This is a genomic window from Parapedobacter deserti, from assembly GCF_042646065.1.
GTDB classification, from domain to species: Bacteria; Bacteroidota; Bacteroidia; order Sphingobacteriales; family Sphingobacteriaceae; genus Parapedobacter; species Parapedobacter deserti.
The window spans coordinates 1-57,671 of record NZ_JBHRTA010000062.1 but is presented as its reverse complement, the minus strand read 5'-3'; the positions used below and the strand labels follow the sequence as shown (position 1 = coordinate 57,671).

Annotated in this window: 56 protein-coding genes (1 of these 56 running past the window's edge); 34 read left to right on the top strand and 22 right to left on the bottom strand. The window is 49.8% G+C overall.

The genetic code is table 11. From position 1 onward, the window contains the following. The 5 genes from ACFOET_RS20370 to ACFOET_RS20350 form a co-directional block, all read right to left on the bottom strand. Positions 1 to 661, bottom strand: partial view of an SDR family NAD(P)-dependent oxidoreductase gene (locus ACFOET_RS20370; RefSeq protein ID WP_379026175.1) — the 5' portion only. The gene continues 134 nt to the left of window position 1, outside the view; the window shows 661 of its 795 coding nt (coding positions 1-661); the start codon lies at positions 659 to 661; its stop codon lies beyond the left edge, outside the window. A gap of 19 nt (positions 662 to 680) precedes the next feature. Further along, entirely contained in the window at positions 681 to 1,439 is a 759-nt protein-coding gene (locus ACFOET_RS20365) for a YciE/YciF ferroxidase family protein (protein ID WP_379026173.1), read from the bottom strand. Positions 1,440 to 1,869: 430 nt separating this feature from the next. Further along, positions 1,870 to 2,382 (bottom strand): RNA polymerase sigma factor, encoded by a 513-nt coding sequence (locus ACFOET_RS20360; RefSeq protein ID WP_379026171.1) that lies wholly within the window; start codon positions 2,380 to 2,382, stop codon positions 1,870 to 1,872. A gap of 176 nt (positions 2,383 to 2,558) precedes the next feature. Then, complete coding sequence (locus tag ACFOET_RS20355) at positions 2,559 to 3,518, bottom strand: TIGR03885 family FMN-dependent LLM class oxidoreductase (RefSeq protein WP_379026169.1); 960 nt, start codon at positions 3,516 to 3,518, stop codon at positions 2,559 to 2,561. Position 3,519: 1 nt separating this feature from the next. Continuing rightward, complete coding sequence (locus tag ACFOET_RS20350) at positions 3,520 to 5,145, bottom strand: alpha-amylase family protein (RefSeq protein ID WP_379026167.1); 1,626 nt, start codon at positions 5,143 to 5,145, stop codon at positions 3,520 to 3,522. A gap of 231 nt (positions 5,146 to 5,376) precedes the next feature. Here ACFOET_RS20350 and ACFOET_RS20345 point away from each other — a divergent pair, with 231 nt between their 5' ends. The 6 genes from ACFOET_RS20345 to ACFOET_RS20320 all read left to right on the top strand — a co-directional run bounded on the left by ACFOET_RS20345 (position 5,377) and on the right by ACFOET_RS20320 (position 10,388). Beyond that, positions 5,377 to 5,832 carry a hypothetical protein gene (locus ACFOET_RS20345; protein WP_379026165.1) on the top strand — a complete coding sequence of 152 codons (456 nt, stop codon included), beginning with the start codon at positions 5,377 to 5,379 and terminating at the stop codon, positions 5,830 to 5,832. A gap of 1 nt (position 5,833) precedes the next feature. Beyond that, a complete protein-coding gene (locus ACFOET_RS20340; RefSeq protein ID WP_379026163.1) occupies positions 5,834 to 6,283 on the top strand; it encodes a DUF421 domain-containing protein in 450 nt (149 codons plus the stop codon). A gap of 43 nt (positions 6,284 to 6,326) precedes the next feature. Further along, positions 6,327 to 7,070, top strand: coding sequence for a rhomboid family intramembrane serine protease (locus tag ACFOET_RS20335; protein WP_379026161.1), 744 nt, complete (start codon positions 6,327 to 6,329; stop codon positions 7,068 to 7,070). Between the two features lie 188 nt (positions 7,071 to 7,258). Continuing rightward, the gene (locus tag ACFOET_RS20330) at positions 7,259 to 8,959 is read left to right on the top strand and encodes an alpha-amylase family protein (protein ID WP_379026159.1); all 1,701 of its coding nucleotides are present in this window, start codon (positions 7,259 to 7,261) and stop codon (positions 8,957 to 8,959) included. Between the two features lie 41 nt (positions 8,960 to 9,000). Beyond that, complete coding sequence (locus ACFOET_RS20325; protein ID WP_379026157.1) at positions 9,001 to 9,696, top strand: DUF421 domain-containing protein; 696 nt, start codon at positions 9,001 to 9,003, stop codon at positions 9,694 to 9,696. Positions 9,697 to 9,698: 2 nt separating this feature from the next. After that, on the top strand, positions 9,699 to 10,388 hold the full coding sequence (locus ACFOET_RS20320; RefSeq protein ID WP_379026156.1) for a DUF421 domain-containing protein: 690 nt from the start codon (positions 9,699 to 9,701) through the stop codon (positions 10,386 to 10,388). A gap of 11 nt (positions 10,389 to 10,399) precedes the next feature. On the opposite strand, the gene ACFOET_RS20315 is transcribed toward ACFOET_RS20320, so the two are convergent. After that, positions 10,400 to 11,323: an NAD(P)/FAD-dependent oxidoreductase gene (locus tag ACFOET_RS20315; protein ID WP_379026154.1), complete on the bottom strand. Its 924-nt coding sequence runs from the start codon at positions 11,321 to 11,323 to the stop codon at positions 10,400 to 10,402. Between the two features lie 224 nt (positions 11,324 to 11,547). Between ACFOET_RS20315 and ACFOET_RS20310 the strand changes: the two genes are divergently transcribed. The 6 genes from ACFOET_RS20310 to ACFOET_RS20285 all read left to right on the top strand — a co-directional run bounded on the left by ACFOET_RS20310 (position 11,548) and on the right by ACFOET_RS20285 (position 15,173). Next, positions 11,548 to 11,844, top strand: coding sequence for a hypothetical protein (locus ACFOET_RS20310; protein ID WP_379026152.1), 297 nt, complete (start codon positions 11,548 to 11,550; stop codon positions 11,842 to 11,844). Positions 11,845 to 11,853: 9 nt separating this feature from the next. Beyond that, on the top strand, positions 11,854 to 12,168 hold the full coding sequence (locus ACFOET_RS20305; protein WP_379026150.1) for a SemiSWEET family sugar transporter: 315 nt from the start codon (positions 11,854 to 11,856) through the stop codon (positions 12,166 to 12,168). Further along, entirely contained in the window at positions 12,146 to 12,589 is a 444-nt protein-coding gene (locus ACFOET_RS20300; protein ID WP_379026148.1) for a DUF2243 domain-containing protein, read from the top strand. Before ACFOET_RS20305 ends, ACFOET_RS20300 begins: the two co-directional genes overlap by 23 nt. After that, positions 12,586 to 13,386, top strand: coding sequence for a cytochrome c oxidase assembly protein (locus tag ACFOET_RS20295; RefSeq protein ID WP_379026146.1), 801 nt, complete (start codon positions 12,586 to 12,588; stop codon positions 13,384 to 13,386). Before ACFOET_RS20300 ends, ACFOET_RS20295 begins: the two co-directional genes overlap by 4 nt. A 122-nt stretch (positions 13,387 to 13,508) precedes the next feature. After that, on the top strand, positions 13,509 to 14,663 hold the full coding sequence (locus ACFOET_RS20290) for a zinc-dependent alcohol dehydrogenase (protein WP_379026144.1): 1,155 nt from the start codon (positions 13,509 to 13,511) through the stop codon (positions 14,661 to 14,663). A 15-nt stretch (positions 14,664 to 14,678) separates the two neighbouring features. Beyond that, complete coding sequence (locus ACFOET_RS20285; RefSeq protein ID WP_379026142.1) at positions 14,679 to 15,173, top strand: hypothetical protein; 495 nt, start codon at positions 14,679 to 14,681, stop codon at positions 15,171 to 15,173. 55 nt (positions 15,174 to 15,228) lie between these two features. Here ACFOET_RS20285 and ACFOET_RS20280 read toward each other — a convergent pair whose 3' ends face one another. From ACFOET_RS20280 to ACFOET_RS20240, 9 genes are all read right to left on the bottom strand, one after another. Then, positions 15,229 to 15,591, bottom strand: a complete 363-nt coding sequence (locus tag ACFOET_RS20280; protein ID WP_379026141.1) for a hypothetical protein — start codon at positions 15,589 to 15,591, stop codon at positions 15,229 to 15,231. 68 nt (positions 15,592 to 15,659) lie between these two features. Next, positions 15,660 to 16,646, bottom strand: coding sequence for an MBL fold metallo-hydrolase (locus ACFOET_RS20275; RefSeq protein ID WP_379026139.1), 987 nt, complete (start codon positions 16,644 to 16,646; stop codon positions 15,660 to 15,662). A gap of 67 nt (positions 16,647 to 16,713) precedes the next feature. Then, positions 16,714 to 19,425: a DNA ligase D gene (gene ligD / locus ACFOET_RS20270; protein ID WP_379026137.1), complete on the bottom strand. Its 2,712-nt coding sequence runs from the start codon at positions 19,423 to 19,425 to the stop codon at positions 16,714 to 16,716. Between the two features lie 191 nt (positions 19,426 to 19,616). Further along, a complete protein-coding gene (locus ACFOET_RS20265; protein ID WP_379026135.1) occupies positions 19,617 to 20,699 on the bottom strand; it encodes a hypothetical protein in 1,083 nt (360 codons plus the stop codon). Positions 20,700 to 20,720: 21 nt separating this feature from the next. Beyond that, complete coding sequence (locus tag ACFOET_RS20260; RefSeq protein WP_379026133.1) at positions 20,721 to 21,566, bottom strand: lysophospholipid acyltransferase family protein; 846 nt, start codon at positions 21,564 to 21,566, stop codon at positions 20,721 to 20,723. A 51-nt stretch (positions 21,567 to 21,617) separates the two neighbouring features. Next, a complete protein-coding gene (locus tag ACFOET_RS20255) occupies positions 21,618 to 22,181 on the bottom strand; it encodes a porin family protein (protein ID WP_379026131.1) in 564 nt (187 codons plus the stop codon). 85 nt (positions 22,182 to 22,266) lie between these two features. After that, complete coding sequence (locus ACFOET_RS20250; RefSeq protein WP_379026129.1) at positions 22,267 to 23,829, bottom strand: peptidase associated/transthyretin-like domain-containing protein; 1,563 nt, start codon at positions 23,827 to 23,829, stop codon at positions 22,267 to 22,269. A 68-nt stretch (positions 23,830 to 23,897) separates the two neighbouring features. Continuing rightward, entirely contained in the window at positions 23,898 to 24,845 is a 948-nt protein-coding gene (locus tag ACFOET_RS20245) for a FecR family protein (protein WP_379026127.1), read from the bottom strand. 4 nt (positions 24,846 to 24,849) lie between these two features. Beyond that, a complete protein-coding gene (locus tag ACFOET_RS20240) occupies positions 24,850 to 25,416 on the bottom strand; it encodes an RNA polymerase sigma-70 factor (protein ID WP_379026125.1) in 567 nt (188 codons plus the stop codon). A 204-nt stretch (positions 25,417 to 25,620) separates the two neighbouring features. Between ACFOET_RS20240 and hflK the strand changes: the two genes are divergently transcribed. From hflK to ACFOET_RS20225, 3 genes are all read left to right on the top strand, one after another. Beyond that, positions 25,621 to 26,610: an FtsH protease activity modulator HflK gene (gene hflK, locus ACFOET_RS20235; protein ID WP_379026123.1), complete on the top strand. Its 990-nt coding sequence runs from the start codon at positions 25,621 to 25,623 to the stop codon at positions 26,608 to 26,610. A 1-nt stretch (position 26,611) separates the two neighbouring features. Beyond that, the gene (gene hflC / locus ACFOET_RS20230) at positions 26,612 to 27,553 is read left to right on the top strand and encodes a protease modulator HflC (RefSeq protein WP_379026121.1); all 942 of its coding nucleotides are present in this window, start codon (positions 26,612 to 26,614) and stop codon (positions 27,551 to 27,553) included. 140 nt (positions 27,554 to 27,693) lie between these two features. Next, positions 27,694 to 28,329, top strand: coding sequence for an outer membrane protein (locus ACFOET_RS20225; protein WP_379026119.1), 636 nt, complete (start codon positions 27,694 to 27,696; stop codon positions 28,327 to 28,329). A 162-nt stretch (positions 28,330 to 28,491) separates the two neighbouring features. Here the strand turns inward: ACFOET_RS20225 and ACFOET_RS20220 are convergent, their stop codons facing one another. The 3 genes from ACFOET_RS20220 to ACFOET_RS20210 all read right to left on the bottom strand — a co-directional run bounded on the left by ACFOET_RS20220 (position 28,492) and on the right by ACFOET_RS20210 (position 30,124). Continuing rightward, positions 28,492 to 29,013 carry a DUF421 domain-containing protein gene (locus ACFOET_RS20220; protein ID WP_379026117.1) on the bottom strand — a complete coding sequence of 174 codons (522 nt, stop codon included), beginning with the start codon at positions 29,011 to 29,013 and terminating at the stop codon, positions 28,492 to 28,494. Positions 29,014 to 29,157: 144 nt separating this feature from the next. Next, positions 29,158 to 29,427: a GNAT family N-acetyltransferase gene (locus tag ACFOET_RS20215; RefSeq protein ID WP_379026567.1), complete on the bottom strand. Its 270-nt coding sequence runs from the start codon at positions 29,425 to 29,427 to the stop codon at positions 29,158 to 29,160. Positions 29,428 to 29,647: 220 nt separating this feature from the next. After that, positions 29,648 to 30,124 carry a VOC family protein gene (locus tag ACFOET_RS20210; protein ID WP_379026115.1) on the bottom strand — a complete coding sequence of 159 codons (477 nt, stop codon included), beginning with the start codon at positions 30,122 to 30,124 and terminating at the stop codon, positions 29,648 to 29,650. A 194-nt stretch (positions 30,125 to 30,318) separates the two neighbouring features. On the opposite strand from ACFOET_RS20210, the gene ACFOET_RS20205 reads away from it, so the two are divergent. The 16 genes from ACFOET_RS20205 (at position 30,319) to ACFOET_RS20130 (ending at position 49,625) form a co-directional block, all read left to right on the top strand. Next, positions 30,319 to 34,443, top strand: coding sequence for a two-component regulator propeller domain-containing protein (locus tag ACFOET_RS20205; RefSeq protein WP_379026113.1), 4,125 nt, complete (start codon positions 30,319 to 30,321; stop codon positions 34,441 to 34,443). Between the two features lie 183 nt (positions 34,444 to 34,626). Beyond that, a complete protein-coding gene (locus tag ACFOET_RS20200; protein WP_379026111.1) occupies positions 34,627 to 37,599 on the top strand; it encodes a SusC/RagA family TonB-linked outer membrane protein in 2,973 nt (990 codons plus the stop codon). Between the two features lie 18 nt (positions 37,600 to 37,617). Next, a complete protein-coding gene (locus tag ACFOET_RS20195) occupies positions 37,618 to 39,177 on the top strand; it encodes a RagB/SusD family nutrient uptake outer membrane protein (protein ID WP_379026109.1) in 1,560 nt (519 codons plus the stop codon). Then, positions 39,170 to 40,300: an endo-1,4-beta-xylanase gene (locus ACFOET_RS20190; RefSeq protein ID WP_379026107.1), complete on the top strand. Its 1,131-nt coding sequence runs from the start codon at positions 39,170 to 39,172 to the stop codon at positions 40,298 to 40,300. Before ACFOET_RS20195 ends, ACFOET_RS20190 begins: the two co-directional genes overlap by 8 nt. Before the next feature lie 17 nt (positions 40,301 to 40,317). Beyond that, positions 40,318 to 41,247, top strand: coding sequence for a hypothetical protein (locus ACFOET_RS20185; RefSeq protein ID WP_379026105.1), 930 nt, complete (start codon positions 40,318 to 40,320; stop codon positions 41,245 to 41,247). Beyond that, the gene (locus ACFOET_RS20180) at positions 41,244 to 42,686 is read left to right on the top strand and encodes a hypothetical protein (RefSeq protein ID WP_379026103.1); all 1,443 of its coding nucleotides are present in this window, start codon (positions 41,244 to 41,246) and stop codon (positions 42,684 to 42,686) included. The genes ACFOET_RS20185 and ACFOET_RS20180 overlap by 4 nt, the downstream gene beginning before the upstream one ends. A 42-nt stretch (positions 42,687 to 42,728) precedes the next feature. Further along, positions 42,729 to 43,346, top strand: coding sequence for an alpha-ketoglutarate-dependent dioxygenase AlkB (locus tag ACFOET_RS20175; RefSeq protein ID WP_379026101.1), 618 nt, complete (start codon positions 42,729 to 42,731; stop codon positions 43,344 to 43,346). 87 nt (positions 43,347 to 43,433) lie between these two features. Next, complete coding sequence (locus ACFOET_RS20170) at positions 43,434 to 43,763, top strand: ArsR/SmtB family transcription factor (RefSeq protein WP_379026099.1); 330 nt, start codon at positions 43,434 to 43,436, stop codon at positions 43,761 to 43,763. 62 nt (positions 43,764 to 43,825) lie between these two features. Next, positions 43,826 to 44,302: a DUF6428 family protein gene (locus ACFOET_RS20165; protein WP_379026097.1), complete on the top strand. Its 477-nt coding sequence runs from the start codon at positions 43,826 to 43,828 to the stop codon at positions 44,300 to 44,302. A gap of 22 nt (positions 44,303 to 44,324) precedes the next feature. Next, positions 44,325 to 45,401: an ACR3 family arsenite efflux transporter gene (arsB, locus tag ACFOET_RS20160; RefSeq protein WP_379026095.1), complete on the top strand. Its 1,077-nt coding sequence runs from the start codon at positions 44,325 to 44,327 to the stop codon at positions 45,399 to 45,401. 40 nt (positions 45,402 to 45,441) lie between these two features. Continuing rightward, positions 45,442 to 46,212, top strand: coding sequence for a metallophosphoesterase family protein (locus ACFOET_RS20155; protein ID WP_379026093.1), 771 nt, complete (start codon positions 45,442 to 45,444; stop codon positions 46,210 to 46,212). Between the two features lie 45 nt (positions 46,213 to 46,257). After that, a complete protein-coding gene (locus ACFOET_RS20150; protein ID WP_379026091.1) occupies positions 46,258 to 46,974 on the top strand; it encodes a metallophosphoesterase family protein in 717 nt (238 codons plus the stop codon). A gap of 2 nt (positions 46,975 to 46,976) precedes the next feature. Next, positions 46,977 to 47,588 carry a sigma-70 family RNA polymerase sigma factor gene (locus ACFOET_RS20145; protein ID WP_379026089.1) on the top strand — a complete coding sequence of 204 codons (612 nt, stop codon included), beginning with the start codon at positions 46,977 to 46,979 and terminating at the stop codon, positions 47,586 to 47,588. 85 nt (positions 47,589 to 47,673) lie between these two features. After that, positions 47,674 to 48,573, top strand: coding sequence for a permease (locus ACFOET_RS20140; protein ID WP_379026087.1), 900 nt, complete (start codon positions 47,674 to 47,676; stop codon positions 48,571 to 48,573). Positions 48,574 to 48,602: 29 nt separating this feature from the next. Continuing rightward, positions 48,603 to 48,806: a hypothetical protein gene (locus tag ACFOET_RS20135; RefSeq protein WP_379026085.1), complete on the top strand. Its 204-nt coding sequence runs from the start codon at positions 48,603 to 48,605 to the stop codon at positions 48,804 to 48,806. A gap of 573 nt (positions 48,807 to 49,379) precedes the next feature. Continuing rightward, positions 49,380 to 49,625 carry a hypothetical protein gene (locus tag ACFOET_RS20130; RefSeq protein WP_379026083.1) on the top strand — a complete coding sequence of 82 codons (246 nt, stop codon included), beginning with the start codon at positions 49,380 to 49,382 and terminating at the stop codon, positions 49,623 to 49,625. A 98-nt stretch (positions 49,626 to 49,723) separates the two neighbouring features. Here the strand turns inward: ACFOET_RS20130 and ACFOET_RS20125 are convergent, their stop codons facing one another. Both ACFOET_RS20125 and ACFOET_RS20120 read right to left on the bottom strand, forming a co-directional pair. Then, entirely contained in the window at positions 49,724 to 49,939 is a 216-nt protein-coding gene (locus tag ACFOET_RS20125; RefSeq protein WP_379026081.1) for a hypothetical protein, read from the bottom strand. 391 nt (positions 49,940 to 50,330) lie between these two features. Then, positions 50,331 to 51,536 carry an IS110 family RNA-guided transposase gene (locus ACFOET_RS20120; RefSeq protein ID WP_379026079.1) on the bottom strand — a complete coding sequence of 402 codons (1,206 nt, stop codon included), beginning with the start codon at positions 51,534 to 51,536 and terminating at the stop codon, positions 50,331 to 50,333. Positions 51,537 to 52,419: 883 nt separating this feature from the next. Between ACFOET_RS20120 and ACFOET_RS20115 the strand changes: the two genes are divergently transcribed. Together ACFOET_RS20115 and ACFOET_RS20110 are read left to right on the top strand one after the other, a co-directional pair. Next, positions 52,420 to 53,301, top strand: a complete 882-nt coding sequence (locus tag ACFOET_RS20115; protein WP_379026077.1) for an SDR family NAD(P)-dependent oxidoreductase — start codon at positions 52,420 to 52,422, stop codon at positions 53,299 to 53,301. Positions 53,302 to 53,321: 20 nt separating this feature from the next. Further along, complete coding sequence (locus ACFOET_RS20110; RefSeq protein WP_379026075.1) at positions 53,322 to 54,179, top strand: helix-turn-helix domain-containing protein; 858 nt, start codon at positions 53,322 to 53,324, stop codon at positions 54,177 to 54,179. On the opposite strand, the gene ACFOET_RS20105 is transcribed toward ACFOET_RS20110, so the two are convergent. Beyond that, the gene (locus tag ACFOET_RS20105) at positions 54,165 to 54,692 is read right to left on the bottom strand and encodes a glycosyl-4,4'-diaponeurosporenoate acyltransferase CrtO family protein (protein WP_379026073.1); all 528 of its coding nucleotides are present in this window, start codon (positions 54,690 to 54,692) and stop codon (positions 54,165 to 54,167) included. The two genes, ACFOET_RS20110 and ACFOET_RS20105, sit on opposite strands and share 15 nt — an antisense overlap. Before the next feature lie 248 nt (positions 54,693 to 54,940). Here ACFOET_RS20105 and ACFOET_RS20100 point away from each other — a divergent pair, with 248 nt between their 5' ends. Then, on the top strand, positions 54,941 to 57,475 hold the full coding sequence (locus ACFOET_RS20100; RefSeq protein WP_379026071.1) for a tetratricopeptide repeat protein: 2,535 nt from the start codon (positions 54,941 to 54,943) through the stop codon (positions 57,473 to 57,475). Between the two features lie 50 nt (positions 57,476 to 57,525). Here ACFOET_RS20100 and ACFOET_RS20095 read toward each other — a convergent pair. Next, on the bottom strand, positions 57,526 to 57,671 hold a 146-nt coding region (locus ACFOET_RS20095), incomplete at its 5' end, for a winged helix-turn-helix transcriptional regulator (RefSeq protein ID WP_379026565.1).

Here is a 57,671-nt window from a genome sequence, read left to right as displayed (position 1 = left end):
CTTTGTACCCATCCTTGGCTACCATCACGGGGTCTGCCAAATCTCCGTTTTGGACAATTTTTGCGGCATTCATGTCGGCCTTATTGAAGAAATCCGTGTCTGTAGCGCCCGGCAAAAGCGAGGTGATGGTGACATTCGTGTCGCTGATTTCGTTCCGGACAGCTTCACTAAAAAAGTGAATAAACGCTTTTGTGCCATGGTACACCGCTTGGTAGGGTCCGGGTACCTTGCCGGCAATTGACGAAACGTTGAGGATTCTGCCGGAGTTGCGGGCAACCATGTCTTTCAACACATACTTGGTAAGCACAACACACGCGTTGATATTCAATTGTATAATGGACAATTCGCGGTCCAGATCGGTATCTATGAATTCACCGTATACGCCTTGTCCGGCGTTATTTACGAGGACGTCGAGTTTGATACCTTTCGCTTTTAACGCATCTGCAACCTCGCGGGGCGCTTCGCGATTAACCAGATCCTTTTGGATGGTGATTACTTTTATCGGGTGCAGTTGCGACAATTCGCTGCTTACATCGTCGAGGTCTTGCTGGTTCCTTGCCACGATGACCAGATTATACTCGTCTGCAGCCAGGAGCCTCGCTAATTCTAGCCCGATGCCACTCGTGCCACCGGTTACAAGGGCAAATTTCTCGGTTTCCATTTCTTTTTACTCAATTAGCTCACTTCTTGGTTGTCCGCTTGCGCGTGGTGCCTTTTCTTTTCGCTTTGGGCTCCCCGCTGTCATCCACCAACAGCGCATCTGCAGATCCCGGAGCGCTTGCACCGGCATCGCCACCCGTAGAAGCTGATCCTGCACCGGCATCCATTCCGGTAACTGCTTCTTTCATAGTCTCCACGGCCGGATCAGACTCGGTTGTAATGTCATCAGTGTCTGGCTGCGGTGATAGCTGTTCATTTTTTGCCGGTTCAACGCTGGCGTCGGCATTGATGTCTCTTTCAGCCAATTCAGTAAGGATACTGTCAGCTTTCTTTTCTTCCGCGAGGGACTCCTCCAAAAGTTGAACAGCGTCTTTAAAGCCCAGTGTTTTAGCCAACGTGCTCAGGCTGCCATAAGCGGCAATCTCATAGTGTTCCACTTTTTGCGCAGCGATGACCATTGCAGCGTCCCGATGCGCCGAGCCCTCTTCGGTTTCGTCAATTATTTGCCAGCCCTCGTCAAACAGGCCTTGCATTCCGACGCAAAAAATGGGTTGTGCCCCCATCCCCCTTTGGTAAAAGATCTTCTCAAGCCGGGTCACCTGATCATTTGTCTCCGCTCGGTGGTTTCGGAACGCTGCTTTCAACTCTTCGGTACTTGCGCGTGTTTCCATATTTTCCAATACGTCGCGCAAGTGAAGTTCACACCAGTAAATTTCTTGCAGCATAGTCTGGAAAAATAGCTCTAATCCAGACGGTGTTCCTTTTTCTTGTTGTGCCATGGCTATTAAATTTGGTTATTCTTTTTTTGTTGTCGCCAATATCATTTGGTGATGAGTTAACAATGCTGGTGCGCGTCGGTTTTAATTTTTATTACAGAACTTCTCATTACAGAACTTTTTGTTTAGCCATGATTATACGCGCGAACTGCGCCTGCGCAACATGATAGTGAAGCTGAATGGCTGCACAGCGGCTTCATGCTAAGTTCTCAAGGGCCGGATTGCCGAATGGGTGGGTCAGTCAGGCAGATTCGACGCTAAGGTATCCAGGTGAGATGGGTTGCAGGATATGAACTGCTCTGAGCCTCTTGCCGGGCTGCGGGGAGTATGTATAGAATAGCTTAAGTTGCGTCTTAGTTGGTAAGCCGAAGGGAACGTAGCCGATGTGCGTGTAGTGACCCTAACCCGCTATCCACACACATCGGCTGGTCTTTCACTTACCTTTGGCGTATGGCTTCAGTCTTTTTTTCAGTTGCTGCCTCGCCACATGGATTCGAGTTTTGACTGTGCCTATTGGCATTTCGAATTGTTCAGCAATTTCATGGTATTTATATCCCTCATAATACATCGTAAAGGGTTGGTAATATTCATCTGAAAGTCTTGATAGCGCATGTTCAATATCGTTCATTACGAACTTCCCCTCGGCATCGTTGCGCAGCGCACTTTTGTAGAGATCCGATGACGAAATGGTGTCGGTTTTTACGATAAATGAATTTGTCTTGACTTTCCTGCGATAGTAGTTGATGAACGTGTTTTTTAAAATGGTGTGAAGCCACGCTTGAAGGTTCGTGCCCGCCTTGAACTTATCGTAATATGAAAAAGCCTTCAACATGGTATCTTGCACTAGATCACTTGCGTTTTCCACGTCACGGGTAAAATAACGTGCATAATTGTTTAAAGCGCTTACTTCTTGTACTACCTTGTTACTAAATTCAATCTTATTCATAATCTGACTATTAAAAAGTGTGTTTGCAATTAACTAACGAATGAAAGCTTCTCAAAAAAAAGAACGATTTGAAATAGAACTGAATCCATATGTTGTAAACGTTGTCTCGACAACAGACGGCAAAAGATTGACAAAACGGGCTAAAAATTGTTTTAAATATTTTAAAAAAGTCCATTCTATCTAAGTTGTGGCAGCACAAACTTGCCAAAGTCATCAATGAATACCTCTTGTTCGCGGTTTACATTATGCAAAATAAGGCAATCCACGCCCAGCAACAGGTAGCTCTTCAGCCAATCTACATGCTGCTGGAGGTTGCTCGAGATATTTATTGTTTGCTGTAGGTCTTCCGGCTTGACGAACGCCCCGATGGCATCAAACTGTTCGGGTTTCCACAATTCAGCCAATACATCGCTATCAAAAACATTGGTGCGCCATTGATGAAGGGCGCCGGAGTGCGCCTCCGATTCGCTTCGGGAATAGGATAATTGAACTTTCACATATATCGGCTTATCCTTCCCCCCGCCGTTGCGGAATTGCTCAATCACTTCTTGCAGTTTATCGATCGGCTGATTGATGGTCAGCAGACCTTCGGCCCAACTACCCATCCAGGAAGCCGTTTCTTTGGTTATGGCTGCACCCAAAAGCAGTGGCCGCTCAGGTGGCAGCGTATATAAGCGTGCCTCTTCCACGCAGACATGGCCATGGTGGGTGACTGTCTCACCATCCAATAATTTGCGGATAATATGGAAACATTCCAGCAGCCGCTCATTTCGAACAGCCTTGCCGGGCCATGGTTGCCCGGTAATCCGTTCGTTGACAGCCTCTCCGCTTCCCAGCGCAACCCAGAGCCGTCGGGGAAACAGTTCGGCCAATGTAGCTATAGCCTGTGCCGCTACGGCAGGATGATGACGCGGCCCGGGTGCGCAAATCAGTCCGAAGGGCAAGGCGCTTGCATGCATAGCTGCGCCCAGCCAGGAAAACGCATGGCCACTTTCGCCCTGCCGCTCGGTCCACGGCTGGAAGTGGTCAGAAGAATGGATGGCATCAAAATTAGCTTCCTTAGCCAAGGATACGTAGCGCAGCAATGTAGATGGGCTAAACTGCTCATGAGATGCATGAAAGGCGATCTGACTCATTTCAAGTGTTGTTTTTTATGATAAACCAACTAAAACCGTATGCCGCCAAACTGAGGCTGATATGGCCGTTTGAAAGCGTTGCATCAGCTGCGTGAGCAAGCGGGATGATCCGGGCATCAGATTTAACCGGCAACTTCATTTTTACTTTTGAGATACTTTCTGAAAAATTATGGAAAATGACCAGCCACTGATCAGCCTGTTTATAGCCATAGGCTAATACCGTTTCCTGAGGGCTGTCTAATATCATGAATTCACCGCCCGAGAACATATCACCTTTTTCCTTCCGGAGGTTAACCAACGCTTTGGTTGTGTTCAGATGTGAGGAGGGGTCAGCCTCCTGTGCCTCAACATTGACATGCTCGTAAGCAAACGGGCCCACCCTGATCAATGGATATTTCAATGCCTGAGGCACCACATCGGAGAAACCGGCATTGGGTTGGTCAGACCATTGCATGGCCGTCCGGACACTTCTCCGTTCGGGAAGGTTTAGGTCGTCACCCATTCCGATTTCCTCGCCATACCGGATCACAGGCGTGCCGGGCAAGCTGAAAAGTAGGCTCAAAGCCAATTTCATTTGGCGGTGGTTGTTGCTCAGAATCGGAGCTAGCCTTCTACGAATACCCCTGTTGTAGATTCTCATCGTTGGCTCGGGGGCAAAGCGGTCGAGGACCTGCCCGCGTTCGTCGTCGCTCAGCCGCGAAAGATCAAGCTCGTCGTGATTGCGCAAAAAGGTGAAGTAATGCTCGCCTTCTGTGAGTGGCAGGTGATGTAGCGCGTTAGAAAGCGGTGTGGCCTGCTGTGTAGCCAGCGAGAGAAAGATATAATTGTTGATATAAAAATTAAACAGCGCGGTGAGCCGTCCGTTGAGAAACTCCGGATATTTCTCTGGTTCTATGTCCGCCTCTCCGATCAATATGGCGTCTTCGTTGTGTCTGAGTACTTCGTTTCGCCAAACGTCTAGCAGATCGTAGGGGTCACCTTCATGGCGGGCGTCCCCTTTGTCGCGAAGGATATGCGGAGCAGCATCTATGCGGAATCCATCTATTCCCTTTTCCATCCAAAAGTCGATGATCCTTAGGATTTCTGCTTGCACCCTCGGATTGGTAAGATTTAGATCTGGCTGATGCCGATAAAACGTGTGGTAGAAATAGGCAGATACAGCGGGCTCATATTCCCAGTTGCTTGCTTCTACAGTATCGAACATCACGTCGTCCCGGTCATTTTCGGGCTTCTGCTTTGTCCAGATATAGTAGTCGTAATACATAGAGTCCGGCTGTTCAATTGCTTTTTTAAACCAGGGATGGTCTATGCTCGTATGGTTGACCACAAGATCGAGTATAATTTTGATGTCTTTCCTTTTAGCTTCTTCCACCAGCAACTCGAAGTCTTCCATCGAACCCAAACTTGGGTCGATGTGATAGTAATCGATTACATCGTAGCCATCATCTCGTTCGTGTGAATGATAAAAAGGAGCTATCCAGATGCAATCGACGCCGAGCTGGCTCAAGTAATCAAATTTGGAGAGCAGTCCATTGATATCTCCCCATCCGTCTCGGTTTCCGTCCTTGAAGCTTCGCACGTCAAGCGAGTAGACGATTGCTTTTTTAAACCAATCTGTTTTCTGCATATCGGCTTATCTGCAAAACATGCACCAGCTTCGGTCAGCGGGGGCTTGCGCGGGTAGACCTATCTCGGAATTCACTTTTGTGTACAATCAAGGCCAATAAATAGTACAAGTGCAGGTAATCGTCGTGCCCCTGACGGGAGGGAGAACGCGGCCTGCGACTGGTCGGCTTCTTGCTATAGTTATCGCATGTGTCCCCGTCGTCATGTAGAAAACGTTAAGCACTCCCTGGAGTTGGAGGAGAGGTTAGACCATCAGGTAAAAAGCTGGCAGGTGCAACGGTTTTGCGGCGCGCTGATTATGTTAATTATTGCGTTTACTACACTTGGATTGTTCGGCAGCGGAGTTCTGAGTAGCCAGAAGCAGGAAAAGCAGGGGATTACTGTGCACTATGAAAAGTTTCTGCGGTACGAAAAAGAAATGTCAGTTTCTTGGCATGTAAGGAACCAGCGTGCGGTGCAGGTGTCCGTTCCGCAGCATTACCTCGCGTCTTTTAAGATAGAGAAAATCTTCCCGGAGGCGTACGAAACCCATATTGCCGACGGAGCGATTCGTTATTTGTTCAGGTTAGATGGTCGAGGTGACTTAGCGATTCGGTTTTACTTCAGTCCGCAAAAGGTCGGCAACATTACAGATACATGGCAGGTCAACGACGCTGATTTTAGGCTAGCACATTTCATTTATCCGTAGCATGGAATTATTTCTTCGGGGTGTAGCTGTTTACTTATTTCTTCTGGTGCTTTTCCGGATACTGGGGAAGCGCAGCCTGGCAGAGACCACCACATTCGACTTTGTTTTGTTGTTGATTATCGGCGAAGCCACTCAACAGGCTCTTTTAGGTAATGACTTTTCGGTCACCAACGCCCTGGTGTTGATCACTGTCCTTATGGGGATAGACATCGTATTTGCAAAGCTGAAAGGTAGGTACAAGCCATTGGACAACATATTGGAGGGCGCTCCTTTGATCTTAGTGGATCACGGCAAGCCGTTGAAAAAGCGGATGAAAGAAGCACGGGTAGATTCCGAAGACATTATGGAAGCAGCCCGACTCACTCATGGTCTTGAGCGTATGCATCAGATAAAATATGCAGTTTTGGAGCGTGACGGGCAGATTTCAATCATCCCCGACTCATCGGCATAATGCGCCATCCTTACTACACTACTACTATATTTGTTGTTATACTATGCTATTACCCATTGGAGATGAAAATCACGACCGGAAATCATTCCCGTTCATTAATTATCTGCTGATCGCCATCAACGTTTTCGTGTTTATATTTTTTCAGGGATTCGGGTATAATGTCGAGTTTACCTTTTCCTACGCAACCATCCCCGCAGAGATCCTGACCGGAAGGGATGTCGCTACCGCGAGCCAGCTCATGGTAGACCCGATTTCCGGTGAGTCCTTTGAAATGCCTGGACTACAGCCCACACCCATACCCGTGTTATTGACATTGATCACTGCTATATTTATGCATGGCGGATTAGGCCATTTAGGCGGCAATATGCTATACCTCTGGATATGCGGGGATAACGTCGAAGACAGATTGGGTCATTTAAGGTATCTCATTTTTTATTTGCTATGTGGGGTATTGAGTGGGCTGAGCCATGTGTTTAGCACGGCAATATTGGGACAGAATTTACTCACACCATGTTTGGGGGCGTCAGGCGCTATTTCTGCCGTTCTTGCAGCGTATATGGTGCTCTTCCCCAACAAGCAAATTGTTTTTTGGATGCTTTTTTTCGTGTTTTCTGTTCCGGCTGTGTTGGCCATCGGTTTGTGGTTCCTGTTTCAAGTGAGCAACGGCATCGGTGCATTGGGCGGCCATCAGGCCGGAGGGGTAGCCTATGCAGCACACATCGGCGGGTTCATCGTGGGGCTCGCGTTGGTCAATCGTTTTAAGAAACGGAAGCGCTTTCGCGGTTAAGGTTACGCTCGCTTGCCACCTCCGGTTCTGTCCACTGGTTTCGGGCAAGCCAACAGGTTTTCATAAGTTTTGGCAACGAATTTACTTTCGTGGACAAAGGCGTCAGCAAAACAGTACAGCCCGACACTTTGACGCTGGTTCCTTCAGCACATAGCGTGTACGGAAAGGTTTTTGCCTCAACGTCGCTTATGAAACAGTACCATCAGATCAAAACATATCTGCTCGCTTTTGTACTTGGGCTGTCAGCCATTCCGTTGGTTGGGCAGGAGCTGCCGGTGCCCGATGGCCTCTGGTATAAAAATGCCATTATCTACAATTTAGAAGTCGGCACCTTTAAAGACAGCGACGGCGATGGCATAGGCGACTTTCAAGGCCTTATCCAAAAACTCGGTTACTTGGATAGCCTAGGTGTGGACGTCCTATGGCTGGCCCCATTCACCCCGTCTCCCGGGCATGACGACGGCTACGATGTAACGGACCATTATACGATCAACCCGAAGTACGGCACCATGGATGACTTCCGGCAATTGATCGCTGAAACAAAAAAAAGGAATATTCGGGTGATTTCCGATGTGGTTCTCAACCACACGTCGGATGAACACCCATGGTTCGAAGCTGCCCGGCGCGATTCGCAGTCGCGCTACCGCAAATGGTATGTGTGGGCCGAGGAGCTGCCGGATGATGCAGACAAAGGCATGGTATTCCCCGGTGTTCAACAGGCCACTTGGTCGTATGACTCGGTAGCTGGGCTATACTATTTTCACCGCTTCTATCGGTTCCAGCCCGATTTAAATTACACCAATCCTGAGGTACAGCAGGAGGCGTTTAACATCCTTCGTTTCTGGTTACAGCAGGGGATGGACGGCTATCGCTTGGATGCTGTGCCTTTTATCATTGACATTCCCGAAACCAGCAGTGAAAATCCCGAACGAATGATGCACCTGGTACCTACGATGCGCAATGTGATGCGGGATACAAAACACGACGCGCTAATGCTTGGCGAGGCAAACCTTTCACCCGAAGAGAACAAGGACTATTTCGGTGAAAAAAATGACGGCATGCAAATGATGTTTAATTTTTACGTCAACCAGTTCCTTTTCTACGCACTTGCCACCGAAGATCTCCGGCTGTTCACCAAGGCTATTGAAGACACCAAGGAAAAGCCAAAGACTGCTCAGTGGGCCCATTTCCTGCGAAACCACGACGAAATCGATCTTGACAGGCTGGGGAGAAGGCGCAGGCAGCAGGTTTTTGCCAAATTCGGGCCGGATACTTCCATGCAACTTTATGAACGGGGCATTCGTAGGCGGCTCGCTCCTATGCTCGGCGACTCGGCGCAATTGAGGATGGTATACAGCCTGCTGTACGCGATGCCCGGCACTCCTGTCATCCGCTATGGAGAGGAGATCGGTATGGGTGACGACCTTTCGCTGAAGGAAAGGTTGGCCGTGCGGACACCGATGCAATGGAGCGCTGCACCCCATGGCGGTTTCACCTCCGGCGATTCGGCATTCCGGAGCGTCATCGACAAAGGGCCTTATGGTTATCAGCAACGCAATGTGATGCAACAGCTTTCAGACTCAGCTTCGCTGCTCAACCATATAAAACGACTGATCCGCGTGCGTAAAGCATGTCCCGAAATCGGATTCGGTGATTTCGAAATTATCCGATCATCATCCAAATACATTTTCGCCGTGCGCTACGAGCACGATGGGAAATCGTTGCTGACTATCCACAACTTTTCGGCAACGCCGCAAGAGTTTCGTCTTACAGGCGTACGGCTGGCTGATCAGCCGCTAATGGACCTGATTTCGGGGCAGCCGGTTGGCACTAAAGGCGGCAGGCTGCGCCTGGCGGGTTATGGTTATAGCTGGTGCCGGCTGGAGTAACTGCTGGAGGCGATTGTTGCAGGAGAACTCAATATAACATCATGGACAAAGAAGACATAAAACTCGGCGACTGGCAACGTATTCTCTTCGGCGATGCGCCGGCAATATTTATGGTTGAGGTGTTCTTACGAACGCTGGTAGTGTATTTCGCGTTATTATTGGCCCTGCGCTTCATGGGCAAGCGCATGACCGGGCAGTTATCCGTGGCCGAAATGGCGGTTATGATCACCCTCGGTGCCATTGTTTCTGTACCGATGCAGCTGGCGGATCGGGGTGTTCTATTGGGCTTGCTGGTTTTGGTGTGTGCACTGCTGTTCCATCAGGGTATCAACCTCTGGCAGGTGCACAGCAGACGGGCAGAAAAGATTATCGAAGGCGAGGAGAGCCTATTAGTCAAAGATGGCGTCATTCAAATAAAGTCGCTAGAAAAGAACAGAATTTCACGACAGCAACTATTCGCTGCGTTAAGGGGCAACGGAATCTTCAATCTCGGAGAAGTCAGGAGGGTATACCTGGAAGGTAGCGGGCTGTTTTCTATTTATACGTTCGAAAAGCCGGGTCCGGGTATGTCGACCTTGTACGAAATGGATGAATCCTCGTTTGACCCTGCCAATGGCGATGGAGGCTCGTTTTATGTGTGTGATATGTGTGGCTTTTTGGTCGAGAGGGACGTGAAAAGCGAGTGCATCAAGTGCACCGGCTGTGGTAATACGAGGTGGATCAAGGCAACAAACTGACTATGGAAAAGCAAGATATTCAGCTTTCGGACGTCTCCCGGATCCTTTTCGGGGAGGTTCCGGGTGTATTTTACATTGAGGTGGTTTTCAGGATAGCGGTAATCTATCTGGTGCTAATGATTTCCATGCGCGGCATGGGCAAGCGAATGGCCTCACAGCTAGGTAGGAACGAGATGGCAGCGATGGTGTCGCTGGCAGCAGCGATTGGTGTTCCGCTTCAGGATCCGGCCCGTGGCCTGCTTCCCATCGTCATCATTGCAGTTGTGGTAATTTTTTTCCAGCATGCAATCGCTAAAAAAGCGGCTACTGATCAGCGGTTCGAAAGCATAAGCCAAGGCAATGTCGCGTTGATTGTGTCAGACGGCGTACTGGATCTTAAGCAGCTAGCGCGTAGCCGATTGGCCAAAGGGCGGCTGTTTGCTCAGTTACGTTCTTCACAGATCACCCATTTGGGCATGGTCGAGCGGCTGTTTTTGGAAGCAAACGGCACATTCAGCCTCAAACGCAGTCCCGATCCAAAGGCCGGACTGTCCATCATGCCATCGTGGGATGAAGAGTTTGTGGGAAGCATGAAAATTGACTTTGCGCTTGTAGCTTGTGCGCGTTGCGGAAAAACAGTGACTAAAGACCAGCAACCATTGACTTGCCCCAATTGTCACCAAGCCAATGAGTGGACCAAAGCAGTTCGATAGGTGCACTCAAGTCATTTTCTACTCAAGAGCTTTTTAAGGTGCATTTTGTGTAAGTCTTGGTGGATGAATATCCCAGCTTTGGTCCCAGACGCGATGGCAATAGAGATGGTCCGAAATGATGTGCAGCAATCGCCGGCGGCATAGACGCCAGTGACCGTAGTCCGGTGAAAATCATCTATTTTAATTAATTGGTTTTCAAGCAACTCGCAGCCTGCAGATTCTCCGATTGACGAACGCTGTACAGCAGCCGGATTGACAAAGATATCCTTCACCTCAAAAGAAGTGCCGTCATCAAACGCAACAGCGCGGAGTTGGCCATCATTGTGGCAGAGCGCTGAAATTGATTGTGTCTTGATGGTGATCTGTTGCTTTTGCAACAGTTCATGCTGCTCAGCAAGTACCGGATGTCCGTTGGTGAGCAGCGTCACGTCCTTGTTCCAAGTTTTCAGTAGACCGGCCAGCACAATGTCCTCTTCTGTATGGCCAAACATGCTTACGTGGCGCGCCTGCCGTTCATAGGCATGACAATAAGGGCAGTGAATGATGGATTTTCCCCAGCAGTCAGCAAAACCTGGAATGTCCGGGATAATGTCGGCCATACCTGTGCAAAGCAAAGCTGCTTTTGAAGAATATGTTGCCCCATCAACCGTCTCAATCGATAGCGGATCGCCCTCAGCGATTCGTGATACGGTCTTTGTGTAAAACGAGGCAGATTTGTAGTTCATCACATTTTTTATCGCCTTTGACTTGATTTCCTGTGGACTCAGTCCGTCGTTTGTCAGTATGTTGTAGGCTTTTTCGCTGCTTTTGTTGCACGCATCGTCGTTATCGAAAACTGCAACACTCCGGCCTGACCGTGCCAGCGCGAGGGCGGCAGACAATCCGGCAAAGCTACCACCGATAATGATCACGTCAGCTGATAAGTTGTTAACCATACTCAGGTTGTTTTTATAAATAACACTAGCCCAAGGTCAAAACATTGCCAATGGCATACGTACGGCCGGCTTAAATCATGCTGCTACCGGTTCCAACTAATACAACTGAATAGCGTGCGTTTTGTTGTGAAGCATTGATAGCAAAACACAAATTTTTCGAAAAAACAATTACAACAATTCACTCACTTGAATGTTTTTCCTGTATCACCTCTCAGGTCATACGCATGGAACAGATGAAAGTAGCTGAAGAACGGCTCGTCAAGCTTGATTACGAAGATGCAAATCTTCCCCTCAGCATAAAGGAACTTCGACCAGTGGTCTTCGAAGGAAGTGAAGGTTATTACTGTGTTTTAGGTCCCGATGTCAATAAAGGCATCGTGGGCAGCGGTACGACCATCAAAGCAGCCTTGGCCAGCTGGGAGGATGCGCTGGGGAAGCGCATGAAAAATTTGAAAGAGCATGACGAAGTAGCGCTCTATGCAGCAGATGTGCTGCATGCATCGAATAGGAAAGTCTGGTAGGGTGTTGCTATGGGGTTTTTAGATATACTAGGCATTTTGGCCGGGCTGTTCACGTCATCGTCTATCATTCCTCAAATCACCAAAACGATAAAACGAAAAAAGGCGAATGACGTATCCATATTTATGTTCGTCGTACTCAGCACCGGCAATGCGTTATGGATATATTATGGTGCAGAAAAAAGCGACATGCCGATCATAGCCACCAACCTGTTGGCGCTGGGGCTTAACGTGGTCATGATGGTATTGAAATTCAGGTTCCGAGAAAAAGAAAATGCCGGAACAGGATATAAATACGATAATAATGCAGGCGGAAACATTTGGTAGCTTTGCACTCGTTCGCTCGACATGGTCCGGCGTATTGATCGGAATAGGGGTCATGGCGGCGGTAGACGAAATCGTTTTTCATCAATTGCTTGCGTGGCATCATTTTTATGATGGATCAACATCAGAAATCGGACTGATGACCGACGGCCTCCTCCATGCTGCAGAACTTATTGCCATTGCGGCCGGTCTGACGATGTTATGGAAGCTAAATCAGCGTGGCATGCTAATAAGATCACGGGCGGTAGCCGGACTATTTTTAGGTGCCGGAGGGTTTCAGTTGTTTGACGGCACAATAAACCATAAAGTTTTTCGCTTGCACCAGATTCGCTATGTAGACAATATTTTGCCATATGATATCGCTTGGAATGCCGCAGCGCTGTTGCTGCTTATAGTGGGTATCTATTTGATCAAAGCAAGATGAGTAAGTTAATCATTATGCATCAGCACCACGTTGCAAATGGGATGACTTATGACAGTATTTTGCTGCTGATTGCGCTATCAGCTGTGTCGGTGCTTTACATAAGCGCCGTTAGGCGCCTTAGGAAGGATGGCAGAAACTGGTCGAATTGGCTTACCTCAAGTTTTTTAGCAGGGGTGGGAATGCTGACCATTGCAGCTAGCCCCGTGTTCATGGCTTGGGCCCATCGGGACATTGTAGGTCATATGGCCCAGCACTTGCTGATCGGCATGTATGCGCCGATCTTTCTGGTGATGGGTGCTCCAGTCACCCTGCTATTAAAGGTGTTGCCGACCACTTATGCGAGAAGGTTTATGACCTTTCTAAAAAGCGGGTTCTTCAGAGGGATAAGTCATCCTGCAACCGCAATGCTGTTGAACATCGGGGGAATGTACCTGCTATATTTGACCCCTTTGTATGTGGCCAGTCTCAACGACACGGTTCTTCATTACCTTATTCACGTTCATTTTCTTGCCGCAGGATTCCTGTTCACCTGGGCCATTATCGGGCCTGACCCGGTGCCCCGGCGGCCTACTTTCAACACGCGTGCCTGGGTGCTGTTTTTGAGCATCGCCGCCCATGCCTTCCTGGGCAAGTATATGTACGCCCAGTTGTTACCTCATGGGTCGCCATTCAGCGACGAAGCGATCCGCGGCGCAGCTAAAACAATGTATTACTGGGGGGATCTCTCCGAATTGATCTTGGCGGCATTTTTCTTCGCGAGCATACCCTTGGTGAGCAGTAAGCGAAGAAATTTTTAAATCACGCCAACAATTTCAGGTCTTTACTGTCATCTCAAGAAAGTGTGATGAATTTAGTGACAGGCGCTTCAGCGTCTTGTGCGTAGGCGTAAATACACAGATGGTTAAATAAAATCAACGTTATGCTAGCAATGAATTATCGGGGGCCACGCCGTGTCCGGGTGGATCACAAACCCTATCCAGAAATCCAGCATCCCAACGATGCCATCGTACGGGTGACCCGCTCCTGCATTTGTGGCTCGGATTTACATTTATACCACGGTTTGGTCCCCGATACGCGGGTGGGTACCACGTTTGGCCATGAGTTTATCGGTGTCGTCGAAGAAACGGGACCTTCTGTGCAAAACCTAAAAAAAGGCGACCATGTAATTGTGCCTTTCAATATTGCTTGCGGCACCTGTGCATTCTGCAAGCAGGGGCTGTATGGCAATTGTCATGAATCCAATCCGGAAGCTACTGCCGTGGGTGGGATATTCGGTTATTCGCACACTGCGGGCGGCTATGATGGCGGTCAGGCGGAATACGTTCGAGTGCCTTATGCCGACGTAGGGCCTACTATCATTCCCGCGGATATGGACCCTGATGACGCTGTTATGCTTACGGACGTCGTACCTACAGGGTATCAGGCGGCCGAAATGGGCGGCATCAAAAAAGGGGATACCGTTGTGGTATTCGGTGCCGGACCGGTAGGCATCATGGCAGCTCGATGCGCATGGTTGTTCGGCGCCGGGCGTGTCATCGTCATTGATCACCTCGAGTACCGGCTGGAATTTGCCCGTCAATATGCACCTTGTGAAGCTTATAACTTTCGCTCATTGGAAGACCCAGTATTGTTTCTAAAAAAGGAAACCGGATGGCTGGGTGCTGATGTGTGTATCGACGCTGTTGGTGCCGATGCCGCGGGAAGCGCATTGCACACCATTACGGGAAAGCAACTTATGCTGCAGGCCGGCTCAGCCATTGCACTTCATTGGGCTATCAATTCGGTCAAAAAGGGAGGAATATTGTCTATCGTGGGGATATATGGTCCCACGGGCAATCTTGTGCCCATTGGCAACGTGGTCAACAAGGGGCTTACCATACGTGCCAATCAGGCGTCGGTAAAACGCCTGCTTCCACGGTTGATTAAGCATGTGCAAGACGGTTACATCGATCCGAAAGCACTGATCACCCACCGCGTGCCGCTCGAAGACGCCGCTGACGCTTATCATATCTTTTCTTCAAAGCTAGATAATTGCATTAAGCCAGTACTGATACCGCCATCTGCAAAAAATTAAAAGAAGGAAACCGTCATGGAAAATAACGCATCAAACAACTATGCTCATATCAAAGGGTGGGGCGTCGACGCCGATCCGGAAAACGAGCCAACATATCCTATGAAGCATTATACCGGCGATGACCATCGCAGGCTCAACTGGGAGAGGCCCATGCAGCAATTGGAAAATGTGGAGGTGCTGCACTCCATTGAGCGGCCTACTGTCTCTGCTGTTTTCGGTACGTCGTTTCCGCCATCTGGGCTGAGCGGAGTAATACGCCGAAAGGCATTCAAGTATAGTGAATCTAGTTTTAACCATTGGCTGCCCCTATTGTTGGCCGACAGGATCAACGTCGTAGAAGGCTTTCTGGATGATCTTAGGCGCGGGCACATTCCCAATATTTTTGCCGAAAAAGGGGCTAACGCTGCTTGGAAGCATGACCGCAAAAGGGTCGTTACCAAGCTTATCGTCGGTGCCGTATTGACCGCCGGTATTGCCACAGCGTTGTGGGCAAAAAAGCGCGGTAAATAAGTGGTGGTATCTACCCAGTTATACGCCGAGTATTCGCCTGGTTAGAGTATTCGCCCTAGTTAGGCAGGTCATCTGAACGATTTTCCCAATCGTGCAGGAAGTGATCAAGCGCATCGTCGCTCGTGTCTAACCAATCCATTACGGTCTGATACCATTCTTTAGCCTGCTCAAACACGCTGGCGATGTCGTCGGTCACATAGCGGTGCACGATAAACGTAAACTTGTCAATCTCGCCGTATTTATTTACCCGCTCCCATTCATAGCGGGGACTGATCGTTTTCAGTAACGGATCTTCAGACCGGACCAACTCCAGAATCGTATGAGTAGGAAAGTGGAAAATCACCACTCTTCCTTTCAACGATGTCGCTCCGGGCATTAAGTCTGTCAATAAACTGAAATTGGGAATTTCAAATCTCATCTTCGCCCCTCCTGAATATATATTTCCCTTAAGCTGATCGGACGCGAATGCGCATATCCGGCGCTGTGCTATTTCGGTTTTTTCATCCGCATCCACACGAGCCCACCAACAATCGCTATTGCCGCTAGGGCAGCCACTACCGTTCCAATGCGCCCGGGCATCCTATTGGTTGGCTCCGGCAGTTCGGTAACCCCACGTTTATTCACGCGAGCGGGCGTCTTCACGTATCTGCCACTTGAAGGAACAGCAATTTGCTCGAAATCTTTCACTAAGCGGATAAGCCCTTCTGTAAGCTCATGTCCATGCATCGGTTTACCATGGCCGCTTGCGGCTATCGATGGATTAAGCTCCTGCAGCGATTTCACCGACGCTGCTGCAGATTCCCAATCATAAGTAAAGTATTTCGGTGGGCCTGATAGCTGCATTTTCTGAAAGAGGATGGAAAATACCGACTCCTGGCGTGTCGTGACGAAGGCGTCTCCCACGATGAGAACGCTGTCGGTGTCCCTGAACAGGGATATGTGACCCGGTGCATGTCCGGGCGTGTGCAGGTATCGCCAGCTCAGGAGATGTGGCAGGCTACCGTCCTTATTCAACGCAGTTATGCGACCATTTAAATCGGCCGGCTGGTTAGGATAAAGGAAAGACATCCAGCTCATGAGGCCTCCGCCGGCAAATGGATCGGCCGGTGGATAAGCAGCACGCCCTGTTAGGTATGGCATTTCCATGGGGTGCGCATACACAGAGGTATCCCATATACTAAGGAGGTATGGCAATGCGCCGATATGATCGAAGTGGCCGTGGGTGAGGATAATCGCTGCAGGCGGCTTATCTTCTCCAAACAGCTGCGCCGCAGCTTCCTTGATTTTCCGGCCTGCACCTTTCAGCCCCGCGTCTATCAACACCCATTGGTCGTCCTCTGCCGCCACCAAGTACACGTTTGCAAACAAAATCCGCAGCCGCCATACGCCTGTAGCTACCTGTTCGCACCTTTGGCCGCTGCCGGTCGTCTTTCCGTTAGTTGTGCTTGTCCCTCTTAAATCAATGTGTTCCATCGTCCTCGTTTTTTTTGGTTAACATATGGGTTAACATTTTGTTGTCGGTATGTTACGATGCGATCAATTAATCAAAAACAGATTTTGCTTTTTTGATGGTTTTTTTTAGGTCGATACCTTTTTGTAAAACACCTTTGAATAAGTCACCGGTTTGCTTCAATCGATCAAAGGCATTGTGGATGGTGAAATCGCGCATCTTGAGGCCCGGCTTTACCTCGTCCCACGCCAAGGGCATTGATACGGTCGCCCCCGGCTTCGGTCGCAAGGAATACGGGCCTGCAATTGTTGCCCCCGGCCTGTTCTGCAAAAAATCCAAATACATTTTCCCTTTCCGGCTGCTTACCTTCCTTTCCAAAGTGGTGAAATCCGGTAGCCGTTCATGTACCAGGTTTACTATAATTTTGGCAAAAAGCTGCGATTGGTCGTACGTGTATTTAGCACCTAGCGGGATGTATATATGGATACCCGTTGAGCCGGAAGTCTTTGGATAGCCCGGCACATCGATGTCGTCGAGCACTGCCTTCACTTCCTGAGCAGCCTCGATTACCTGTTCAAAGGTGTTTTTATCGGGGTCGAGATCGATCACACAATAATCGGGCTTATCCGGCGATTGCACACGGCTGAACCAGGGGTTCATTTCAATACAACCCAACGACGCCATCCATAGCAGGGTAGCCTCATCGTCACCGACGAGGTACTCCTTGTGTTCGTCTTCGCTGGTGACGTACGGATAGGTATTGGCCCATTCGGGAGCCTTTCCTTTTACATCTTTCTGGTAAAAGCTCGGACCTTTGATGCCGTTTGGGAAGCGGTTTAGCGACATCGGACGGTCTTTCAGATACGGAAGGATATATTCCGCGATTCGGTGGTAATAGTTGAACATATCCCGTTTTGTAATGCCGTCATCCGGCCAATACACCTTGCTCAGGTTGGTAAACTTGAGCTCCTTGCCGTTTACCTTCCGTGTCTGCGTTTCTTCACGTGGGTTCAGCAGCGTTCGTCGTTCGCGTTTGGCAGGTTTTGTGGCGGTGTTTACGGTGTCGTTGTCAGCTTTTGATACGGCTGCTTCGGTATCCACAGCGCTTTCCATCACCACCTCATCGGCGTCTTTGTCCTCGCGCAGGCCCTTGAAAGACGCCTGCCGGAATAGCCCCTCGCTGGTTACTTCCGCATAGTTGACTTCGCAGACCAGTTTCGGTTTCAGCCAGGTGGGTGTTGCGCCGAGGCGCTGCGGGCGGAATCGGGACGGTTTGTCTACGTCCGGCTCGACGTCGAACGGGCTTTTCTTGGTAATCAGCGGTTTGAACCGCTTCATCAATTCCTGTTGTTCCTTGTCTGAAAAACCGGTGCCCACCTTTCCGGCATAACGCAAGCGGTCACCTTCATACACTCCCAGAATAAGGGCGCTGAACAGTTTGGAAGTGCCCTCGTTTCGGGTAAATCCAGCAATCACAACCTCTTGGCGACGCTGCACCTTTATCTTCAGCCATTCTTTAGATCGCATGTCGGACGTATACGTGCTGTCGCTTTTTTTGGCTATAATACCTTCCAAGCCTACCTGCTCGGCGGCATCGAAGAAGTCGATCCCCCTTGCAGCAAATATCTTGCTTTGCCTGATGCGGTCGTCGTCGGTCGGCAGGATGTCTTGCAAAATCGCCTGCCGTTCCAGCAATGTCAGGCCCATCAGGTCTTTACCCTCGTACCATAAAATGTCGAAAACGTAATAGGCGAGGTTGCCGTCGGCTTCGCTCCGCCAGTTTTGCAGGGCGCCGAAATCGGACAGCCCCTTGTTGTCGAGCACCACAATCTCCCCGTCGATGACGGCGTTGATATGCCATTGTTTGAGCAGATCGACGATCGGATAGTACTTTTCGAAAGGAATGTTGTTGCGAGAAATTAGCTTGACACCTGATTTACCGATATTGGCGATCGCCCGGTATCCATCCCACTTTACTTCGTACAGCCAATCGGGGTCGTCAAACGGCTCGTCTATGAGCGTCGCTTTCATCGGTTTGATATTACGCGGCACGGGCGATTTCGGAGCTTTTTTTAGCACGGCGGCTACGTCGATCTTCCCGGGTTCCTCCGTTTCGGTTACGTCGTCAACAAGATGTTCCTCAGCATCCTTGCCGTTACCCTTTTTTGTGCGCTTCCCTAGCTTTTTGACTTCTTCTTCACGTCCGTTTCGCCATACCTTATTTCCGCTCTTTTCAATTTGCGCAATCGTCTTGTCCGAAAGCACGGATTTGGCTTTTTTAGTGATATCGGTTTTACTGGCGTATTCGTCGTTGTGCTTTATCAGCAACCAGCCATTTTCACCCATACCGCTGGTTTTTACCAATGCGTACTCTCCGTGCAGCTTTTGACCGTGCAGCCGGATTTTCAAAGAGCCTTTGTCGAGCTGCTCAAGCAGGTGTTTTTCCTGTGCTTTTTTGGTTTTAAACGTTTCGACAGGCTCATAGGTGCCTTCGTCCCATACGATCACCGTGCCGCCTCCGTATTCACCTTGGGGAATTATTCCCTCAAAGAGCCGGTAGTCCATCGGGTGGTCTTCGACCATCATGGCGAGGCGCTTGGTTTGAGGATCGGTTGAAGGGCCCTTGGGTACGGCCCAACTTTTAAGGACACCGCCCATTTCAAGACGGAAATCATAGTGCAGTCGCGAGGCATCATGCTTCTGTACTACAAAGGTCAACCGTTTGTTATCAGGGCTCTTACCGGATTTTGGTTCGTTTGTCTTTTTGAAGTCCCTTTTTTGGCGGTATTGCGCAAGTGTCATAACGTAGTGGCGTTGAATGCATTTTCTATTCAGTCACAGCAAGTTCCTGGCCGTATCCTGAGAACCATCGGGACCACAAATTTGTTTGCAATACAACAAGCCTGCTTACATACGCTCCACCGTCAGAGAAAACAAGCTATTGCTACAGGGCGGTTTGCCACCGCCCTGTAGCAACAGAATTAGTCGGTGGTTCATAGCACGACGTGCACGCCGGCAGTAAAGCCCGCGAAGATAGATTGGTACCTGTCGGTCCGTTGGCTCTCCCAAATGGTTAGTCCGCCCAGATCACCGTTATCTGGGTTTTTGCTATCCATAAAGTTGATGCTTGGGCCTCCAAAAAGCTGTAGGCGACTGCCGACCTGTACAGCCGGTAATATTCGCAAACCATTTTTAGCATATTCGCCGCCGTGGAAGTCGGTGGCGAATAGCTGACTTGCTTCCATATCTAGCCGGAAGGTACCATGCTGCAACAGTTTGATACCCAGTCCCGCCTCCGCGGCGTACCGGATATCCGGATGGAGCAGATTGGCGCCGAGGCCGATGATACCATAAAGTTTTCTCCCACCGGAGCGGAAGCTCACCAACGTGGAGAGATTTTCATCCGTGGATACGCTGATTCGCTTTTCGCCATTTTTGATGATATTGATGATGCCGATCGGGTAGTCGCTGCTGTCTGCGATATTGAGTAGACCTGCGAGCTGGACCCCACTCACGTTTCCCGCTTTGTTGACCAATCCGGCAATCTGTGATCCGCGAACATCGTTGGCAATATTGATCACACCAGCAAGCTGTGCCGCTTTAGCGCTGTCTGCCACATTGGCCACTCCGGCCGCCTGAAAGACAACCGCTCCGCCGGATTTATTCAAGACACCGGCAAGCTGTGCTGGGATGGAGCCTCGGGATAGGTTTAGGACCCCGGCAAGCTGCGCACCGGCATCTGCGTAGTGCACTTGGTTCAGGACCCCCGAGAGTTGCGCGCCGCGCAACCCTCCGGTTGCGTGATTGAATCCGCCCGCCGCCTGCAGGCCGGTGACATTTCCTTTAACCATACCCCCTACGCCATACAGCCCTAGACCTTTTTCGCCGCCTGACAGGCCCCAGAGGGCGTGCAGGCTGAAGGCGTTGGTAAACCGGCCCGCCTTTGTGCCGTGTGTGCTTAGCGGGTACACAATCCCCACATGCGCTGGGCTATGCTCCTGCGACAGCGCAGGCGTTATCATTGAACTGAATAGGAGGGAAGTCAATCCCAACAGTATAGAAAGTACTTTTTTCATGTTAACTAAACTTTTGATGTGCTATTTCCACCTGCGGTGCGACCACAGCCAATACGCCGGCATTTTTCTAATCGTTTGTTGCAGCCGCTCGCCAAAACACCGGGTTATCTCGCCCGGCTCAGCATCCTTAGCATTGTCCGAGATTACGGAGAACGTCACATCCCAACCTACTAAGGGGTTTTTTTCCAGCGCTACATAAAATACCACTGCGTCGATGCGCCTGGCCAGCTTTTCAGCTCCATCGAACAGCCTTGCCGGTTGATTCATGAATTCCATTCGGTAGCCCCGGTCATTGCCCGGAAACTGATCTGCAATGAACAAGCTGAGTGTTGAGCGGTCATTCAGCTGCATCAGCTGTTTCAAAGCATTTTCCGCCGGAATTAGATTCATCCCGAATCTTGCTCTGATCCGACGCATGAGGTAGCAAAACGGTGCCGGGGCCTGGGGCTTGTAGAGCGCATTTACTTGGAAAGGTAGCTCACTGGCCAGGATGTTGAGACTTTCCCAGTTTCCATAGTGGCCAAGCAATCCGATCATTGGCCGTCCTTGGCGATGGTAGTTGTTCAGAAGGCTTTTATTTTTAATGTGTACCCTGCCGGTCAGTTCCTTTTTGCCGATAGAGATCGACCGGATCATTTCCACGATCATCGCCGAGAAGTGCAGGTAGAATTCCTTGGCCAGTGTGTGAATTTCCCTGTATGTCCGCTCCGGAAAAGCACGGGCCAGATTTTGAACGACGACATGGTAGCGGTAGCGGATGACATAATACGCCAGAAAATAAACGCTCCGGCCTACCGTCGCCATCAGCACTTCGTGAGGCATCCGACTAAGCAACAGCACCGGAAGAAATGCCGAAATGCTTGCCAATCTTTTGAAATACCTAAAAATTACCATTGTGCTCAAGCGGAAATTCAAAGGTTACAAAATTTTGAATCCGATTGAAACGCTGAATACACCGGTCTTCTGTTCCAGCTGATCATGAACATCAGTGAGGCCTAGGCTGTATCGCGCATCAACCGTCATGCGACCGATGTCTACCCCCGCGTTCACTAAACCGCCGATAGCAAATCGTTTATATTCCGTGGCATCTGGTCCGGCTGCTTTATTCACGTTCATGTTCACTTCCGGTCCCACCGATACCCTTAAATTCATGTTGCCGTTGTCAATGATCTTATAGCCGGCCATAAGAGGCAAGTTAAGCTGCCTGAACGAGGGCTCATAGGTTTCATTTACGAACCGGAATTCGCTGCCGAACGCAGCGAAGTTCAACTCGGGCTGGAAATAGAAATCATTGCCGGTCCGGGCAAAGAGGCCCACGTGCCAGCCGGTTTTCCCTGAAGCGTCCCCGACACCGCTCAGGTTACTGCGTAAGGAACCCCAACTTAAACCGGTCTTTACACCGAGGTCTAGCGTTTGACCGGTGGCCAACTCCGTGACCAACAGCAGTGCCACAATTGGCAGGTACATTCTGATAGCTTTCATCTTTTGCATGTTTTTAATCATTATTGATTTCATTTTGATGCTAAGACAGCTTCGGTCGGACTTACCCTTACAGGATGCAAAAAAATTACCAGCGGAAGGACAAGCCACCATAAAATCCTGGGCGTAGCGGACGGTCATTACCCACCTTGGGGAGTGCAGGTGCTGGGTCTGAAGAGGAATAAATTAGGGCCGGACCGGCCGATACAGCGATATATTGGCCGATACGAAGTTCCGGCAGCAGCCGAAGCGTCAGGTTTGACGCCGAAACGCGCTGCAAGTCGGTGGTTGTTCGGCTTGCTACCTCTACGTTTAGCAAATATGCGTTCCTTTCCAACAGGCAAGCGCCGATACCCGCTTCAATCCCGTATTTGGCCGGGCGATTAGCCAAGTGATGGCCCACGCCGATCAACCCGTACAAGACACGTCCGCCCGAGCGGAATGTCAACTGGAGCATGCCGGATTCATCGGCACCTGCAGAAACACTTTTCCTGCCGTTTTTTATGAGGTTAACAATCGCGATGGGATAATCACTGCTATCGGCGATATTGAGCAACGTTGCAATCTGAATACCCCTCACCTTCCCGCCGACGTTCAGTATACCGGCGACCTGAATGTCCGCGTCGCCATCCGACGTGTTCAGCGCACCAGCGACCTGGACCCCGCGTGTGTTGTCAGCTTTATTAAATGCGCCGGATAGCTGCACCCCTCGCACATCGCCAGCCCAATTGCCGACACCGGCCACCTGTACACCAGAAACCGCATTGATCACCGTATTCGAAACCCCTGCCAATTGTACTCCTTGAACATCATGACCTACCAAGTTAAATATACCCGCCGCCTGGAAGTGCTTCGCGTGTTGTTCGTTGATGTTGAATGCGCCGGCGATTTCCACACCGCTGACTCCTGCGGTGTACCCACCAATGATGTTCAGCGAAAGCTCGTTGACGATCTGGCTGTTGAAGAACCCTTGAGAACTCAGCCCGGGGGCAAGCGAAACCTGATAGGGACTGTGCGCGAAGAAGCCACCGAGGTTTATGCGCTGGATTCGTCGTTTTGAATTCGAAAAGAAGCGGCCAAGCCTCGAGTTTTCGAGGCCCGACTTACCGTCCGCTCCGGGGTAGAACGTGTATCGCCGCTCCTTGCGTTCCGGATGCACTTGGACTGCCGGCAGCAGCACTAGCGTAGTATCGCGATAGTTGGCTTTGCGCACCCTTAGCCATACGCTTTCATCCCTCCGCCTGATTGCCAGCCGGAAGCGCCCCTGCGCATCAGAAAGTGTCGAGGCCAGCACGTTCGGCTCGTAAATACTCGCGCCTTCGATATCCGCATTGTTTGCGGCATCTCTGATCCGGCCTTCAATGACCAGCGTCCCCTTGCGTTCATGCTCAACCGTAAATGTTACTTCCAGCGAACGTGGCGCATACCGGATGATCACATATCCGGGAGCCTCCTTAAACTCATATTCACTGCCGAAGGTTTGGTCAAGGAACGTCGCCACCGAGCCCCGGAAACCGGATAGTGCGATGACGCTATCCTCCGCCACAAGCTTGCTGTTGTATGCGAAATAGAACCCGTGTTCCTGGCTGATGGCTTCCAGCATGTCCTTCAGCTCTCGATTCGCATGATTGACAGTAATTTCACGAGTCAAATAAGATTGTGCATGGCAAGCAGCACCCGTGGCCAATGACAAACAGAAGAGCAGCAGCCTGGAAAACATTACTTGACTATGATCTGGTTACCCTTCCGCTCTATCGTCAGTTCCAATGTCTCGGCGACGACCGTTAGCACATCATCCAGTGAGCCTTGTCCCAAGGTGGTCGTCATCGGTAGTTCACGGAGTTCGCGGCGTGCAATCACGATATCTACGTTGTACGCGTGCTCCAGCACTTCTGCGATACGCCACAGCGGTGTGTTGTCCAGCACAAAGCGTTTGCTCACATAATAGTTATGCAATTGATCCTTCACCACCCCTTCGTCAAACCGGCCCGTACGCGTATCGATGGTCACTGTCTGGCCCGGTCCAAGTGCTACCGTTTTGTCAGGTGCCGCCGCCTTTACTTTCCCGCTTTCCACGGTAACCTGTGTTTCATTTCCGTTCCGTCGTACATGGAAGGATGTGCCCACCACAGTTACGGTCACTTGGCCGGACTGTATGACAAAAGGCTTATTTTTGTTCGGTTTGACTTCAAAATACGCCTCTCCGGACCGTAAATCCACTTCCCTTTTACCCTTGAAAGGATGCTGAGCGAAGCGGAGGTTGGCAAATCGGTTAAGCGTGATGACGGAACCATCCGCCAACGTATCGGTACGGGTAGCGTCAGCGGTCTGATAAGTCGATCCGAACAATCCATCCCTCTTTGCTCCGAATAGGAAAACACCTGCCAGAGCCGCAGAGCAGACCAACAGCAGGGCGGCGGCGATGCGTACCCAGCCCATTTTCAGTGAGGCACGTGGCTGATCACGACGCCGCACAAAACGTTCCCAAGCCTCATTTTCATCCAGATCACGCTTACCGGCCAGTGCCCGGCTCGCTTCCCATATCGCGCGCAGCTGCATGTAATGCCGTTCATTATCGGGGTGGGCCGCTATCCAGTTCCGCACTGCGGCAGCTTCCTGTTCGGTACTTTCGCTAAGTAAATATTTTGTCAATAACACATCATCCATGACTTCATCTCCAAAATAATACAATTAATAAGGGCAAGAAATCTGCCAGCCGGAGCCTGAGCAATTTCAATGCTTTCCCCATATGTGCTTCCACTGTCTTCAGCGAAATGCCTAATTTATCCGCGATTTCCTGATATTTAAAATCCTCAAAGCGACTCATCTGAAATACTGTCCGGCATTTTTCAGGCAGCTGGCTGAGCGCCTCGCCCAGTTGCCGCTGTAGCTCCTCATCAGGTGCCTCATCCGGCACCTGTTGTCTTAGATTAGCCATCGCCTCCTCCATGTATTTCCGACGCACCTGCAGGTGCTTAAGGTAATTTAAACTTTCATGATAAACGGATTTATAAAGGTATGCCTTCAGCGAGGTGTGTATCGCCATCCGTTTCCGATTTTCCCATAACTTTAAAAAGACATTCTGTACAATTTCCTCGGCAGCACCATCTTCCCGCAGTATTGTATAAGCATAGGCGTGCAGAGCCTTCACGTTGCTTTTAAACGTCTCTTCAAAATGGATGGCCGCCTCATCGTTTGAATGTACCAAGGGTTCTCTTTTCGCCAAAGTTACTTCCATATATTCAGTTAGACAACTCCGCTGAGATTTACCCTTATACGATGTGCAGATTTTTTTTGTAGGCGTTGCGAATGGGTTAAAAAACATCGGATGTCAATAGCTGCTGTTTGCCTTTTTAACCGAAATTACTGAATAATACGCCGTTAATTTCGTAGTTTTGGAAAAACAGTGCCTAAGCCACTCACCAAAACTATACGTAAGCAAATGTTAAACGACAATCAAAAAACCAACTATTATCTGTACTGGATTCAAAAATACCGAAGCAGAATCATCCTGGCTGTTTTTGCACTGATCATTGTTCTCACTTCCGTACGGACGGTAGGGCCGGAAGAAGAAGGGGTTGTGGTGCAGTTGGGCGAATATAGCCGCACAGAGGCTCCGGGATTGAATTTCATAATTCCCTTTGGTATCGAGAAGATGTATAAAATTCCCGTCCAAAGGCAGCTAAAGCAAGAGTTTGGGTTCCGGACCACATCGGCTAACCAACAATCATCTTACACCAAGAGCGGGTACGCTGATGAATCCATCATGCTGACCGGAGACCTGAACCTTACCGATGTAGAGTGGGTGGTCCAATACCGGATCAGCGACTCCTATAAATATCTTTTCAGGGTACGGAATGCAGAAAAGACCCTGCGGGATATGTCGGAGTCGGCCATGCGGAAAATCGTGGGCGACCGGACGGTCAATGAAGTACTGACCGTAGGCAGGCAAGCGGTTGCAACCAGCGTGGAGAAATTGCTGCAGGAGCTTTGTAACGAATATGAAAACGGTATCCGAATCGATCAAGTGGTCCTTCAGGATGTCAATCCGCCCGATCCGGTAAAGCCATCCTTCAACGCCGTCAACGAAGCCCAGCAGGAACGGGAAACCCTCATTAATCAAGCTGAGGCGGAGTACAACCGGGTGATACCGCGAGCGAGTGGCGAGGCCCAGGAGACCATTGAGCTTGCGAACGCTTATGCGCTGAATCGGGTAAACAGGGCTACCGGCGAAGCCACCCGGTTCAATTCCCTTTTTAAAGAATATAGCAAAGCGCCTGAAGTGACCAAACAGCGGATCTATCTGGAAACGATGGAAAGAGTGCTTCCTAAATTGGGCAACAAGGTCATTGTCGACGAAAAAGGAAGCAACGTATTACCGCTGTTGAACATAGATAAAAGTGTAAAAATCGAAAAAAAGGAAGGAAATTAAAATGAAGACGCGTTACATCATATACGGCGTTGTAGGAGTCGTACTGCTTATCTTGATCAACAGCAGCATGTATATCCTGGACGAAACCAAGCAAGCTATCGTTACTCAATTTGGGAAGCCCGTGGGACAGCCCAGAACCTCCCCGGGCATGAACTTCAAAGTGCCTTTTCTGCACAAAGTGCAATTCTTTGATAAAAGGTACCTTGAGTGGGATGGCGATAAAAACCAGGTGCCGACCAAAGATAAGAAGTTTATTTTCGTAGATAGTTATGCCCGATGGGAAATCACTGACCCACTACAGTTTTTTATCCGGTTGCGGGATGAGCGATCCGCCCAGTCGCGGCTGGACGATATTCTCGACGGGGAAACAAGGAATGCAATAGCTAGCCATGATTTACTGGCCGTTGTGCGTTCTACCAACCGAAATCCGGAGATCACGGAAGATTTTATGGAAGACATAGAGGTGCTGGAAGATATTTCAGTGGGGAGAGAAGAAATAGAAGACATCATCCTCCATAAAGCCAACGAGCGAACGGCAGACCTTGGCGTCAGGGTGCTGGATTTTAGGTTCAAACGCATGAACTATGTAGACGAGGTGCGGGACCGCGTACATGACCGGATGATCAGCGAACGAAACAGGATTGCAGACCAGTTTCGGTCTGAAGGGCAGGGCGAAGCACGAAAGATCCAGGGCAACAAGGAGCGGGATTTGGCGAAAATCCAATCCGAAGCTTTCCGCGAAGCAGAGGAAATCAAGGGACGTGCAGATGCAGAGGCCACAACAGTCTATGCGTCCGCATATAACCAAAGTAGGCAAGCGGTTGATCTATATAAATTTCTCCGCACGATGGAAAGCTTTGAAAAATCACTTGATGAAAACACCAGTATTATCCTTTCTACGGACAGCGAATTTTTCCGGTACCTGAATCGGTTAAATAGATAAGTAAATGAACGGCCCACTCAGTGTCGTAAAAATCAATCATGGTGATTATCAGTGTAACAGGGGTCTGCCAGCATTAACCTTTGAAAATAACGCAACAATCCCCTACATTTGCGGCTGTTTATTAAAAAAATGTTAAATTTATGAAAAAATTAGTACTCACGTTGACCGCAGTAGCGGGTTTAGCTGTCGCTTCAATAGCACAGGATTTCGGATTCCAAAAGCAGGATTTCATTGTGGAGGGCTTTTTCCAGTCAAGCCATGAAAACAACAGAAACAATGAAATTAAGGTAAACAGCCTGAATTTCTCTCCCCAAGTAGGCTACTTTGTGAGCGACAAAATTGCTGTCGGTGTATTCGTTAATGCTGGCAATGAGAAAACCACGGATTATAGTGGCGACAACGACACGTACGAAAGAGCAACATCGTTTGGCGGTGGAGTATTTGGACGTTATTATTTTCTGGATTTGGGTGCACGCTTCAAAACCTATGCGCAGCTAAGCGCGGGCTTGGGCTCATCCAGGGCATCAGAAAACGACGGAACCACTACGACCAAAGGGGATAAAACCAATTATTTCGGCGCTGATGCAGGCATCGGGATCAATTATTTTGTCACTCCTAACATCGCCATTAACTTCGGTCTGAGCAATATCCTGGCGTATCAAACAGCTAAAGTGGATGTTGAAAGCGCCGAATCGGTATCTGGATTCAGTGCCAATGTCAATGTTTTCGAAAACTTCTTTGACACGGCAAGATTCGGCTTGACATTCAAGTTCTAACAAGCATTAAAGTGACTGGAGAGGCTGTTTCGCTAATAAAGCGGAGCAGCCTTTTTTTGTCAGTTAGTTTGGTTGAACAATATTGCGGAAAGGGACGATTAATACACCTCTCAAGAACAACCTCGATTAATAGATTAGTGAGACCCAACCGTTTTATACTTTTTATTCTGTTGCCTTTATGTTCCCCACAGTATTTAACCCTCCCTGGACATTCCGTTCTATGACAGTAACCTCACCTGTTGTCTCTAAAATCATCATATCAACATTATCCAGGTTAGAGATGCCTTTTTGCCTGGCAACTTTAAACACTTCGTCCACAGTGACTCTTTGTTTTTTCATGACATCAAGTAAAAATTCACCGTTATAAAATAGCAAAGTTGGACTACTGGTAATAAGTGATTTGACCTTCTTAACTCGCACGGATAACCAAGTCAAAATATACTGGAGGAGAATGAATAGCGAGAAGGCTACGATTCCGTCCGTAAGAGAAACATTTTTATTTAATGATAGGGTAGCGAGGCTTGAACCTAGCGTAACTGTAATAACGAAATCAAACGCATTCATTTTAGACAACGTCCTCTTGCCTGAAACTCTTAGGAGCAGTATCATCGCGACATAGCCTAGCACAGTCAAACAAATTGTCCTGATTACACTTTCCCAAGTGTCAAAAAATACATTTTCCATATAGTATTTGACCCAAGTTCACACTGGCGAAAAAACAAAAATCCATTGTATTCGGGCAGATCACATCCGCGACTACTATAAAGGTAAGGCGGCAACATTTAATATCCAAATTCTTATAAACAATCTTTACCGCCCATAGATGAGCTACGCTTGTAGCGGTTTACGCTTATTTTTTGTTATTCCAGCTTTGATTTCAGTTGATTTTACATAAATCTTAAAACTGTCGTCAAAAAAATTGAAACCGTTGCAAAGATATGTCCATCCTTTTCTTTCATAAAAATCATTGAAACCAGTAGATAGATATAGTCGTTTATATCCTTTTTGCCCGGCTTCCATTAGTCCATTTCTTAGTAGAGCTTCTCCGAATCCTTTATTTCGGTGTTCAGGATTGACATACAAACAAGCAGTTTTTATCGTCGCCCCAGCATTTCCAAAAATAATGCACTACTTCGTCTATTAAATCCTTTCTTTTTGAAAGCCCAATGATTTGCATTTTGTTCTTACTTCTTAGTTGTAATTTTATGACATTATTGATGTTGGTTAGCTTAGCTTCACCGCAAACGTCCGCTGGTTCGTGACGGGGTCAGATCGTTGGTGCCACACACGTGTATGCACTGCGAAATCATTGCTTTATTCATTTCTTATTGAGTTCCTCTGCCAGCCCGACAAGAAGCCCTTCGGTTCCGCGGATGTAACAAAGCTTAAAGGAGTCTTCATACTGAACCACTTCACCAACAAGCTGAGCGCCATGCTTGCTGAGCCTGGAAACCATCTCGTCGATGTCTTCAACGGTGAACATGACACGTAGATAGCCAAGGGCGTTCACAGGGGCGGTACGGTGATCTGATTGGACAGGCGGGGCGAGAAATCGTGAAATCTCGAGCCGGCTGTGGCCATCCGGGGTAACCATCATAGCAATCTCCGTGCGCTGGGAGCCCAGTCCGGTTACGCGGCCTGCCCATTCGTCTTCCACAGTGGCGCGTCCCTCGAGTTTCAGGCCTATCTCCGTGAAGAAGGCGATTGCGTCATCCAGGGATTCTACCACGATGCCGACATTGTCCATTCTTAATAATTTGTTTCTTTCCATAATGTTGCCGGCGTATGTACACAAAGAGATATAGGTAATAGTGTAACGATAAGCGGACCAATTTATTATGTCAGCTTGAACATTAGCGCTGATATATTAAGTTCAGATTCCGCAATGGCAAGCATTGGATACATGCTTACAGTACTGACGAGTAACTGATCCCGGAGTAATTGGTGGTCGGCATGAATTTCGTAAATTAGCGTCCGATAACAAAACCAATGCTGAAGAACCTACATGCTTTTGCCACTTGGCTCCTACTGTGTTTCGGTTTATGTGCCGGTTATGCGAACGGTCCTACAACCGACACCTTAAGGGATCTTCCTTTTCATAAGCTGGACATGAGCCATGGCTTGTCGTTTAACTCAGTAATGTGCCTATTGGAAGATTCTCGCGGTATGCTGTGGGTAGGTACGCGCGAAGGGCTAAACCGTTTCGACGGTTATCATTTCGAAGCGTTTAAGCACAGGCCCAATGATTCGCTGAGCTTATCAAATAGCCACATCAATGTAATTTTTGAAAGCGATGCCGGGGAAATCTGGGTGGGCACAGCTAACGGGTTGAACCGGTATAATTCGGCGACGCAAGGGTTTTTGTCGTATTCGGCCCCGCAGGACTCCTCCGGCCTAAGCAACAATTATGTAAAATCGATGGTGGCCGATACCGATGGCCATTTATGGATAGGCACTTCTAATGGGTTGACGGTTCTTGATACGGAAAAAGATTCATTCAGGCATATTTACCTGTCAAAATCGCACAGCAATCCAAATAATATTATCGCATTGTTTCGTGATACCAATGGCTTGATCTGGCTGGGTACAAAGGGCGGACTGTATGTATATGAAAGTGGTTGGTTTAGGCGAATCGTGGTGGATCCCGAAATTGAGAAACAGGGCGATACGTTCGAAATCAGGGATATCACACAGGACGCAACGGGCACTTACTGGATTGCCACGGAGCAACACGGTATATATGCGTTCCGGTATACCGGCGGTGTTTTCCGTATCGGTAATCACTTTCATATAGGCAATTCCCAAATGTTGGCTAACCCGGTAAGGAAGCTGCTTGCTGATGACGGAAGGTTATGGCTGGCCACCTTGAGCGGCCTCTCGATTTTCAATGTGGTAGACGAAACGTTTACCAATATCAGGTATTCCATCCAAAAGCCGGAGGGACTCAGCCGCGGCTCCATCCATGACGTGATTAAAGATCGGTTTGGAGGTTATTGGATAGCGACTTACAGTGGGGGGCTAAATTATTACCATCCCCAGCACAACCTGTTCGAACACCATAAGCGCAGCGCTGGCCGGGATGAAGGACTGAGTGAAAACGATGTTAACGGGTTTTTGGAAGATGCCGAGGGCAATATCTGGGTTTCAACGGGCAGAGGGCTTAACCATTTCAACCGATCGACCGGACGCTTTTCGCACTACGGCACGGAAGATGCCTCGGGCTTGTCAAACCGAATCATCAAGTCCATGGTCGCCGACCAACAGGGCAATCTCTGGATAGGAACGTACAACGGACTGAATTACTATGACATCCGTGAAAAAAAGTTCCGTCGGTATTTCCATGAACCCGGGCGCAATTCACTGCACCAGAACCAGGTGCATGCGTTGTACATGGACGACGATGGCCTCTTGTGGATCGGGATGAATGGCGGCGAGCTTCAGGTGTTCAACCCGGCCACCGGCATATTCACGGAGGTGCCGGGGGTGGGAAACATCGTGAGCTATATCCAAGAAGACAGCAACGGGCACCTGTGGATCGGTACGCGTTCAGGATTGAAATGCATCGACCGCGCCACTAGAACGCCAATCGACCTCAGCGGGCTTTTGAAAGGATTTGAAGCGGAATTGCTGTTTGTCAACTGGATTACCGAAGACACGGAAAAACGCCTGTGGATCGGCACGCAAAGTTCGGGGCTTTTTTTGGTTAAAGACCGGCAGCTTCATTGGTTTGGGCACCGTAAAGGGTTGGCAAGCAACACCATAAATGCCATTTTGGAGGATAACGACGGCTTTTTTTGGATCGCTACAAATGCGGGACTTTCTAGGGTAGCATACCGCGAAGATGCGGCGGGCAAACCAAAGCTTGTTTCGACCGACTTCTCGGAAATCCATGGGTTGCAAGGCGCCCAGTTCAACCCCGGCTGCGCCTTGAAAACAGCTTCGGGGCATTTGCTCTTTGGAGGGATCAATGGGTTCAATATCTTTTTCCCTAAATCCATAAAGAAACAGTCCTATTTTCCGGAGGTGGTCTTCACCCATTTCGAAATCCACGTGAAAGAACGGGGCGTGGCATGGCCTGTGCTTGGCGACATGACCCGGCATCCGGGAGCACCCATCACGCTAAAATACCAGCAACGCGACATATCCATAGGCTTTTCTGGTGTTAACTTCGTCAACCCCGATGCCACGTTGTATCGGTATTCGCTCAGCGGCCTGGAGCATGGCTGGGTAGACCTTGGAAAGCAGCGTTCCATTAACTTCACGTATTTGCCTATTGGCACCCATGAAGTGAAGATACAGGCATCTACAGACCACATGGCTTGGGGCGAGCACTTTGCGGTGCTTAAGATTGTGGTGCTCCCCCCATGGTGGCTCACCAAAACGGCATATGGAGCCTATGTCATTCTTTTTCTAGCGTTGTCTTACACCATCTTCTTGTTTTTCCAGCGCCGCACCAAGCTAAAAAATCAGCTTTATGTTGAGAAGCTTATGCGTGAAAAGGAGCAGCGTATGCTGGCGTCAAAACTTGAGTTTTTTACCGATATTTCGCATGAGCTGCGCACCCCGCTGACACTCATCCTTACCCCCTTGGAGCGCTTGATGCATCAACGCGGCCTCGCTGAAGGGCTGAGTGACCAACTATCCATGATACGCCGCAATGGGCAAAAGATGATGGAGATGATTAACCAGGTGCTCAACCTGCGGAGGCTGGAAACCGAGGCACATGTTCAGCTGGAGCCGGCAGACGAGGACCTGGCGGCCTTTCTTCAAGAGGTGATATTGACATTTAAGCCGCTGGCGATAGCTCGGAAGATCCGGTTTGACCATTCGCTGAATCCCGAACATCTCATCATGGCCTTTGATTCCAGTAAGCTGGAAATGGTGATGTACAACCTGCTCTCCAACGCGTTTAAGTTCACTGCCGAAGGTGGCCATGTGGCTGTGGCTATGCAGCTCAGCGGGGAGCGCCATCCTTCCGCCGAGGGACACGCAGCGAGCCGGTCTGTACGGATCGAAGTGAGCAATTCAGGGGCACCTATCCCGCCAACGGTCCTCGGCAAGTTGTTTGAACGTTACTACTCCGCAGAGGAGGGTACCGGCAGCGGCCATCCTGCTGGTATGGGCATTGGCTTGGAACTCAGCAAACGGATGGTTGCGCTGCACAATGGGCATATGGAGGTCGAGTGTGCAGCGGGCATCAACCGGTTTACCGTAGTTTTGCCGTCGCATAAACTTGGAGTGGCGGGCGCAACAGCTGACCGCAAGCTTCCGCGGCAGCGGGAGGCAGTACCCGACGTGGCGTCCGCAATGGCCGGGTCGCCAAACAATGAGCGGCAGCAATTGCTAATTGTAGAAGATAACGATGAAGTGCGTGGGTTGATAAAGAGCTTGCTTGTTGACCGTTACCACATCGAAGAGGCTTCCGATGGCCAGAAGGGGTGGGAACTGGCACTACGGACAATCCCGGATCTGATCATCAGTGACATCATGATGCCCGTGGTCGACGGAATCGAGCTGTGCCGGCGGCTGAAAACGGATATCCGTACCAGCCACATCCCCGTGGTGCTGCTCACGGCCCGGGCTACCTTCGCGCATAAATATGAGGGCTATGAAACCGGTGCAGACGCTTATATTACCAAACCGTTCAGCAGCAGCTACCTGCTGCTGCGGATAAAAAATCTTATTCAGCAACGGGAAACCATGAAGGCTCAACTGCAGCGGGCGTCGCTGTTGGATCCCGGCACGGCGATCGTTAATTCGCTCGACAACCAGATTTTACGGAAAGCCAAGGAATTCATTGAACAGCACATGGCCGATAGTACCTTCACCATTGAGCAGATGAGCCGGGAAGTAGGGCTGAGCCGGATGCATTTCCATCGGAAAGTAAAGGCGCTTACCGGGCTTTCGCCCGCCGAGTTTGTGCGCACCATGCGGATAAACAAGGCTGCCGCCATCCTAAAAGATAACAATGTAAGCATCAAGGAGACGATGGCCCTGGTGGGTTTCGAAAATGCTGATCACTTCAGGAAGTGCTTTAAGGAGCAATTTGGTGTATTGCCGTCAGACTACCAGCGGACAAATCAACCGACCAACCCTGTAAATGCGCCGAATTAGGCGTTGTTATTATTTTTTTGCTTTTGTTACATCAGCATGGCTTAGTTGTTACACGATTTTTCGTTCTGTGATTCACACCGCTTTACCTTTGCCAGACCAATTGTGGCCTTATACCCCAGCAAGTTTTTGATGCGGAGTTTTGTGCCATATGGCATAACCAACTAAGTTGCAGTTAAACAAATTATGATGAAGCATTTTTTTATTTTCTTAGGCTCGCTGCTCATCGGGCAAACTGTGCTCGCCCAAACCCGGACGGTATCCGGAAGGGTTACCGATGGTGAGGGGCACGGCGTATCGGGCGTTAGCATCCTGGAAAAGGGGACATCCAACCAGACGGTATCTGACGGGACGGGCAACTACCTTGTCACCATGGCAGCAGATCAAGCGGTTTTGGTGTTTTCCTTCATGGGCATGGAAACCCAGGAAACGCCGGTAAACGGGAGGGAGCGTATCGATATTCAGCTCCAGCCGTCGTCGGCTATTGACATGGATGAAGTGGTTGTGGTGGGTTATGGCGTCCAAAAGAAAAGCGATGTTATCAGCTCGGTAGTATCGGTCAATACCGAAAGCGTCAACAAGGTGCCTTCCAATGACCTTGGCGAGATGCTCCGGGGCAAGGCAGCGGGGGTTTACGTGACGGTGGCCGACGCCGCTCCGGGCAGTTCATCCAACATTCTCATCCGGGGTAGTCGCTCTTTGACAGCTGGGAATGCGCCCATTGTCATCGCGGATGGGGTGCCAGTCGGCGGCATCAACGACATCAATCCCAACGACATTGCCTCCATTGAAATCCTCAAGGATGCCGCCGCACAGGCTATTTACGGTGCCCGCGCATCCAACGGCGTTATCCTAATCACGACAAAAAGGGGCCGGGAAGGCAGGGCAGTGGTAGCGTTAAACAGCTTTTATGGCGCCCAAACAGTGCGCCGCAATTTTGACGTTTACAGCGGCGAAGAGTTTGCCCAGCTGAAACGCGAGGCTTACCGCGCGGATAACAACAACAATTACCTGCCCGACGAGGCCATATTTACTGCGATTGAGCAGGAAGTGCTGGAGAGCGGCGCCTTCGTTGATTGGGAGAAAGAGTTGTTACGCGTGGCAGCTACCCAGAATCACAATTTAAGCGTATCTACGGGAACGGATAAAACCCAGATCTATTCGGGATTCAACTATTCGATGCGCGAAGGGGTGGTGCCGGGTACCGACTTTCAGCGCGGCACCATACGCCTCAATGTAGACCAAACGATTAACAATTGGCTGAAACTGGGAGCCAACACATCATGGCAACTGTCTAAAAACAACAACCCGGGCACTGGCGAAACCCTGCTCCGCTCCATCACGACGTCGCCACTGGGCAAAATCTACAACGACGATGGCACATACCGTATCTACCCAACCGGTGTACAGGAAAGCGTAAACCCGCTCCTTGATCTGGCGGAGGTGTCAAACACCCGCCATGATCGGAACGATATCATGAATATCTTTGCCGACATCACCCCGTTCCGGGGGTTGAACTACCGGATCAATGCCAGCCGGCGGTCGTGGAATCGCAAGACGCTGAATTATTCGACAGCCGAGTCGTTGCTGGGTTACCGTAGGGGCGGTATGGGCAACGGTGCCATCCAATATGAGGATGAAATGGAGTGGCAGCTTGAGAACATTCTGAATTACAACACTGCTATCCACAAGCACAGCCTGGGGGGCACACTGGTGCACAGCCTCAGCCAACGGAAATACAGGCGATTTAGGAACGATGCCAGCAACATTCCGAACGACCTGCTTGACATCTACGGTTTACCATCCGCAGAGCGCAACCTGCCTACGGTGGGTGCAAATGACCGTGGACTCGTATCGTTCGTCGCTCGGTTGCAATACGATTATGACGGCAAATATTACGCGACCGCATCGGCGCGCGCAGACGGATCCACAGTTTTCGGGGCCAACAATAAATGGGCTTATTTCCCTGCCGTAGCCGTGGGCTGGAATCTATACCGCGAATCGTTCATCGAAGCCGTCCCGGAAATCACTAATTTGAGGCTGCGGGCCAGCTATGGCAGCGTGGGCAACGAGGCGATAGGTACCTACCAAAGCATGAGTACCGCTGTGCAGCGCGATTACCTCTTCAACGGTGTTAAGCGGATCGGCTACGTGCCGGGCGATTTCTTACCTAACCCTAACCTGAAGTGGGAAACCTCCACGACGCTGAATACGGCCCTCGACTTCGGTTTTTTCAAGAACAGGCTTTCCGGTACGTTTGAGTTTTATAACACCCGCACCACAGATCTGCTGGCGCAATTGTCGTTAAAAGCAGATATAGGCTATTCGCAGATGCTACGCAACATTGGCGAAGTGGAAAACCAGGGTATTGAATTGACAATGAACGGTATTGTGGTAGACAAAAACGATTTGACCGTCAATGCCGGGGTTTCTTTTTCAAGAAACCGCAACAAAATTATCAGCCTGTATGGTGAGCGCGATGAACACGGCAATGAGGTGGACGATGTCGCCAACGGCTGGTTTATCGGCCGGTCGAAGAACGTTTACTACCAGTATCTCCCCGATGGAATCTGGCAGATCGGCGAAGACATCGTAAACAGTCACATGCCAAACGCCCAGCCAGGCGACGTGAAAATACGAGATGCCAATGGCGACGGAAGGCTCACCGATGCCGACCGCGTTATCGTGGATCGCGACCCCCGGTGGTTCGGGACGTTTAATTTCGAAGTGCGCTACCGAGGCTTCGATGTCTCGGCCGACGTGTTGGCGGTGCAGGGCGTGACGCGCAACAACCAGTTTTTGTTTGACTACAGCATGGGAGGGTCGCTGCGCGGTATTCTGAATGGCGTAAAGGTAGACTACTGGACACCGGAAAACCCTTCAGGCACGTGGCCTAGGCCGCAGGAATCAAATGACCGCGCCTACATCTGGACGATGGGCCTGCAAGACGCCTCCTATGTAAGGCTCCACACGGCTACGTTAGGATATACGTTTGCCAAGACAATTCTTTCCCGGATGAAACTAAGCAACCTGCGCATCTACTGCACCGGCCATAACCTAATTACCCTGACGGATTATAAGTCGTACAGCCCTGAGAAAAACCCCAACGATTACCCCGAGGCTATTTCAATCGTAGGCGGTATACAAGTCAATTTTTAACAACAAACCAGTTAACGGATGAAGACGCTCAAATTATCAATCATACATATGCTTGGGATGACCTTGCTGCTCACCTCATGCAACGACTTCCTTAGCGAAGCCCCCATCACCGAGGTATCCATCGATCATATTTATCAAACACCGGAAGGGCTTGAAAGCGGTGTGAACGCGCTGTATAACCGCATGAGAAGCTACAATTTGCCTGAGGGCGAAGGCTCGGCACTGCAATCGGTAGCGTTCTTTCTGGTAGCTACCGACCTGGGCCTCAATAGGACTTGGCATACGCCCTATGGCCCGAACCACACTCCGATCGGGTTCACTGGCCGCAAGTGGACCATGGGCTACCAAATCATCGACCGTGCAAACGCGATTATCACCAACGCGCCGAAAGTAAACATGGCTGAATCCCGGCGCAATCAGATTCTCGCGCAAGCGCGGATCGTGCGGGCCGAACTGTACTTCGACCTGATCCGGATGTATGACAATATCCTGCTGGACACCATTGCCACCACGCCGGAGAACGCGTTTGACGAAAAGGAATATAAGCCGGCAAATTCGGTTGAAGTGTTTAAACTCATTGATGCGGATCTTGATTTCGCGGTGCAGCACCTGGCCTGGAATGTCGAGTTTGGACGATATGGAAAGGGCGTTGCGTATCACTTGCGCGGCAAGAGCGCCATGTGGCAGGGAAAATGGGACGAAGCCGTTGCCCATTTTGACGCAGTCATCCAAAATGCGACGCACGACTTGCTGCCACGCAACCAGATTGCCGACGTGTTCGGCCAGAACCCGAACCACAAGGAGTCGCTGTTTGTATATGTGCGTGACGAACAGACCGGTGGCAACGACAACCTGCCGGGAGGCGGCCCTACCTGGATCAGCAGCATGTTTACGAGCCGTGTATATGAGCTCTCCAGCGGCGAGATGATCCGGTCGGTAGAGTATGGCGGCGAAGCACTGGGCTGGTCCTACCCAAACGATTATCTACGTTCGTTGTATGACGAAGAAAATGATCTCCGCTTCCGCACGTATTATTACCCATTGCAACTCATCGTTAACAACCCCAATTCGCCCAACTTCGGCCAGCCGCTGGACCCCGCGCTGTATGAAGACGATTTCAGGCGCTACCATTGGAGCCTGAAAAAATATCACGACGAAGAGAAGCGCGTAGGCACCAACAACAGTTTCAAAAGTATCGTGTACTACCGGTATGCAGAGACGTTGCTGCTGGGGGCTGAAGCCCACTGGCGACTGTCCGGCCAGGATCCGTTCAACCAAAAGGCATTGGAGTATGTCAACTGGGTGCGCGAACGGGCAAATGTTCCTTCCTTTGACACGTTCAACCTGAACAACTACCTGGAAGAGTCTGCACGTGAACTGGCGTTCGAAAACAACCGTTGGTTCCTGCTGAAGCGCCTGGGCTTGCTGGTTGAGCGCGTCAATACGTATTACCAAATGGGCTCAAATTCGGGCAATGTGGCCGTTTTTCCCATGGCACCCCACATGGTGCGCCTGCCCATCCCGCAATCGCAGATTGACTTGATGCGTACGTTCCCTCAAAACGAATTTTATGACTAAAAGAATAAATGCCATGAACAACCGATTTTTTCGACTTTCCATATGGACCTGCACGCTCGTGCTGATGGTTATGCTTCAGGCCGCCTGCAGCACCAAAGGAGATGATCCACGACCGGATACCCAACCACCCGATGAACAACCGGGGCCAGCTATCTTGAAAGAAAAGGCTGCGTTCGGCATGGGGGCAGCCATCAAAACGGCTCACCTGACTGAACTTGCCTATGCGAACACCGTAAAGAACCACTTTAGCCAGGTGACCGCTGAATGGGAGATGAAGATGGAGCTCATCTGGTCGTCTGCTTCAGGGTATAACTGGAATAATGCCGACCGTATAGTCGATTTCGCAAGCGACAACGGCCTGGAAGTGCACGGCCACACACTGGTGTGGTACAAATCGTTCCCCGGGTGGTTCAAAAATGCCGCTTACGACTCCATCGCGTTTGAAGACCATGTGAAATCCTATATACAAACAACCGTGGGGCGGTATAAAGGCCGGGTGAAAAGCTGGGACGTAGCCAATGAAATCTTCAACGACAATGGTACGCTGCGATCGACCGACTGTCCGGTATTCGCCACGTTCAAAGACCCCATTGGCTTCTACGGCCGGTGTTTTGAATATGCGCACGAGGCAGACCCGGAGGCCAGATTGTTTTACAACGACTACAGCGTCGTACTTGCATCTGCCAAGCGTAGTGCCATCAAGCGGATGGTTAGCCGGTTCAAAAATGAGGGCATCCCCATCCATGGCATCGGCGACCAGTTTCACTACCGGGTTACAACGGATAAAAGCACCATCAAAAACGGACTCACAGACATGGCGTCCACCGGCCTGCTGATACACCTCTCCGAGCTGGACATCATCGTGAATGTCCTGCAATCGGAAAGTTATGCGTTTACCCAAGCGGAGGCCCAAAAACAAGCAGACATGTACCGGTTTATAGTTGAATCATACGAAAGCCTCCCGGACAACCAGAAATTTGCCATCACCACCTGGGGGGTCACCGATAAATACACTTGGCTCACAGACTACTGGCATGCCAAGGAATATCCCCTGCTTTTCGACCAGAATTATCAGGAAAAAGAAGCTTACCGCGGTTTCCTCGCCGGCTTAAAAAACGACTAACGCAATTGGAAGATACTATGGAACGTTTCATTAGGTTTAAATTAAGGGCGCCGATGGCTATCCTTTGGCTGACACTTCTGCTGGGTGCCTGTGAAAAAGGAGACCGCCCACAGCTGGTGCTGCACGAGCCCGGAGAGGCAGGCGCCACGGCTTCGGCTACGAGCATCAAATTCGGCGAAAGCATTACGTTTGCGGACCTTTCGACAAAGGTACACAGGCGGAGTTGGGTATTTGAAGGCGGCGATCCTGCTATTTCGTCAGATTCAGTGGTTACGGTTACATATCCGCGTGGAGGATCCTTTAAAACTGTGCTCAACGTTGTGTTTATCGATAACCAAAAGGGACAATACGTGTTTGATGTCGAGGTGGAAAAAGATCCGAATCTAACCATCCCCGAATATGATTTCGGCGTTACTTACGGACTGTACACCGAAATGGAAACTACTGCTGGTAGCCTCAATTCCGTAAGAGCCATCAACATGAACCATTTTGTCCCCACGGTCATCCCCGAAGCACTGGAGGGCGTTCAAGCGTACAAATTTGAAGCTTCAGGCGAATCCGATTGGGCGATGGCAGCGCTGCAGGAAGGCAGCGGAAGAAACATCGACATATCTTCCTTCGAAAACGGCTTTTACAACGTTGCACTCAAATCAGAGAGCCAAGCGAACATGCTGCTGCGTATACGCAGCACCGGGGGCGGCAACGTGATCTTCGAATTTACGGCGGCAGGCGAAGAGTATGGATTTAAGCGCGACGGCAGGTGGCACCTCATCTCCATTCCGGTCGCAGACATTAAGGCAAAGGACGAGGCCAACACCCTAAACTTGGCAGAAATTACCGATTTCCTGCTGTTCAGGAGCGGGTCAGGTGACGTGCGGAATTACGATAACTATACGTTTTATGTAGACCACGTTTTCATGTCTGAAAAACTGGAGTTGAAGCAATGATCAAGAACATATCATCAAGGCTGGCTCTTATGGCCAGCCTCCTCCTCGGATTAGCGTCCTGTACCGCTATCCGTAGCGAACAAGCGGGTGGTTCAGCCTATCGTGTCGTGAAAGCACGGGCAAACGCAGACAGCGTACGATGGAACGATTACACCGCAAAGACGGTAGATCGCCTGCCAGGCGCCGTTATGGAAAACCCCGAGACGGGGGCCTTTGGTGGATGGAAAGTATCGCCATCACAGGCCACCGGCTTTTTCAGGGTTGAAAAAAAAGGCGACCGTTGGTGGTTCATCGATCCCGAAGGGTATCCGTTTATCCACCGCGGCGTGGCGGTATTCCGGCCCGGTAGGTCAGTGATGCAGCAGTCGTCGCTGGAGGCGAAATACGGAACCCGGGCGCAATGGGCCGATCAAGAAAGCAAACTGCTTATCAACCATGGCTTCAATGGCACAGGAGCTTGGTCTGATCACCAGCTGCTGCGGGAACAGCAGGTCCCATTGGCATACACCATTATCCTGAACCCCATGGGCAATTACAAAGCCTACCACTTGAAAAGATTCGGTGGTAAATACGAGGAGGCAGGATGGCAAGGTTACCGGTTTGATTTGGTGATGGTCTTCGACCCTGAATTTGACGACTATCTGGAAGAAGCGATAAAGCCGATTTCCCAATACGCAAACGATAAGTACTTGCTGGGCTACTATACAGACAACGAACTGCCCTGGAAGAACGACGCACTGGATAGGCACCTCACCAAGCTCGGCGCTGAGGAACACGGTTACAGCGCAGCCAGGGGATGGTTCGACCAACGCAAAGGCATGCATGCGACCGTAGCCGATATTACCGATGAAGACCGCGCCGCGTTCAATGCCTTTTATTTTGAGACCTACATGCAGAAGGTGACCCAGGCTATACGCAAGTATGACCCCAATCACCTGTATTTGGGATGTCGCTTCAATCAGGAAAAAGAAGAACTGAGCAGCCGGGAGATCTTTGAGGTAGCCGGCAGGTATATGGACGTGATCTCCATAAACCACTACCGGAAGTGGGAACCAGTGCAAGCACAAATGGCCAACTGGGAGGCTTGGTCCGGCAAACCTTTCCTTATCACCGAATGGTACACCAAAGGTGAAGACTCCGGCCTGCCCAATCGGACTGGGGCCGGCTGGAATGTGCCCACCCAGGCAGACCGGGGCTACTTTTACCAAAATTTTGCCCTTGAGCTCTTAAAAAGCAAAGCATGCGTTGGCTGGCACTGGTTTACTTACCAAGACAATGACCCGCAGGACCTCACTACCGACCCGTCAAACCGCGATTCGAACAAAGGAATTGTCGACAGCCGTTACAATCCTTATTTGCCGCTGCTGGCACAAATGAAGCTGTTGAACGACCACGTGTATCGTTTAATCAATTATTTCGACTCGGGAAAGGACTTTTGAAGCGGCACACACTATTTTTGTAGTACAATTAAGGCAACAAGCATGGCAGGCAATAAAAATAGCACAGATGGGCGCGACCGTAGCCACCTGCAAACATCCCTCTTTCCGGTTGAGAAAAACGTGCCAAGTGGGTTCCGTTATATCGAAACATTTTTGTCCATACAGGAAGAGCAAGCACTTTTGGAGAACATCAGCCTGATAGATTTACACCCGCTGATCTTCCAGGGGTATGAAGCTAAGCGAAAAGTAAAGAGCTTTGGCTACGATTACCATTTTGACAGCCGTACGCTTACTGAAGGCCGGCCGATTCCCGAAGGCTTTACCGCGATACTGGAGAGGGTAGCAGGGCAAATTAACCTGCCCGCCTCGGACATCAAAGAGGTGTTGATCACCGAATACCCGCCCGGTGCGGTGATCAACTGGCACAGGGACGCACCTCCATTCGATATCATAATCGGGATTTCCCTGATGTCCGATTGCAAATTCCGGTTCCGTCCCTATGATAAAAGCCAGCAAGGCCGAGGCTCCATCATTGCGCTGCCAGTAAAGCGTCGGTCGCTTTACGTGCTGAGCGGAGAAGCGCGGAGCGATTGGGAACACAGCATAGCACCTGTCAAGGCACAACGGTATTCCCTAACGCTACGCACCCTGAAACGCTGACGTAACAAAATGTCAATGCAACCAATGAGAAAAAAAATTTGCACACGTCAGCTATTAATCGTAATATTGCAATACATTTATATTGCAATGGGAATTACCAAGACAGAAATATTCAGCAAGAAACAAAATGAGTTAGCTACAACGTTCAAGGCATTGGCCCATCCTGCACGGATTGCCATTTTACAGCACATCATCAAGCAGCAGGCCTGTATTTGCAATGATTTGGTGCTGGAACTCGGACTGGCCCAGCCAACCATATCGCAGCATCTCCGTGAGTTGAAAAACATTGGTATCATTAAAGGCACCATCGAGGGCACCAGTGTGTGCTATTGCATCGATGAGGCGAACTGGCGGTCAATTAAAGCGGAATTGGATGCTTTCCTCTCACAGGACGTTTCCGTAGATAGGTGCTGCTGATTTTTTTGCTTTCATTTATCGTAATAATGCGTTAAAACAATATAATTTAATAGGAACATCTTATGAAACTATCCGAAGTAAAACACCTGCTCTCAACGCTGGATAATGTAGTCTTCCAATTGGAGGACGGGGCATTTGTGCCGGAGCACTTCCATGTCACCGAAGTAGGAACGACGACCAAGCATTTCATCGACTGCGGCGGTGTCATCCGTCGGGAAGAGGCCGTTAATTTCCAACTGTGGAACGCTCACGATTACGAACACCGGCTGAAACCGGGAAAATTGCTCCATATCATTAAGCTTTCTGAACAAAAGCTCGGCATCAACGATGCCGAAGTGGAGGTGGAATACCAAAGCAACACCATCGGCCGTTACGACCTCGGTTTTAATGGCAGCCACTTCGTGTTGAAGAACAAAGCCACGGCATGCTTGGCGGAGGACGCATGCGGCATTCCGTCAGCGCAGCAGAAGAACGGATTGGTGCAGATACCCGTAGCGGCCTCGTCATCATGCTGTACGCCGGGTGGAGGCTGCTGCTGATATGGAAGGAACTGAGAAGAATATGTCAGCAACAAACTGTGCCCCAGCGGCAAAAAGAAAAAAACTTAGTTTTCTTGATCGGTACCTTACCCTGTGGATTTTCCTCGCCATGGCTATGGGCGTGGGAATCGGATACTTTATTCCGTCTTCCGCCGGTTTCATCGACTCCTTTTCCAGCGGGACAACCAATATTCCACTGGCGATCGGCCTTATCCTGATGATGTACCCTCCGCTGGCCAAGGTCAGGTACGAGCATCTTGGCAAAGTGTTCAAAGATGTCAAAATCCTGAGTCTTTCACTACTCCTCAACTGGGTTATCGGCCCCCTGCTTATGTTCGTGCTGGCCATTGTGTTCCTGCGGGACTATCCCGAATACATGGTAGGGCTGATCCTGATCGGGCTCGCCCGTTGCATCGCCATGGTCGTGGTGTGGAATGAACTTGCAGAAGGGAATCGGGAATATGCGGCCGGGTTGATCGCCTTAAACAGTATTTTCCAAGTGCTGCTCTATAGCGTTTTTGCCTACCTGTTCATCACGATACTGCCACCGATGTTCGGTATCACCGCCATGGAAATTGACATTACCATCGGTCAGATTGCCGAAAGTGTAGGGATATATTTAGGTATTCCTTTTGCCTTGGGTGTCATCAGTCGGTACGCACTCATTGGCTGGAAAGGCGAGGAATGGTTTTCAACCACATTCGTGCCATTTATTTCGCCGATTACACTGATTGCGCTGCTGTTTACCATTGTGGTGATGTTCAGCCTGAAAGGAGAGCTGATCGTGCAAATTCCGATGGACGTCGTACGGATCGCCATTCCGCTGGTGATTTATTTCGCATTCATGTTCGTATTCAGCTTTTTGCTCGGCAAGCGCGTCGGCGCGGACTATTCGAAAAACACCGCCATTGCCTTTACCGCCACCGGCAACAATTTCGAGTTGGCCATTGCGGTGGCTATCGGCGTGTTCGGTATCAACAGCGGACAGGCTTTTGCGGGCGTGATCGGACCACTCGTGGAAGTTCCGGCGCTTATTGCACTGGTCAATCTTGCATTCTGGTTCAGGAATAAATACTATGGAGGCCGTGCCCTTCGGTAGGTAAGATAAAAATCAATAGACAATCTAATACATCAACAGCATGAGAATTGCACTATTTTCTGATATCCATGCTAATCTGCCAGCATTGGAAGCATTTTTTGAGGATCTCGAAGCACGGCGCGTGGATGCCGTATACTGCCTCGGTGACCTGGTCGGTTACAATATCTGGCCCAATGAAGTAATCGATGAAATCCGCAGGCGCGGTATCCCCACAATTGCTGGTAACTACGATTGGGGCATCGGCCGATCCAGTGATGATTGCGGCTGTGCTTATAAAACCGATGAGGAAAAGGCTATGGGTAAGGTTTCCATCGCTTATACCAATGAGGTGGTTGGAGATAACCAGCGTGCGTATCTCCGTACACTGCCCTCCCACATCCGGCTCGAGTACCAATCAAGTGATGAAAAAATGGATGTGCTTTTGGTACACGGCAGCCCAAGGAGGGTAAATGAGTACCTGTTTGAGGACCGCGATGAAAAAAGCATGGTCCGCATCATGGAACAGGCGGGGGCAACGGTCATGTGCTTTGGGCATACCCACAAGCCCTATCACCGCATCCTTCCGGTGGAGGCAGCGGGGAGGACGCGTTACCTCCATGCCATCAATATCGGGTCGGTCGGTAAACCGAAAGACGGAGACCCAAGGGGTTGTTATGTGATCCTGACCATACACCCCGGCAGTAGCCATGGGAGCCCAGATAGCCTCGATGTGGATCTTATCAGGTTTGAATACGATGTAGAGAAAGCGGCCAAAGCAGTGAAAGATAGTCCGCTGCCAGACGCCTATGCCGACATGCTGCGCACCGGCTGAACCGTGTGCCAAGTAATAGAAAAAAATTTTGAGAGAGAGGCTTTTATGAAAATCGCGCTGTTTTCCGATATCCATGCCAACCTGCCGGCGTTGGAAGCTATGTTCCGCCAATTGGATGACGAATCGGTGGACGTCATATATTGCCTTGGCGACCTTGTGGGTTACCATATCTGGCCAAACGAGGTGATAGCAGCTATACGGGCGCGGCGGATACCAGTCTTGATGGGCAATCACGATGAGCGAGTGGGACGGCTTGCGACAAGCGGCCAGTTGGACGGCGGTGCCAATTATGCCTACCGATTGATCGATGATGCAGGTAGGGCTTATCTTAAGAATTTACCTGCCCACATCCGCTTGGAATACAGGGTTGAGGGCATGCGCCGGGATGTCCTGCTTGTGCATGGCAGTCCCCACCGCAATGACGAATACGTACTTGAAGACACGGCCGAAGGGACAGCCATTGCCATGATGGAGGAAGCGCAGGCTTCTGTACTTTGCGTTGCCCACTCCCACCTCCCGTATCACCGCATCGTTGCCGCCGCGGGCGGCGAGCGATACCATATGATCAATACGGGATCAGTGGGGAAGCCGAAGGACGGCGACCCACGGGGCTGCTATGTGGTACTGGACCTCAGTGGTGGCATTTCAGACCTGCAGGTGCGGATTGAACGCGTTGCCTACGACGTGCACGCTGCGGCCGAGGCAATCCTTCAAAGCCCGCTGCCTAACGAACTCGCCGATCGATTATTAAATGCTTACTGAAAATGACAACGAACCATCAAAGGGAAAGTTGCTGCGACATTAACGCCGTCATTAAGGAACACTACGGTCCCTTATTCGGCTTTATCCGGAAGCGGGTCAGTGATGGCCCTACTGCCGAAGACCTTGTGCAGGAGGTCATGTATCGCGCAGCCAAAGCGCATAGCGAACGTGCGGAGGTGGCCAACCCTCGGGCTTGGCTTTACCAAACCGCCCGTCATGTCATTGCCGATCATTTCCGGCAGCAGTCCCCAACTATCCAACATCTGCCGGACCTAGCGGCGCACGACCATCCCGTTGATCTTCCGGAAGCTCCTGCCCTGAGCGACGGTATGGTGCAGCTGATAAAGCTGCTTCCGCAAGAATATGCCCTGCCGCTTCTTTGGAGCGATATCGACCACATTTCACACGCAGAGATTGCCCGGCGGCTTGATATCGGCCTTTCCGCAGCCAAAATGCGTGTGCAGCGTGCTCGTAAAAAACTCCATGACCTGTTCCTGCGCTGCTGCGAAATCGAATATGATCGACGGGGCGGAATAGCGGACTGCACCGTTAAGAGTAGTTGTGCGCCGCTGTTACGAATTGAGGCAGAGTTGCGGAGGTCTGTCGGCCATTAACCTTGAAAAAGACATATAATTCTTCTTGTTTTATGTGTCTTTTTTAGCTTTTCCCCGACTTCTTTGTAAACAATACTTAGAAGTCATGAATACGTTACTCGATACCCTTTGGTATTTCCTCTACATTTCGCTTGAACTGATTGGGCTATTCCTGGTCATCAGCACTGTCGTCGGACTTATATTGATGCATGTTTCCGAAGAACGTCTCCGCAAACGGCTTTCCGGCAGGGGTTTGGCGAGCAACGCGATAGCCGGACTGTTCGGGGCGCTTACACCGTTTTGTGCCTGTTCTACCCTTCCCATCACAACAGGGTTTCTCCAGGCACGGGTGCCATTTGGAGCCGTCATGTCGTTCCTGATCGCCTCGCCGCTCTTGAATCCCATAATCATGGGCATGTTGGGAGCCATGCTAGGAGTTAAGGCCGCTATTTTGTACTTTATCGTGGCCTTCGGATGCGCCATCCTATTCGGCTTCCTGTTGGATAGATTGGGGGCCGAGCGGTATGTCAAGCGTATCCGTATAAAAGTAGAACGGTCCGCATCAGCGCAAGACGAGCGTCGGGCATGGCCCTGGGTGCGGAAAGCGGTATATGCTTTTCGCGAATCTTGGGACGGCTTACGTCCCATATTGCCATACCTTTTTATCGGCGTTGGACTGGGGGCCGCCATTTACGGACACCTTCCAGAGGATGTTGTGATGAAGATTGCCGGGGGAGATCACCTGCTGGCTATTCCCGTTTCTGCCATTTTAGGCATTCCGCTTTACATACGCGCAGAAACGGTGATACCTATCGGCCTAGCTCTGTTGGGCAAAGGGATGGGCATCGGCGCCGTCATCGCGCTTATCATCGGCGGTGCTGGCATGGCCATCCCCGAGATGAGCATGCTGGCCGGCTTATTCAAGCGGCCGCTGGTAGCCATTATAGTTGTCGTCATTTTTCTTACCGCAGTTACCGCCGGTTATGCGTTCAACGCACTCGCTTAGTATTTATTCACCTTTAAAATTATATCGTTATGGAAAATCGGAAATCATCGGGATTATTCGGCAGGTTGTTCGCCTCCAAGCCCCAGAATTGCTGTTCGGTGCAAATCGAGGAGATCGAAGACAGTGCGATCGACCAGGAAGCCATTATATCAGAGGAAGCCGCAACAGTTGGCGAATCGAGAAAAACCTCGTCTGACGGACCGGACAAGACTACTGGATGCTGTTCGGCATAAGACAATCAAGGTCTTGCGTTTCCCGGATAATGCGTTCGCAGAGGCGCAAGACCCTTGCCTACATTTTTTCGGCGAACCACTAATTGGCATGCTAAGGTCACTGAGTGCTTAACAAGTCGAGCCGGCATTTTTTAACAAACCTTTAACATTCCTGCTGTAACAAAGCAGAGGGCACGAGCGTTAAATATTTAGTTATTCAAAATTGTCTTTTCATAATTTAGGTTTATAATTGGTTAGTTAACAAGCCCCGATTCTCCCCGTTTCGGGGCTTCGTTTTGCGCAGATAAAAAAAAAACAAACCGATAAAACAAACGTCTCGTTTCGTTGTTTAACAGACAGGTTTAGGTTGATAGCCCCTAACCCCATTGGGGCGGACCCGTTATCTTACAAGGTAGCGGGTCTCTTTTTTTTCGAAAGCGCTTGCCGACACCGACTGTTCCCTGCACGTTTTTAACCAGCTATTTGGTAATTGCTGTGCAGAGAAAAATCACTTAAAGTCCGCACATATTGCGGCGTATAGCTTTTGGTGCATCTTCCGCCAACAATTCCGCCGGGCCGGTTGTTCTCCCCTGCATGGAACAGCAACTTACCATCCCTTTGCTCAAGCAGCTGCATGCCGAGGGTTACACCATGCTCGTATCTGAGCCATGCGCGGGCGGCGGCGAAACGTGCACACTCACACCCCAGAAGTGGGACGTGGAGGAATTCATTACCGGCGACCTTGCCAAGAAACCGGAAGATTTCGAACTGCTCATCATTGAAGACGCGTTACTGGATTGCGCCGCGAGAGATCTGGACCGGTTCAAAGTCGCGCTTTGATTCGCTATACCGGATGAGCAAAAGGCCGGTGCTTCTCAGTTTTTGAAACCCTTCGGAAATTAAAAGCTCCCGAAGAGAGAATTAGATTTTTTGCGAAATTAGCCTGCCGTTCTTCCCTTAAAAATGCTCATCTTGATCTCGCCATCTTGAGGCATTTCCGGCGTTAAGCAGATGAGACTCGAGGCTTTTATGGCTCGCTTATACGGATGGGCTCCATCTGCTGCAAACAAGATCGTGGAATAATATCGCGGCACGACGTGCTGTCCGATCAGGAAAACAGTCAATAGAAAGCCAATTAAAATATTATTATACATTTAGTAAATATTTTGAGTTTACTCCAACAGTGACTTATTGAATTCGATAAATAGAAAACTTGGATAAGGGGCCTTCACTCGAAATTAAATAGATCGAATCATTTTGATATGAGATGCCTTCTGAACTGCCCCCAGCTGACATTCTATGAAAGGCAGAGTAAAGAACGAATAAGTGTATGTAAAGACATTTAACTAAAAAATCAAGTAGTTTTATTGGGTTTAGGAAAAAGTAATTTTTAAAAAATCATATTCCGATAAAACAATCGTTTCATTCTTTTGTTCAAAAGGCGGGTTTAGGTACTATCTATAAATCCAAACATTTCTTCATTTTTTTGATTTATATGCCTCCGGCGGGCGCTTGCCGCGCGGGCAGGTTAAGGTTAATTTGGATTTATTTTACGCTTCCATCCATCTGTTTTATATTTGTCATTCCAGAGGAAGCATACGGTTGTTTTTCACCCGGCATGCTTACCTTGTGTAGTGCTGGCCATGTGGTCGGCACTACTTTTTCGCACTTGTCTGTCGCTGCTGCGGCAGCGGTTGGTGCCGCCGACCGGATAGGAAGCGTCGGTTTCTGCTTTTCTGAATTGATTTTTGAGGTGTAGCTTTCATCGAACGGTTCGTTTTTCTTCCATATGGCATATATTATCGTCAGCAGTTTTTTCTGGACAGCGACATAACTTTTCATTTTGATATTGTGCTTAGCCAGGGTTCTGTCGTAAAGATCTGCGAATGGCTTGACCTTGTACATCACCGTGACCAGTGCGGGCATGTATAGCGCCCTCCTTATATGGCTATTCCCTTTTTTGGATATCCGGGTTTTGCCCACCCGGGTCCCGGACTGGTTTTCGACGATATCATACGCTGCGAAGCTGGCGACCTGCCTTGCGTTGCCGAACAACGCGAAGCCATTGGTTTCGGCCAGGACCGTTGCGACCGTCAGCAGTCCGACACCCTTCAGCCTGCATATATCTGCAACCCTTTTTTTCACCGTTTCATCCGAATTGATCAGCTCTTCCATGGCTGTGACACTGTCGGCTATCTGTTTGTCGATCAGTGTTATCTGCTTTTTGAGCTGGCTGACCACTTTTTTGTTGGTGTACATACCCTTTGCGGCAGCATTTAGCCGGTTACCGGCCATGCTTTTCATTACCTGGAGATCCTCATGGTGCCTTGTGAGCTGACGGAGCTGGTAAAAAGACTCTCCCATTGGCGACCAGCTATCCAGGTGCTTCTCTGCGCCCATCTGGGCGAGTCTACGTGCGTCGGTACGGTCATTCTTAAATTTGAGCCCTGATGCCTGGAGGTATTTCTTGGCCTTGTTGGGGAGGATCACCGATACGGTGTAACCGGCTTTATGAAGGAACAACGCACAGTTCTCAAAATAAATTCCTGTCGCCTCCATGCACACCACAAGGGGGCTGTCTTTCTGTTTGTGGTGTCGGCTTATCCAGGTATCAAGCTCCCTGAAGCCTTTGGCTGTATTTGACACCTTACGGGTCGCCTTGACCGTAACATTTTGCATTGCATCGACGAAGGAAATGCAACAATGGATCTCTTTGGCCGATACATCCAGCCCTACTGAATACTTTGACATACATCTAGCTGTTAAAAGCAATAGATCTTCCTGTAATCGCCATTTCTCATTGTCTTATCCGGGATTGTTCCGGCAACTGCGGGCATCACTAAGTACTATTGCGGCTCGCCAGAAAGAAACCGGAACAGGCTTTCCTAAACCCCAGCATCGTCAATGGACGTGCAATGATTGACTACAGGTTGCTGCCCCGGCTCTATTGATTCCTCGAATTTACCCAAAATTTTTATCATGGTTCGAAGATATGAGGTTGATAGCCCCTAATCCCATTGGGGCGTACCCGTTACCTTACAAAAGGTAGCGGGTTCATTTTTTTACGAAAGGCGTTCCGGTTCCATGATTATCACGTGCTTCACGCCATGCCGCTGCCAAAAAAAATCTGGATGCGCGTCTTTTGCGTGTGTTAAAACGGCCGCTGTAGACAGTAACGCCTGTGCCTGAACATCGGTATGGTATCGGGCGGCCTGTCCTCAGTAGGAACAGTCTTCCGGGCAGTCACTTGTTTTCACAGATAATAACGTGGCGAGCTGAACTTCTGAAGAATTATGCCATTTTCTATGTGCCGAAGCGGCCTCGTAAACCAGGTCTAGCAAAGGTTTGTTATTTCACGATCGTTTTCTGCCTGTTTCCTTCGGATTAGGGGGCGAAATGCAGTATGAAGGGACAAACTGTTTCCGAAAGCCCGGAAGTTCCGTTGCAGGAGGGAAACCCGCATGAAACCCCGGATGCACGGTGGGTGAAGAAAAATCGTAGGTCTTGAGCATAATTCTCGAAAAGCACAATTGCAGCAGCGGTTAAAAAGAGCCATACAGGCAAACAGACCGAGCCATACAAGCAAATCGCCGATTGTTTTTTACCGCATCTTCGTAATATGAAAACAATCGTTATGACAGGCGCAACATCTGGGATCGGAAAGGAAGCCGTTCAGCGGCTTGCACAACAGCGCGATACAAGAATTATTGTCGGTGCACGCGGACGTGGACGCATTGTGCCGGAGGGGGCGGAAGTCTTTCCGTTGGACCTTACGTCCCTGGATAGCGTCCGCGCTTTTGCGGCCAACGTGAAAAAGCAGCTGAAAGACACCGCGATTGACGTGCTGGTGCTGAACGCAGCGGTACAAACAAAAGACAACCAGCAGCAGAGTGCGGACGGCTTCGAATTGATGTTTGCCGTCAATCACCTGTCACATTATCTGCTTGCAAGGCTACTCTGGCCCCACATGGCCGTTAGCGGCGTCATGGTCATCACCACCAGCGACACGCATGACCCCGCGCTCATTCCGTTCGCACCCAAGACGCTAGATCCCTACACGCTCGCCAATCCAGAAAAGAAGGAATGGGGCATGCGCGCGTACGCCGCGTCCAAGCTGTGCAACCTGTTGACAGCCCGTTCCTTTGCTGCAATCAGCAAGAGCGAGGGGAAAGACATTAGCGTTATCGCATATAATCCCGGTTTAACCGGTGGCACGTCGCTGACCGGCAAGCCTTCCCGGTTTATGCGGATATTGGTGCCCCTGGTGCTCCGCCCGCTGTCGCAAGTGGTGAGCCTGTTCAAGCCTCCATTTTTCGTAGGTACGCCCCAACGTGCCGGTGGTACATTAGCAGCCCTGGCATCTAAGGAAATCCGGTTGCCCGGGGGGCGGGTGTATGCTTCACTGGTTAGAGGAAAGATCACATTTCCCAACCCTTCCCAGCTCGCTCAGAGCGATAAGGTAAGGGATATGCTATGGCGGGAGAGTGCCAAGATCGTCAGGTTGTCCGAAAAATAATATCCCGTATCTTTATCCAGATGAAGTATTCTGCCGAGATAGTACCGGGCCGGATGGTCTATTCGCTCAATACAGAAAAAGAGCGAATACGAGACGGTCTTATTCCCGAAAGCCTGCTGGTACTGCAGATTTCCGGCCAGCTGTTGTTTGAAACCTCCAGCGAGAAAATCCTGACTCAGGCCGGAGACATGCTGCTGGTCCGCAAAAATCAGCTGGCCAAAGCCACCAAAATACCGGCCGATGACGGTGCGTACCAAACGATACTGATCTTGCTGAACAGCGATACGCTGAGAAAATACGCGCTGGAGCATCAGGTGGAAACTACGCAAAAATACAAGGGAGCACCCAATATACTTTTACCCCAAAACGAGTTCCTGGAAGGCTTCTTCAAATCGCTCATGCCATATGCGAATAACCCGAAAGCAACTGCTGCACGCCGGTTAGGTAGTCTGAAGGTCCGAGAAGCCGTGGAGCTCTTGCTGGATACGCTGCCAGAGCTGAAGTACTTTCTGTTTGACTTTTCCGAACCATATAAAATTGATCTGGAGAGCTTTATGTTTCAGCATTTTCAGTTCAACGTTCCGCTGGATAAATTCGCACGGCTTACAGGCAGAAGCCTTGCCAGCTTTAAACGCGACTTTCACAAAGCGTTCGGCATGCCACCGAGGCAGTGGCTGCAAGAAAAGCGTCTGGAGGAGGCTCGCCGTCAGCTTGAACAACAGGGAAAGAAGCCCTCCGAGATTTACATGAACCTGGGCTTTGAAAGCCTGCATCACTTTTCGAATGCGTTCAAGCGTCGGTTCGGGACGCCGCCAACGAAGTTCCTCCTCGCCATCGCGGTCACCGCGATGTGTCCATTGCTCCTATATTCTCTTTAAAATTTTCCGCAGTCGTGGCCGATTATAGCGTTGAACTATGATTGGGTAAACATTAAGTAAAATATTTAGAAAAAACAGCCATAGTGACTGTTTGACTTCATATTTTAACGCGACGACAATATTGAAAATTAAGACGATAAAGAATATAATTAAATGCCCAAGCTCCGATTGCCTTGTTTTATAGTCCAATTGCTGTAATGCATCCAAATTCTTTTTTATAGGATTGGAAGCTTTGTTGAGTTTCTCCCAACCAATCCCTACTAAAATCTTTCTGAACACATCAACCCCATACCACTTGTAAATCTTTCCGTCATTCTCCCATTTTTTAGCATTGTAATAAGACGATGTTAACCTTGGTCTGAAGGTCTGAATGACGTATGAAACACCCATCATTAGCATGAAGTTTAAAACCCATGCAAACAAAAAAGTATGCATGCCTTGCCAAAGCGCTACCCCCACCACTGTAGAGACAACAAAGAATAAGACGAAACAAACTTTTAAATATCTATTCATAGCTATCTTGGTCCATGTGGAAATATTATCGAGATAATGACAAATCTGCATTATCTCGACGTCTTAAACAGAAGAATTCTTAAAATTTTTTCTTCGGAAATTTTTAGCGATCTGGTTTCCGCGTTCACTTTTTGCGGACGATTTACCTAATTGTGATCGGAATTCTTTAGTTTTGGGTGTAGCTAGTTAGGGAAGATTATCGTTCCTCCGAAGGAACGTTTGGAAAAGCTCAGGAATACGGACGAACAATGATATTGAAAGAAAGGAACAGCTATGGCTACCTAAAATACCTGCTTACCGGTGTCTTTTCAGCCTTGCTGGTTATGGGGTATGCGCAGGTTGGGGAGGAACAGCAGGAAGAGAAGCGACAACCCGGCTACCAATGGGACGAAAGACAACCTACGCTTCTCGATTCCATCGATGTCGTACGTGATTACCGGCCGATGCTGGCCGATGCCGTAAAGATCCGCCGGAGCCCGGATATGCGTATCGACCGGGAAGCGCTTGAGATCGAGCTGCGCCAGATCGCCGCCACCACTTATTTTGCAAAGAGCGCATTCAAACAAGCCTATTACGGTCGGTTGCTGGAACGGCATCCAGACGCTTCCCGCAGCAATATCGATAATTTCCGGATCGGTTTCTTGGCCTACCAAGCAGGCGAGTACCAGAGAGCAACCACTATTCTGGAGAAGCTGGCGGCTTCGGATGCCTTTTATCAGAGCTCGATAATTGCTTTAGGGCATATTGCCCTGGAAACCGGCGATAAGCAACGTGCACGGAACGCGTTTGTCAAAGCGTCAAGACTTGATTTCGATCAGGCATTGAAAGCGGATGGGCTGTTCAACTATGCCAAAATCTTATATGAATTAGATTCCACCCAGATGGCCTTGAAAGTCGCCCAGGAGTATATCGCCCAGAAATATGGAGACAGTAAGCCGGATGCTAACACAGAGAATCCGGAAACACTATTGGCCGAAATTCTGCTGGGCACGAGCAATTTCCACGCAGCGGTAAATATGCTGGAATCGTTCAACAATAGAGAGCGGAAAGCCGATATAGCCTATCAAAAGGTAACGTATTACCGCGGATTGGAGTTTTATAACGAGCGTGCTTTCGAAAACAGCATATCCATGTTCATGCGATCGGAAAAATTCCCGATCGATGCGGAAATGGCGGCGCTGGCCACGTATTGGAAAGCGGAGGCGATGTATGAAGTGCGCAAGTACAGAGAGGCGGTGGAAAACTTTTCCCGGTTCCTCCGGTTGCCCGCCGCACGAAACACCGATGTATACAGTTATGCGAACTATGCCCTCGCTTATGCGGCGTTCCGCAACAACAGCTTTGGAATGGCTGCCGATTATTTTGAACGCTTTTTGGCTACCGAGGGAAATTCGATGGAGGAAAACGTTCGTCATGACGTAATCGCACGTTTGGGCGATTCGTATTTGTCCATGCGCGATTACGGCCGAGCCAATCAATACTATGACCAGCTGATCAGTAGCGAAGCTCCCAATCAGGACTATGCATTGTTCCAGCGCGGTATCATCCAGGGATTGCAGGGCGACAACGAAACCAAGCTCAACACCCTGCGGTCCGTCGCTGAACAATTCCCGAAGTCGATCTATGCGGATGACGTCGCCTTTGAGATCCCATACACGTATTTCACTACGGGAGATTACGATACCGCCATCGAGGGGCTGCAGCAGATGATCGAACGATACCCCCGCAGCAGTTATGTTCCCCGGGCGTTGATGACCATCGGGCTTGTCCAGTACAATAAAGATGACACCGAAGCGGCGAAAGCCACCTTCCAGAAAGTGGTGGAAGAACATGCCACAACCGATGAGGCACAGCAAGCGATGCGTTCCATTGAAAACATCTACCTAGATCAGGGGGATGCTTCAAGTTATATTAATTACGCGACCAGCACCAATATCCGTGATCTGAGTACCGCCGAGCAGGATGACCTGACTTTCCGGGCAGCCCATTCCTTGTTTGCCAGGGGGGAATACGGACCGGCTGTGGAAGCAATCAATGCGTATTTTGACAATTTTCCGAAACCCATACAGGAAAAGCATGCCCGTTATATCCGCGGGGTGAGTTTGTACCGTGCCGGGCGCCCGAAGGAAGCGCTGCACGACCTGAACATTATCCTGAACGACTGGACGAGCCAGTATACGGAGAACACCCTGCTGACCGTGGCCGCCTTATACCTGAGTCTGGAGGAATACAACGAGGCCATCGTGCACCTCAAAAAGCTGGAGCTCACCTCAGAATATAAAGAAAACTATGGCTACGCGGTAACTAACCTGATGATTTGTTATTTCAAAATCGGAGACTTGGATCAGGTGGCCAAGTACGCGAAGTTGATAAAGAATTACGATCGGTCATCTGATGAGGATATTGCCAAGGCACATTTGTACGGCGCGCGGGCCATGCTGCGGGAAGGGAAAGTGGAGCCCGCCATAAAAGAACTGAATCTGGCGGCGCTGAAGAGCCAAACGGCAGTCGGCGCAGAGGCTCGGTACCTCGTGGGGCAACTGCAGTATGAAAATAGGGAATATGACAAAGCCCAGGAAACGGCCTTTGATGTGATCAACAACATGGGGTCACATGACTACTGGGTGGCCAGAAGCTTCATCCTGCTTGCGGATGCCTATGCGGGCAAAGGCGACGCCTTCCAGGCGAAGAGCACGTTGGAAAGTGTGATTGAAAATTATGAAGAGGATGATGACGTCATCCCTTCCGCAAAAGAGCGTTTACAGAAATTGAACAAAAAGTAACGGGAATTGCAACGCCACGGGTATGAGATCTGACAGCTAAAGTAGGCCCACTAAACTTCCTCTTCCAACTCCTGCAACCTTTCCTTTACCGATTCCGAATGGTCCATTCCCCACTCATTAATCTGGGATAAAAGGGGAAGTAAGCTATTGCCAAAGGCTGTGAGCTGATATTCGGTCTTTTTGGGATAAACATCTT

Coding starts and splice junctions, on each gene's coding strand:
- ACFOET_RS20150 (WP_379026091.1), top strand. CDS start 46,258: ATGAAAATCGCGCTGTTTTCCGATATCCATGCCAACCTGCCGGCGTTG.
- ligD (WP_379026137.1), bottom strand. CDS start 19,425: ATGACACTTGCGCAATACCGCCAAAAAAGGGACTTCAAAAAGACAAAC.
- ACFOET_RS20155 (WP_379026093.1), top strand. CDS start 45,442: ATGAGAATTGCACTATTTTCTGATATCCATGCTAATCTGCCAGCATTG.
- ACFOET_RS20200 (WP_379026111.1), top strand. CDS start 34,627: ATGATGAAGCATTTTTTTATTTTCTTAGGCTCGCTGCTCATCGGGCAA.
- ACFOET_RS20355 (WP_379026169.1), bottom strand. CDS start 3,518: ATGAGTCAGATCGCCTTTCATGCATCTCATGAGCAGTTTAGCCCATCT.
- ACFOET_RS20110 (WP_379026075.1), top strand. CDS start 53,322: ATGAAGTATTCTGCCGAGATAGTACCGGGCCGGATGGTCTATTCGCTC.
- ACFOET_RS20275 (WP_379026139.1), bottom strand. CDS start 16,646: ATGGAACACATTGATTTAAGAGGGACAAGCACAACTAACGGAAAGACG.
- ACFOET_RS20265 (WP_379026135.1), bottom strand. CDS start 20,699: ATGAAAAAAGTACTTTCTATACTGTTGGGATTGACTTCCCTCCTATTC.
- ACFOET_RS20240 (WP_379026125.1), bottom strand. CDS start 25,416: ATGGAAGTAACTTTGGCGAAAAGAGAACCCTTGGTACATTCAAACGAT.
- ACFOET_RS20350 (WP_379026167.1), bottom strand. CDS start 5,145: ATGCAGAAAACAGATTGGTTTAAAAAAGCAATCGTCTACTCGCTTGAC.
- ACFOET_RS20205 (WP_379026113.1), top strand. CDS start 30,319: ATGCTGAAGAACCTACATGCTTTTGCCACTTGGCTCCTACTGTGTTTC.
- ACFOET_RS20140 (WP_379026087.1), top strand. CDS start 47,674: ATGAATACGTTACTCGATACCCTTTGGTATTTCCTCTACATTTCGCTT.
- ACFOET_RS20320 (WP_379026156.1), top strand. CDS start 9,699: ATGGAAAAGCAAGATATTCAGCTTTCGGACGTCTCCCGGATCCTTTTC.
- ACFOET_RS20220 (WP_379026117.1), bottom strand. CDS start 29,013: ATGGAAAATGTATTTTTTGACACTTGGGAAAGTGTAATCAGGACAATT.
- ACFOET_RS20185 (WP_379026105.1), top strand. CDS start 40,318: ATGGAACGTTTCATTAGGTTTAAATTAAGGGCGCCGATGGCTATCCTT.
- ACFOET_RS20255 (WP_379026131.1), bottom strand. CDS start 22,181: ATGAAAGCTATCAGAATGTACCTGCCAATTGTGGCACTGCTGTTGGTC.
- ACFOET_RS20335 (WP_379026161.1), top strand. CDS start 6,327: ATGCTATTACCCATTGGAGATGAAAATCACGACCGGAAATCATTCCCG.
- ACFOET_RS20145 (WP_379026089.1), top strand. CDS start 46,977: ATGACAACGAACCATCAAAGGGAAAGTTGCTGCGACATTAACGCCGTC.
- ACFOET_RS20340 (WP_379026163.1), top strand. CDS start 5,834: ATGGAATTATTTCTTCGGGGTGTAGCTGTTTACTTATTTCTTCTGGTG.
- ACFOET_RS20280 (WP_379026141.1), bottom strand. CDS start 15,591: ATGAGATTTGAAATTCCCAATTTCAGTTTATTGACAGACTTAATGCCC.
- ACFOET_RS20330 (WP_379026159.1), top strand. CDS start 7,259: ATGAAACAGTACCATCAGATCAAAACATATCTGCTCGCTTTTGTACTT.
- ACFOET_RS20305 (WP_379026150.1), top strand. CDS start 11,854: ATGGGGTTTTTAGATATACTAGGCATTTTGGCCGGGCTGTTCACGTCA.
- ACFOET_RS20100 (WP_379026071.1), top strand. CDS start 54,941: ATGATATTGAAAGAAAGGAACAGCTATGGCTACCTAAAATACCTGCTT.
- ACFOET_RS20325 (WP_379026157.1), top strand. CDS start 9,001: ATGGACAAAGAAGACATAAAACTCGGCGACTGGCAACGTATTCTCTTC.
- hflK (WP_379026123.1), top strand. CDS start 25,621: ATGTTAAACGACAATCAAAAAACCAACTATTATCTGTACTGGATTCAA.
- ACFOET_RS20300 (WP_379026148.1), top strand. CDS start 12,146: ATGCAGGCGGAAACATTTGGTAGCTTTGCACTCGTTCGCTCGACATGG.
- ACFOET_RS20360 (WP_379026171.1), bottom strand. CDS start 2,382: ATGAATAAGATTGAATTTAGTAACAAGGTAGTACAAGAAGTAAGCGCT.
- ACFOET_RS20245 (WP_379026127.1), bottom strand. CDS start 24,845: ATGGATGATGTGTTATTGACAAAATATTTACTTAGCGAAAGTACCGAA.
- ACFOET_RS20315 (WP_379026154.1), bottom strand. CDS start 11,323: ATGGTTAACAACTTATCAGCTGACGTGATCATTATCGGTGGTAGCTTT.
- ACFOET_RS20120 (WP_379026079.1), bottom strand. CDS start 51,536: ATGTCAAAGTATTCAGTAGGGCTGGATGTATCGGCCAAAGAGATCCAT.
- ACFOET_RS20115 (WP_379026077.1), top strand. CDS start 52,420: ATGACAGGCGCAACATCTGGGATCGGAAAGGAAGCCGTTCAGCGGCTT.
- ACFOET_RS20310 (WP_379026152.1), top strand. CDS start 11,548: ATGGAACAGATGAAAGTAGCTGAAGAACGGCTCGTCAAGCTTGATTAC.
- ACFOET_RS20365 (WP_379026173.1), bottom strand. CDS start 1,439: ATGGCACAACAAGAAAAAGGAACACCGTCTGGATTAGAGCTATTTTTC.
- ACFOET_RS20175 (WP_379026101.1), top strand. CDS start 42,729: ATGGCAGGCAATAAAAATAGCACAGATGGGCGCGACCGTAGCCACCTG.
- ACFOET_RS20285 (WP_379026142.1), top strand. CDS start 14,679: ATGGAAAATAACGCATCAAACAACTATGCTCATATCAAAGGGTGGGGC.
- ACFOET_RS20295 (WP_379026146.1), top strand. CDS start 12,586: ATGAGTAAGTTAATCATTATGCATCAGCACCACGTTGCAAATGGGATG.
- hflC (WP_379026121.1), top strand. CDS start 26,612: ATGAAGACGCGTTACATCATATACGGCGTTGTAGGAGTCGTACTGCTT.
- ACFOET_RS20165 (WP_379026097.1), top strand. CDS start 43,826: ATGAAACTATCCGAAGTAAAACACCTGCTCTCAACGCTGGATAATGTA.
- ACFOET_RS20125 (WP_379026081.1), bottom strand. CDS start 49,939: ATGTATAATAATATTTTAATTGGCTTTCTATTGACTGTTTTCCTGATC.
- ACFOET_RS20225 (WP_379026119.1), top strand. CDS start 27,694: ATGAAAAAATTAGTACTCACGTTGACCGCAGTAGCGGGTTTAGCTGTC.
- ACFOET_RS20105 (WP_379026073.1), bottom strand. CDS start 54,692: ATGAATAGATATTTAAAAGTTTGTTTCGTCTTATTCTTTGTTGTCTCT.
- arsB (WP_379026095.1), top strand. CDS start 44,325: ATGTCAGCAACAAACTGTGCCCCAGCGGCAAAAAGAAAAAAACTTAGT.
- ACFOET_RS20130 (WP_379026083.1), top strand. CDS start 49,380: ATGGAACAGCAACTTACCATCCCTTTGCTCAAGCAGCTGCATGCCGAG.
- ACFOET_RS20135 (WP_379026085.1), top strand. CDS start 48,603: ATGGAAAATCGGAAATCATCGGGATTATTCGGCAGGTTGTTCGCCTCC.
- ACFOET_RS20290 (WP_379026144.1), top strand. CDS start 13,509: ATGCTAGCAATGAATTATCGGGGGCCACGCCGTGTCCGGGTGGATCAC.
- ACFOET_RS20190 (WP_379026107.1), top strand. CDS start 39,170: ATGACTAAAAGAATAAATGCCATGAACAACCGATTTTTTCGACTTTCC.
- ACFOET_RS20180 (WP_379026103.1), top strand. CDS start 41,244: ATGATCAAGAACATATCATCAAGGCTGGCTCTTATGGCCAGCCTCCTC.
- ACFOET_RS20195 (WP_379026109.1), top strand. CDS start 37,618: ATGAAGACGCTCAAATTATCAATCATACATATGCTTGGGATGACCTTG.
- ACFOET_RS20170 (WP_379026099.1), top strand. CDS start 43,434: ATGGGAATTACCAAGACAGAAATATTCAGCAAGAAACAAAATGAGTTA.